Origin of the sequence: Paenibacillus sp. alder61, assembly GCF_020179875.1 — a bacterium.
Classification (GTDB): domain Bacteria; phylum Bacillota; class Bacilli; order Paenibacillales; family Paenibacillaceae; genus Fontibacillus; species Fontibacillus faecis.
This window is the reverse complement of the sequence record NZ_JAIUDG010000013.1, coordinates 57,672-115,342: the sequence shown is the minus strand read 5'-3', so window position 1 is coordinate 115,342 and position 57,671 is coordinate 57,672. Positions and strand designations below refer to the sequence as shown.

52 protein-coding genes and 2 riboswitches (2 of these 54 cut by a window edge) are annotated in these 57,671 nt (G+C 56.2%); of the genes, 36 read left to right on the top strand and 16 right to left on the bottom strand.

Annotated features, from left to right (window positions below; genetic code table 11):
• The 7 genes from LBW89_RS15365 to LBW89_RS15335 form a co-directional block, all read left to right on the top strand.
• Positions 1 to 1,357 carry the end of a VWA domain-containing protein gene (locus LBW89_RS15365; protein WP_225039498.1) on the top strand. Its footprint begins 1,493 nt before the window's first position, so 1,357 of the gene's 2,850 nt are visible here — the last part of the coding sequence; the start codon falls outside the window, past its left edge; it ends in the stop codon at positions 1,355 to 1,357.
• A 260-nt stretch (positions 1,358 to 1,617) separates the two neighbouring features.
• Positions 1,618 to 3,642 (top strand): transketolase, encoded by a 2,025-nt coding sequence (gene tkt, locus LBW89_RS15360; protein WP_148450744.1) that lies wholly within the window; start codon positions 1,618 to 1,620, stop codon positions 3,640 to 3,642.
• Positions 3,643 to 3,676: 34 nt separating this feature from the next.
• The gene (locus LBW89_RS15355; protein ID WP_148450743.1) at positions 3,677 to 3,997 is read left to right on the top strand and encodes a pyrimidine/purine nucleoside phosphorylase; all 321 of its coding nucleotides are present in this window, start codon (positions 3,677 to 3,679) and stop codon (positions 3,995 to 3,997) included.
• A gap of 178 nt (positions 3,998 to 4,175) precedes the next feature.
• Positions 4,176 to 5,060: an NAD(P)-dependent oxidoreductase gene (locus LBW89_RS15350; protein ID WP_225039497.1), complete on the top strand. Its 885-nt coding sequence runs from the start codon at positions 4,176 to 4,178 to the stop codon at positions 5,058 to 5,060.
• A gap of 155 nt (positions 5,061 to 5,215) precedes the next feature.
• Entirely contained in the window at positions 5,216 to 6,571 is a 1,356-nt protein-coding gene (locus LBW89_RS15345; protein WP_148450741.1) for a glucose-6-phosphate isomerase, read from the top strand.
• 113 nt (positions 6,572 to 6,684) lie between these two features.
• Entirely contained in the window at positions 6,685 to 7,317 is a 633-nt protein-coding gene (locus LBW89_RS15340) for a YigZ family protein (RefSeq protein WP_148450740.1), read from the top strand.
• A gap of 5 nt (positions 7,318 to 7,322) precedes the next feature.
• Positions 7,323 to 7,919 (top strand): TetR/AcrR family transcriptional regulator, encoded by a 597-nt coding sequence (locus tag LBW89_RS15335; RefSeq protein WP_148450739.1) that lies wholly within the window; start codon positions 7,323 to 7,325, stop codon positions 7,917 to 7,919.
• A 1,739-nt stretch (positions 7,920 to 9,658) separates the two neighbouring features.
• Here LBW89_RS15335 and LBW89_RS15330 read toward each other — a convergent pair.
• On the bottom strand, positions 9,659 to 10,060 hold the full coding sequence (locus tag LBW89_RS15330) for a secondary thiamine-phosphate synthase enzyme YjbQ (protein ID WP_225039496.1): 402 nt from the start codon (positions 10,058 to 10,060) through the stop codon (positions 9,659 to 9,661).
• Positions 10,061 to 10,283: 223 nt separating this feature from the next.
• Between LBW89_RS15330 and LBW89_RS15325 the strand changes: the two genes are divergently transcribed.
• Positions 10,284 to 11,348, top strand: a complete 1,065-nt coding sequence (locus LBW89_RS15325; protein WP_225039495.1) for a sulfate/molybdate ABC transporter ATP-binding protein — start codon at positions 10,284 to 10,286, stop codon at positions 11,346 to 11,348.
• 87 nt (positions 11,349 to 11,435) lie between these two features.
• On the opposite strand, the gene LBW89_RS15320 is transcribed toward LBW89_RS15325, so the two are convergent.
• From LBW89_RS15320 to LBW89_RS15310, 3 genes are read right to left on the bottom strand one after another with little or no spacing between them, the layout of a single operon-like run.
• Entirely contained in the window at positions 11,436 to 12,488 is a 1,053-nt protein-coding gene (locus tag LBW89_RS15320; protein ID WP_373317669.1) for an ABC transporter permease, read from the bottom strand.
• Positions 12,485 to 13,459, bottom strand: a complete 975-nt coding sequence (locus LBW89_RS15315; RefSeq protein WP_148450736.1) for an ABC transporter ATP-binding protein — start codon at positions 13,457 to 13,459, stop codon at positions 12,485 to 12,487. Before LBW89_RS15315 ends, LBW89_RS15320 begins: the two co-directional genes overlap by 4 nt.
• A 3-nt stretch (positions 13,460 to 13,462) precedes the next feature.
• Entirely contained in the window at positions 13,463 to 14,623 is a 1,161-nt protein-coding gene (locus tag LBW89_RS15310; RefSeq protein ID WP_213505296.1) for an NEW3 domain-containing protein, read from the bottom strand.
• 246 nt (positions 14,624 to 14,869) lie between these two features.
• On the opposite strand from LBW89_RS15310, the gene LBW89_RS15305 reads away from it, so the two are divergent.
• The 3 genes from LBW89_RS15305 to LBW89_RS15295 are packed head-to-tail and all read left to right on the top strand — an operon-like array spanning position 14,870 to position 17,116.
• Positions 14,870 to 15,466 carry an RNA polymerase sigma factor gene (locus LBW89_RS15305; RefSeq protein WP_225039494.1) on the top strand — a complete coding sequence of 199 codons (597 nt, stop codon included), beginning with the start codon at positions 14,870 to 14,872 and terminating at the stop codon, positions 15,464 to 15,466.
• Positions 15,447 to 16,292 carry a zf-HC2 domain-containing protein gene (locus tag LBW89_RS15300; RefSeq protein ID WP_225039493.1) on the top strand — a complete coding sequence of 282 codons (846 nt, stop codon included), beginning with the start codon at positions 15,447 to 15,449 and terminating at the stop codon, positions 16,290 to 16,292. Before LBW89_RS15305 ends, LBW89_RS15300 begins: the two co-directional genes overlap by 20 nt.
• Positions 16,293 to 16,339: 47 nt before the next feature.
• Positions 16,340 to 17,116 (top strand): MBL fold metallo-hydrolase, encoded by a 777-nt coding sequence (locus LBW89_RS15295; RefSeq protein WP_225039492.1) that lies wholly within the window; start codon positions 16,340 to 16,342, stop codon positions 17,114 to 17,116.
• A 329-nt stretch (positions 17,117 to 17,445) separates the two neighbouring features.
• Here the strand turns inward: LBW89_RS15295 and LBW89_RS15290 are convergent, their stop codons facing one another.
• On the bottom strand, positions 17,446 to 18,249 hold the full coding sequence (locus LBW89_RS15290) for a Cof-type HAD-IIB family hydrolase (RefSeq protein WP_225039491.1): 804 nt from the start codon (positions 18,247 to 18,249) through the stop codon (positions 17,446 to 17,448).
• Positions 18,250 to 18,628: 379 nt separating this feature from the next.
• Entirely contained in the window at positions 18,629 to 19,633 is a 1,005-nt protein-coding gene (locus tag LBW89_RS15285) for a lipoate--protein ligase (RefSeq protein ID WP_213505291.1), read from the bottom strand.
• A gap of 183 nt (positions 19,634 to 19,816) precedes the next feature.
• Between LBW89_RS15285 and cobD the strand changes: the two genes are divergently transcribed.
• Genes cobD through LBW89_RS15260 form a run of 5 tightly spaced genes read left to right on the top strand, consistent with a single transcriptional unit; the run spans position 19,817 to position 24,171 of the window.
• Entirely contained in the window at positions 19,817 to 20,917 is a 1,101-nt protein-coding gene (gene cobD / locus LBW89_RS15280; RefSeq protein ID WP_225039490.1) for a threonine-phosphate decarboxylase CobD, read from the top strand.
• Positions 20,914 to 21,651 (top strand): adenosylcobinamide amidohydrolase, encoded by a 738-nt coding sequence (locus tag LBW89_RS15275; protein WP_225039489.1) that lies wholly within the window; start codon positions 20,914 to 20,916, stop codon positions 21,649 to 21,651. Before cobD ends, LBW89_RS15275 begins: the two co-directional genes overlap by 4 nt.
• Entirely contained in the window at positions 21,648 to 22,625 is a 978-nt protein-coding gene (gene cbiB / locus LBW89_RS15270; RefSeq protein WP_225039488.1) for an adenosylcobinamide-phosphate synthase CbiB, read from the top strand. Before LBW89_RS15275 ends, cbiB begins: the two co-directional genes overlap by 4 nt.
• A 15-nt stretch (positions 22,626 to 22,640) precedes the next feature.
• Entirely contained in the window at positions 22,641 to 23,213 is a 573-nt protein-coding gene (locus LBW89_RS15265) for a histidine phosphatase family protein (RefSeq protein WP_148450727.1), read from the top strand.
• 7 nt (positions 23,214 to 23,220) lie between these two features.
• Positions 23,221 to 24,171 carry an MsnO8 family LLM class oxidoreductase gene (locus LBW89_RS15260; RefSeq protein WP_148450726.1) on the top strand — a complete coding sequence of 317 codons (951 nt, stop codon included), beginning with the start codon at positions 23,221 to 23,223 and terminating at the stop codon, positions 24,169 to 24,171.
• A gap of 457 nt (positions 24,172 to 24,628) precedes the next feature.
• Here the strand turns inward: LBW89_RS15260 and LBW89_RS15255 are convergent, their stop codons facing one another.
• Entirely contained in the window at positions 24,629 to 26,200 is a 1,572-nt protein-coding gene (locus LBW89_RS15255; RefSeq protein ID WP_225039486.1) for a serine hydrolase domain-containing protein, read from the bottom strand.
• 239 nt (positions 26,201 to 26,439) lie between these two features.
• On the opposite strand from LBW89_RS15255, the gene LBW89_RS15250 reads away from it, so the two are divergent.
• From LBW89_RS15250 to LBW89_RS15205, 10 genes are all read left to right on the top strand, one after another.
• Positions 26,440 to 27,744 carry a putative DNA modification/repair radical SAM protein gene (locus LBW89_RS15250; RefSeq protein ID WP_148450725.1) on the top strand — a complete coding sequence of 435 codons (1,305 nt, stop codon included), beginning with the start codon at positions 26,440 to 26,442 and terminating at the stop codon, positions 27,742 to 27,744.
• Complete coding sequence (locus tag LBW89_RS15245) at positions 27,741 to 28,544, top strand: TIGR03915 family putative DNA repair protein (protein WP_148450724.1); 804 nt, start codon at positions 27,741 to 27,743, stop codon at positions 28,542 to 28,544. The genes LBW89_RS15250 and LBW89_RS15245 overlap by 4 nt, the downstream gene beginning before the upstream one ends.
• A 245-nt stretch (positions 28,545 to 28,789) precedes the next feature.
• Positions 28,790 to 29,614 carry a TRM11 family SAM-dependent methyltransferase gene (locus LBW89_RS15240; RefSeq protein WP_225039485.1) on the top strand — a complete coding sequence of 275 codons (825 nt, stop codon included), beginning with the start codon at positions 28,790 to 28,792 and terminating at the stop codon, positions 29,612 to 29,614.
• Between the two features lie 128 nt (positions 29,615 to 29,742).
• A riboswitch (cobalamin riboswitch) is annotated at positions 29,743 to 29,949 on the top strand.
• A gap of 202 nt (positions 29,950 to 30,151) precedes the next feature.
• Positions 30,152 to 31,162, top strand: a complete 1,011-nt coding sequence (locus LBW89_RS15235; RefSeq protein ID WP_148450722.1) for an ABC transporter substrate-binding protein — start codon at positions 30,152 to 30,154, stop codon at positions 31,160 to 31,162.
• A complete protein-coding gene (locus tag LBW89_RS15230; RefSeq protein WP_148450721.1) occupies positions 31,159 to 32,205 on the top strand; it encodes a FecCD family ABC transporter permease in 1,047 nt (348 codons plus the stop codon). Before LBW89_RS15235 ends, LBW89_RS15230 begins: the two co-directional genes overlap by 4 nt.
• Positions 32,202 to 32,996 carry an ABC transporter ATP-binding protein gene (locus LBW89_RS15225; RefSeq protein WP_225039484.1) on the top strand — a complete coding sequence of 265 codons (795 nt, stop codon included), beginning with the start codon at positions 32,202 to 32,204 and terminating at the stop codon, positions 32,994 to 32,996. Before LBW89_RS15230 ends, LBW89_RS15225 begins: the two co-directional genes overlap by 4 nt.
• 92 nt (positions 32,997 to 33,088) lie before the next feature.
• A complete protein-coding gene (cobT, locus tag LBW89_RS15220) occupies positions 33,089 to 34,189 on the top strand; it encodes a nicotinate-nucleotide--dimethylbenzimidazole phosphoribosyltransferase (RefSeq protein ID WP_148450719.1) in 1,101 nt (366 codons plus the stop codon).
• Entirely contained in the window at positions 34,186 to 34,755 is a 570-nt protein-coding gene (cobU, locus tag LBW89_RS15215; RefSeq protein WP_148450718.1) for a bifunctional adenosylcobinamide kinase/adenosylcobinamide-phosphate guanylyltransferase, read from the top strand. The genes cobT and cobU overlap by 4 nt, the downstream gene beginning before the upstream one ends.
• Positions 34,752 to 35,564, top strand: a complete 813-nt coding sequence (cobS, locus tag LBW89_RS15210; RefSeq protein WP_148450717.1) for an adenosylcobinamide-GDP ribazoletransferase — start codon at positions 34,752 to 34,754, stop codon at positions 35,562 to 35,564. The genes cobU and cobS overlap by 4 nt, the downstream gene beginning before the upstream one ends.
• A 53-nt stretch (positions 35,565 to 35,617) precedes the next feature.
• Entirely contained in the window at positions 35,618 to 37,213 is a 1,596-nt protein-coding gene (locus LBW89_RS15205; protein ID WP_225039483.1) for a cobyric acid synthase, read from the top strand.
• Positions 37,214 to 37,325: 112 nt separating this feature from the next.
• Here LBW89_RS15205 and LBW89_RS15200 read toward each other — a convergent pair whose 3' ends face one another.
• Positions 37,326 to 39,017: a methyl-accepting chemotaxis protein gene (locus LBW89_RS15200; RefSeq protein ID WP_225039482.1), complete on the bottom strand. Its 1,692-nt coding sequence runs from the start codon at positions 39,015 to 39,017 to the stop codon at positions 37,326 to 37,328.
• 298 nt (positions 39,018 to 39,315) lie between these two features.
• Here LBW89_RS15200 and LBW89_RS15195 point away from each other — a divergent pair, with 298 nt between their 5' ends.
• Complete coding sequence (locus LBW89_RS15195; protein ID WP_148450715.1) at positions 39,316 to 40,020, top strand: queuosine precursor transporter; 705 nt, start codon at positions 39,316 to 39,318, stop codon at positions 40,018 to 40,020.
• Between the two features lie 929 nt (positions 40,021 to 40,949).
• Here the strand turns inward: LBW89_RS15195 and LBW89_RS15190 are convergent.
• On the bottom strand, positions 40,950 to 42,035 hold the full coding sequence (locus tag LBW89_RS15190; protein WP_225039481.1) for a M24 family metallopeptidase: 1,086 nt from the start codon (positions 42,033 to 42,035) through the stop codon (positions 40,950 to 40,952).
• A gap of 160 nt (positions 42,036 to 42,195) precedes the next feature.
• On the opposite strand from LBW89_RS15190, the gene LBW89_RS15185 reads away from it, so the two are divergent.
• Both LBW89_RS15185 and LBW89_RS15180 read left to right on the top strand, forming a co-directional pair.
• The gene (locus tag LBW89_RS15185) at positions 42,196 to 43,719 is read left to right on the top strand and encodes an MDR family MFS transporter (RefSeq protein ID WP_318249389.1); all 1,524 of its coding nucleotides are present in this window, start codon (positions 42,196 to 42,198) and stop codon (positions 43,717 to 43,719) included.
• 76 nt (positions 43,720 to 43,795) lie between these two features.
• A complete protein-coding gene (locus tag LBW89_RS15180) occupies positions 43,796 to 44,038 on the top strand; it encodes a hypothetical protein (protein WP_225039480.1) in 243 nt (80 codons plus the stop codon).
• 110 nt (positions 44,039 to 44,148) lie between these two features.
• Here the strand turns inward: LBW89_RS15180 and LBW89_RS15175 are convergent, their stop codons facing one another.
• The 5 genes from LBW89_RS15175 to queC form a co-directional block, all read right to left on the bottom strand.
• Entirely contained in the window at positions 44,149 to 45,117 is a 969-nt protein-coding gene (locus tag LBW89_RS15175; RefSeq protein WP_225039479.1) for a 2-hydroxyacid dehydrogenase, read from the bottom strand.
• 36 nt (positions 45,118 to 45,153) lie between these two features.
• The gene (gene queF, locus LBW89_RS15170; RefSeq protein ID WP_148450711.1) at positions 45,154 to 45,651 is read right to left on the bottom strand and encodes a preQ(1) synthase; all 498 of its coding nucleotides are present in this window, start codon (positions 45,649 to 45,651) and stop codon (positions 45,154 to 45,156) included.
• 854 nt (positions 45,652 to 46,505) lie between these two features.
• Positions 46,506 to 47,264: a 7-carboxy-7-deazaguanine synthase QueE gene (queE, locus tag LBW89_RS15165; protein ID WP_225039478.1), complete on the bottom strand. Its 759-nt coding sequence runs from the start codon at positions 47,262 to 47,264 to the stop codon at positions 46,506 to 46,508.
• Positions 47,257 to 47,751, bottom strand: coding sequence for a 6-carboxytetrahydropterin synthase QueD (gene queD, locus LBW89_RS15160; protein ID WP_148450709.1), 495 nt, complete (start codon positions 47,749 to 47,751; stop codon positions 47,257 to 47,259). The genes queE and queD overlap by 8 nt, the downstream gene beginning before the upstream one ends.
• Positions 47,748 to 48,461 (bottom strand): 7-cyano-7-deazaguanine synthase QueC, encoded by a 714-nt coding sequence (gene queC / locus LBW89_RS15155; protein ID WP_225039477.1) that lies wholly within the window; start codon positions 48,459 to 48,461, stop codon positions 47,748 to 47,750. Before queC ends, queD begins: the two co-directional genes overlap by 4 nt.
• Positions 48,462 to 48,584: 123 nt before the next feature.
• Positions 48,585 to 48,628: riboswitch (PreQ1 riboswitch) on the bottom strand.
• 193 nt (positions 48,629 to 48,821) lie between these two features.
• Between queC and LBW89_RS15150 the strand changes: the two genes are divergently transcribed.
• Positions 48,822 to 50,324, top strand: a complete 1,503-nt coding sequence (locus tag LBW89_RS15150; protein ID WP_225039476.1) for a copper amine oxidase N-terminal domain-containing protein — start codon at positions 48,822 to 48,824, stop codon at positions 50,322 to 50,324.
• A 144-nt stretch (positions 50,325 to 50,468) separates the two neighbouring features.
• Positions 50,469 to 51,494, top strand: coding sequence for an ABC transporter substrate-binding protein (locus LBW89_RS15145; RefSeq protein ID WP_225039475.1), 1,026 nt, complete (start codon positions 50,469 to 50,471; stop codon positions 51,492 to 51,494).
• Positions 51,495 to 51,570: 76 nt separating this feature from the next.
• Here the strand turns inward: LBW89_RS15145 and LBW89_RS15140 are convergent, their stop codons facing one another.
• Both LBW89_RS15140 and LBW89_RS15135 read right to left on the bottom strand, forming a co-directional pair.
• Entirely contained in the window at positions 51,571 to 52,455 is an 885-nt protein-coding gene (locus LBW89_RS15140; protein WP_225039474.1) for a TIGR03943 family putative permease subunit, read from the bottom strand.
• 15 nt (positions 52,456 to 52,470) lie between these two features.
• Positions 52,471 to 53,481, bottom strand: coding sequence for a permease (locus LBW89_RS15135; protein ID WP_412067005.1), 1,011 nt, complete (start codon positions 53,479 to 53,481; stop codon positions 52,471 to 52,473).
• A gap of 213 nt (positions 53,482 to 53,694) precedes the next feature.
• Here LBW89_RS15135 and LBW89_RS15130 point away from each other — a divergent pair, with 213 nt between their 5' ends.
• The 5 genes in view from LBW89_RS15130 to LBW89_RS15110 are tightly spaced (at most 42 nt apart) and all read left to right on the top strand, a layout consistent with a single transcriptional unit that may run on beyond the window.
• Positions 53,695 to 54,912 (top strand): GTP-binding protein, encoded by a 1,218-nt coding sequence (locus tag LBW89_RS15130; RefSeq protein WP_225039472.1) that lies wholly within the window; start codon positions 53,695 to 53,697, stop codon positions 54,910 to 54,912.
• A gap of 42 nt (positions 54,913 to 54,954) precedes the next feature.
• Positions 54,955 to 55,104, top strand: a complete 150-nt coding sequence (gene rpmG / locus LBW89_RS15125) for a 50S ribosomal protein L33 (protein WP_148450702.1) — start codon at positions 54,955 to 54,957, stop codon at positions 55,102 to 55,104.
• A 17-nt stretch (positions 55,105 to 55,121) separates the two neighbouring features.
• Entirely contained in the window at positions 55,122 to 55,838 is a 717-nt protein-coding gene (locus LBW89_RS15120; protein WP_225039471.1) for a metal ABC transporter ATP-binding protein, read from the top strand.
• The gene (locus tag LBW89_RS15115; RefSeq protein ID WP_225039470.1) at positions 55,775 to 56,632 is read left to right on the top strand and encodes a metal ABC transporter permease; all 858 of its coding nucleotides are present in this window, start codon (positions 55,775 to 55,777) and stop codon (positions 56,630 to 56,632) included. Before LBW89_RS15120 ends, LBW89_RS15115 begins: the two co-directional genes overlap by 64 nt.
• Positions 56,633 to 56,651: 19 nt before the next feature.
• Positions 56,652 to 57,671: the 5' portion of a metal ABC transporter substrate-binding protein gene (locus LBW89_RS15110; protein ID WP_225039513.1), read on the top strand. It continues 123 nt past the right edge of the window; only the first 1,020 of its 1,143 coding nucleotides appear in the window; it begins with the start codon at positions 56,652 to 56,654; its stop codon lies beyond the right edge, outside the window.

Below are 57,671 nucleotides of genomic sequence, written 5' to 3'. Positions count from 1 at the left end.
GGCGCAGCGGAAGCATATCATTCTGCTGACGGACGGCCAGTCTGCCGTGAATTCGGGGTATGACGAACTTCTGAAAACGATGGTGGACGGGAAAATCACGATGTCGACCGTAGCGGTCGGCCAGGATGCCGACGTGAATCTGCTGCAATTCTTGGCGAACGGGGCCAAAGGGCGGTATTATCTGGTGGAGGATGCCACGACGCTGCCGGCCATTTTCAGCCGGGAGGCCGCGATGATCGCCAGAACTTATATCGTCGACCGCCCGTTCGTCCCGGCGCTTGTGCAGCCGGGGGATTGGGGCGGCTGGTTCCGTGACGGGACGCCGCGCATCTACGGGTACGTCGCCGCCACGCCTAAGCTTACGGCCCAGACCGTGCTGTCAAGCCCGGAGCCCGACCCCCTGCTGGCCAGGTGGCAGTACGGATCGGGGCGGACGGTGGCCTGGACCAGCGACCTGACGGGGAAATGGTCGAAGGATTGGGTCAAATGGCCGGATTTTCCCGGATGGTTTACGGAGATGGTGAAGTGGACCTTTCCGCAATTTTCCGCGTCCCCTTACGAAGTGAACACTACGGTGACGGGAAATGAAGTGCATTTTGAAGTAACCGCGGAAGGAGCGGACGCTCCGGATGAGCTGGAAGCGGTCGTTACCGGGGAAGAAGGCGGGGAGAGCCGGATCGCGCTCACCCAGATCTCCCCGGGCGTTTATACCGGATCGACGGACATCCGCACGCCGGGCTCCTTTTTGCTCAACCTGCAGGCCAAAGACGGCAGCGGCAAGGCGCTAAACGGCAGTATGGGCACCGGCTTCGTCGTGCCGTACTCGCCGGAATTCCGCATTCCGGCCGGCGGGGCCGAGGAGGACAAGCTGCAGGCTTTGGCCGAGCAGACCGGCGGCCGGGTGCTGGACTGGAACGACCCGGAGGCGGCGTTCCGGTTTGAGGCGCAGCCCGAACGGTCGCTGCGCGGTTGGGAGCGCCCGCTGCTGGCCGCGGCGCTGCTGCTCTGGCTCGCCGACATCGCCGTCCGGCGTCTGGCGCTGCCATGGTCCCGGCTGGCGGCGTTCCTCGCCGCCGCCAGCCCTTGGCGCCGCCGCGCCCGCGCGCTCGCGGCGGAATCGCCCGCTGCGTCCGCCGCCGGAGCGGACGCCGGGCTCGCCCGGCTGGCCGCGCGGAAATCGCGCGCGGCCGCCTTTTACGGCGCGGGCACCGGCGGCAAAGCCGCCGCCGATGCCCCGCCGCAGCCGCCGGCCTCCCCTCCGCCGGAGGAGGCCGGACAGGAGACCGCGCCCGCCGGGGACGGAGGCGCGGACCGGCTTGGCCGCCTGCTGGAGGCCAAGCGGCGGGGCGGCCGGTAGCGCTTGGCGCTGCCGGATTAGGGCTTCCGCGCGACCGCCGCGGGAGGAGCATTCTTTTTGGCGCTTTCAGGTATTCTTGCCTTCCCCGTGGGAAAGCTATGGACGATTGTTGAGAAAGTCATCTTGTTATGGAAAAGAGATGCAGGTAGTGGTACAATAGATAAAGTCAAAATGATCTTTTCAATTTGAATGTTTAACTTAGCAAGCTCTAGCCTTTCTTGATGCACAACGTATTTTTCCATGACCAAGGAGGAAAAGAAATGCCATTGTCAGACAACAACACCATTGAAAATTTGTCGATCACGACGATTCGTACGCTTGCGATCGACGCCATCGAAAAGGCGAAATCCGGCCATCCGGGGATGCCGATGGGTTCCGCGCCGATGGGTTATCAGCTGTTCGCCAAAACGATGACGCACAACCCGGATCATCCGACGTGGATCAACCGCGACCGTTTCGTCCTGTCGGCTGGACACGGCTCCATGCTGTTGTACAGCTTGCTTCATTTGAGCGGATATGACCTTCCGATGGAAGAGATCAAGCAGTTCCGCCAATGGGGCAGCAAGACGCCGGGTCACCCCGAATTCGGACACACCGCGGGCGTTGACGCCACGACGGGCCCGCTTGGACAAGGGATCGCCATGGCGGTGGGGATGGCGCTTGCCGAAACCCAACTCGCGGCTACCTACAACAAAGGCGATTTGAAACTGATCGATCACTATACTTACGGCATCTGCGGCGACGGAGACTTGATGGAAGGCGTTGCCAGCGAGGCTGCCTCCTTGGCTGGTCATCTGAAGCTGGGCAAGCTGATTTTCCTTTACGATTCCAACGATATCTCGCTGGACGGCGAGCTTAACCTCAGCTTCTCCGAGAAGGTAAGACAGCGTTTTGAAGCTTACGGCTGGCAGACGCTTCTCGTCGAAGACGGCAACGATCTGTCCGCCATCGCGGCGGCGATCGAAGAAGGCAAGCGCGACACGGAGCGTCCGACTTTGATCGAGGTGAAGACGGTCATCGGTTACGGCAGCCCGAACAAGCAAGGCAAGGGCGGCCATGGCGGTACGCACGGTTCTCCGCTTGGCGCGGAAGAAGCCAAACTGACCAAAGATTTTTACAAATGGGTTTATGAAGAAGACTTCTACGTTCCGCAGGAAGTCCGCGACCATTTCGCTCAAGTCAAAGAGCGCGGCATCGCGGCGAACAAAGCATGGGACGAGACATTTGCCAAATATAAAGCCCAGTATCCGGAACTGGCCGCGCAATTCGAAAAAGCGATCTCCGGCGAACTGGAATCCGGTTGGGACAAGGATCTGCCGAAATACAGCGCGGACGACAAAGCGCTGTCCACCCGCGTCGCTTCCGGCAACGCGCTGAACGGATTGACCGGCGGCGTACCGCAGCTTCTCGGCGGCTCGGCCGACCTGGAAAGCTCGACGATGACGCACCTCAAAGGTCTTCCGGTCTATACGCCGCAAAGCCGCGAAGGACGCAACCTGTACTTCGGCGTGCGCGAATTCGGCATGGCCGCGGCGATGAACGGGATCGCGCTGCATGGCGGACTTAAAGTGTTCGGCGGCACGTTCTTCGTGTTCACGGATTACCTTCGTCCGGCTGTGCGTCTTGCCGCGCTTATGAAACTGCCTGTGACCTACGTTCTCACCCACGACAGTATCGCCGTTGGGGAAGACGGTCCTACGCACGAGCCGATCGAGCAGTTGGCTTCGCTTCGCATTATTCCGGGTCTGACGGTCATCCGTCCTGCCGACGGCAACGAAACGTCCGCCGCTTGGGCTTATGCGGTGGAGAACACTTCCAATCCGGTGGCTCTGGTGCTGACTCGTCAAAACTTGCCGATTCTGGAAAAGACGGCCGAACTGGCGCGGGAAGGCGTTAAACGCGGCGGCTATGTCGTGTCGGATGCCAAGGACGGCAAACCGGTTGCCCAGATTATCGCCACCGGTTCCGAAGTGCAGCTTGCGGTTCGGGCTCAGGCCGCTTTGGCGGAAGAAGGCATTCATGTACGCGTGATCAGCCTGCCGAGCTGGGATCTTTTCGACAAGCAGGATCAGGCATACAAAGATTCCGTCATTCTGCCTGACGTGAAAGCCCGCGTTGCCGTGGAAATGGCGCATCCGTTCGGATGGGAGCGTTATGTGGGCGAGAAGGGCAGCGTCATCGGCATCAACACCTTTGGGGCATCCGCGCCTGGAGACAAGGTGATCGAGGAGTACGGCTTTACCGTGGCCAATGTGGTGAAGCACGTTAAGGATCAATTGAAATAACATCCATCAAAGAGGACCGAGGGGAGCGGGAAGCGTGGAGCAATTCAAAAATGTAACTGTAGACAAGGCCGCCAACATTTACTTTGACGGCAAAGTAACGAGCCGGACGGTATGGCTGCAGGACGGAAATAAAATTACGCTCGGAATTATGCTTCCCGGCGAGTATGAGTTCGGTACGGACTCGCTGGAAGTGATGGACATTCTCTCCGGAGACCTGAAGGTCCTGCTTCCGGGCGAAACGATATGGAGAGAGATCAGCGGACGCGGAACGTTTACCGTGCCCGCAAACTCCTCCTTCAAGCTGGTGGTCCAAAGCGTTACGGATTACTGCTGCTCTTACGGTTCAGGGGCTTAAGTTCAAGTTGGATTTCTATCAAAAGGCAGGTACATGCTCAGCGCTGTATCTGCCTTTTCCCATACGGGCGGTTGCCTGAAGGAGCCGAGTTGTGTTATTACTGAAAACACGAACTTGTATCGGTTACGGTACTGATTATGCATTCTAATGCGTATACGGACGAGGAGAGGATACGACTATGACAATCACACCTGAAAGTACATCGGTAGGCTTTATCGGAATCGGGGTTATGGGCAAAAGCATGGCCGGCCACATTCAAAACGCCGGTTATCCGCTGCATGTGTATACCCGAACGGCCGAAAAGGCGAAGGAATTGGTGGAAGGCGGAGCCGTATGGCATGAAACGCCGGGGGATCTGGCTGCGGCATGCGATGTGGTCTTTACGATGGTCGGTTATCCGAAAGATGTGGAGGACATTTATTTGGGAAGCAACGGGCTGGTGGAACGAGCCAAGCCGGGAGCTTATTTAATCGATATGACAACCTCAAGTCCGCTGCTGGCCGGGCGGATTTATGAAGCTTGCGCCGCCCGGGGACTTCACGGTCTGGATGCTCCGGTTTCCGGCGGGGACATCGGGGCCCGCGATGCCAAACTTTCCATTATGGTCGGCGGCGATGAGGCGGACTTTAACGCGGTACTGCCGCTCTTCCGGCTCATGGGCACCAACATCGTGCTTCAAGGCAAAGCAGGGGCAGGCCAGCACACGAAGATGTGCAACCAGATCGCGATCGCCTCGGGGATGATGGGGGTCAGCGAGTCGCTGGCCTATGCGCGGAGCGCGGGGCTTGATCCGGAAACCGTGCTGCGGAGTATCGAGAGCGGAGCGGCCGGCAGCTGGTCGCTCAGCAATTTGGGTCCGCGCATGATCGCGGGGAATTTCGAGCCCGGTTTTTATGTGAAGCATTTTATTAAAGATATGGGAATCGCTCTCGAATCGGCGCGGGAGATGGGATTGGATACGCCGGGGCTCGCTTTGGCCGAATCGCTTTATAAGCAGCTTGCGAGCGAGGGGTATGAGAATAAAGGAACACAGGTGCTTTTTAAGTATTATACGGAACGGTAAAATAGAGCGGGGGAGCCGGTTCCTCCCCCGGAAAGGTGTATAAAGTGCCCTTGTTTTCACGGGTATTTTACAGTATCCTAGTTACAAGTTAATGCACCATGGTTGTCCTCTGGATAGGCAGTGAGACCAATAAATAGATGGAGGTAATTATCAGCATGTCTAAAAAAGTAACGTTTGATTACAGCAAAGCATTGCAATTTGTAGGTCAGCACGAAGTCGATAATTTGGAAGCCCAAATCCGTGCGGCTCACGAGCAATTACATAACGGGACAGGCGCCGGCTCCGATTTCTTGGGTTGGATCGACCTCCCTACGGCATATGATAAAGAAGAGTTTTCCCGGATTCAGAAAGCCGCTGCCAAAATCCAAAGCGATTCCGACGTTTTGATCGTGATCGGGATCGGCGGCTCTTACCTCGGCGCCCGCGCGGCGATCGAGTCGCTTTCGCATTCCTTCTATAATTTGCTTCCTAAGGACAAGCGTAAAACTCCGGAAATCTATTTTGCCGGCAACAACATCAGCTCGACTTACGTCAATCATCTCCTCGACCTGATCGAAGGCAAGGGCTTCTCCATCAACGTCATTTCGAAGTCGGGAACGACGACGGAACCGGCGATCGCTTTCCGTATTTTCCGTGCGGCCCTGGAGAAGAAATACGGCAAAGAAGAGGCGCGCAAACGGATTTACGCTACAACCGACCGCGAGAAGGGCGCCCTGAAGAAGCTGTCCAATGAAGAAGGCTATGAAACATTCGTCATTCCGGACGACGTGGGCGGGCGTTACTCCGTTTTGACGGCGGTAGGTTTGCTGCCGATCGCGACTGCCGGGATTAACATTGAAGAAATGATGCAAGGCGCGGCCGACGCATCTAAGGAATACAGCAATCCGAATCTGGCCGAGAACGCCAGCTACCAATATGCGGCGGTCCGCAACGCCCTGTACCGCAAGGGGAAAGTTACGGAAATTCTGGTGAACTACGAGCCTTCCCTGCATTACGTATCCGAATGGTGGAAACAGCTCTACGGCGAGAGTGAAGGCAAGGATTTCAAGGGGATTTTCCCGGCATCGGTGGACTTCTCGACAGACCTGCACTCCATGGGGCAGTTTATTCAGGAAGGCAACCGCAATATTTTTGAAACCGTTATTCAGGTCACCGAAGTGCCTAGCCACATTACGATCGAATCCGATCCGGCGGATCTGGACGGCTTGAACTTCCTGGCCGGCAAAACGCTCGATTTCGTCAACAAGAAGGCGTTCCAAGGCACATTGCTGGCGCATACCGACGGTCAGGTTCCGAATTTGGTCGTCAATGTTCCGGATTTGACTCCATATTCCTTCGGTTATCTGGTATACTTCTTTGAAAAGGCCTGCGGCATCAGCGGCTACCTGCTGGGCGTAAACCCATTCGACCAGCCGGGCGTAGAGGCGTACAAGAAGAACATGTTCGCTCTGCTTGGCAAACCGGGTTACGAGAAAGAGAAAGCGGAACTGGAAGCAAGACTTTCCGAGTAATCGAGTAATCGACCAGCCTTTGCATAAAGGCAGGAATAAAGCCGCCAGGAAGCAGTTCACCGGATTTTTCCGGCTGGGCTGCTTCTTGGCACATTCATAAGGATGGAAATGACATGCTGGAACGTTACAGAACGGTGCGCCAAGCCGGAGAAAAGGAAATCGTGATCAAGAAGTCGAGATTCATCGGCCAGATCAAGCCGGTGGAGACGGAGGAAGAGGCCGTAGCTTTTATCGAAGAGATTAAGAAACGGCATTGGAACGCGACTCATAATTGCTCGGCGTATATGATCGGGGAAAGGGATGAAATCCAGAAGCAATCGGATGACGGGGAACCGAGCGGGACCGCCGGCAAACCGATCCTGGAGGTCATTCGCAACCAGGGGCTCAAGAACGTGGCTATTGTGGTAACCCGTTATTTCGGAGGCATTATGCTGGGGGCCGGAGGGCTGATCCGGGCATACACGGACGGGGCCGTCGCCGCGACGGAAGCCGGGGAAGTCATTACGCGCGTCCTGCACCGCGAGATTTTTGTGGAACTGGATTACACCTGGCTCGGCAAGGTAGAGAATGAGCTAAGAAACCGAGGCGTTCGCACGGGAGAAACCGGGTTCGCCGATAAGGTAACATTGCGTTGTCTGCCTTTGGAAGGAGAGTCGGACGCCTTTGCGGCATGGATGACCGATCTGACTCAGGGGCAGGCCAAGATGACGGAAGGTGAAAAGGTCTACTTTATTGAAGGGGAATAAAGCCTATGGCAAGAAGAGCAGTAGAGCAGGAGTTGTCAAGGGAACGAATTATGGATGCCGCGAGACATCTTTTTATCACGAAAGGCTATCGCGGAATTTCCATGAGGAGCATCGGGCAGCATTTAGGCTATAGCCACGGTTCCCTTTACTATCATTTTAAGGAAAAAGCGGAATTGTTCTACGCCATCGTCGTCCAGGACTTCAACCATTTGGCCCGGTTATGCGAACAGGTGACCAAGCGTCCGCCAAGCGAAGGTTTGACGAAGGTGGAACAGTTGATGCTGGAATTCATCAAGTTCGGTTTGGAGCATCCGCATCAATATGAAATTATGTTCATGCTTCGGGATGAGGAGATTCTGACTTATTGCCGGGCTGAACAGGCCAAATGTTTTGATATGTTCGACCGGATCATCCGCGGCTTTTTGAAAGAGGAGCGGCATCCCATGGAGGATAATCCATCCTTGCCGTTGAGCATGTTTTTGGGAATCCACGGATTTATCTCGTTTTATATCCAAGATCGCCTGACCTTCGAGGAGATTTCACCCGCCGCTATAGCCCACGTGAAAGTGCTAAGTCAAAGCAGCTATCGATTGACGTCATAGGACGTTTTTGTTTTCAGGTTTTACTTTAATCATTTACACTATCATAGCTGTACTCCTTTATTACGTTGCTTTAATAACGTTATCGACTTCCGAATTGTAATTATCCTCAACGCTGGTATGTGCCCGAAAATAGAAGGACGTGGTTCTCTCGGGAGACCCGCGTCCTTTGTTTGTTTTTCGACGCTTTTATGCAGCTAGCTCCTCCTGTTCCGCAATAATGCCAACTCCTGCTTGAGCCGGTGTTTTTTCCTCTCCACACCGGAAACTCTTCGAAAAGTCAGAAACGATAAAATTACATAACACATATAATCCATGGCCAGGGTATCGGCATGACCATCAGAAATGATTCGCTCCATTGATCCATTCTCCTTTAAGAGTTTTGAGGGGGTGAGTCTGAACGCCCGATTATCGCTGACCTGGTCAGCGCCTTCGCGGTTTTTGGGACGCTATTACGGCCGGAACCGGGCCGAAGCGGGTTCGAAGCAAGGCCGAAGTAGCTACGGAAATCAAGGCCGAAGTAGGTTCGGAACCAGGGCTGAAGCAGGTTCGGACTAGACTCGGAAGCAGGGACGAGGTAGTTCGGAAACTAAGGACGAAGCAGGTACGTAACCAACCCGAGGCAGGCCAGACCAGGCCGAAGCAGGGACTAGGCTCGGAAGCAGGGCCGAAGTAGGGACTAGGCTCGGAAGCAGGGCCGAAGTAGGGACTAGGCTCGGAAGCAGGGCCGAAGTAGGTACGGAAACCAGGAACGAAGTAGGTACGGAAACCAGGGACGAAGCAGGTCCGTAACCAGGCCAGAATCAGGCCGAAGCAAGCCCGAAGAATCTAACGGAAATAGTAGCCGCTATTCCGTCCAAAACGGCCAATTGAGAATTCTAACGGAAGCAGTAGCGGCTATTTAGTCAAAAGGGGGTCTTTTTGGCGGGAATGAGCCCAAATAGGCGCTATTATTTCCGTTAGAGCTCCGAAAATGGTAAAAAGCGCGAAATAGCCGCTATTATTTCCGTTAGAGTAGGGAGGCCTACCGTGGAGGCTAAGCTACACGGTCCGCTTAAGCCTACCCTCGGCATTTGGACCGTAACCGGGCCGAAGCAGGTTCGGCACCAGGCCAGAACGAGGCCAGAACGAGGCTGAACTAGGTACGTAACCAGGCCGAAGCAAGCCCGAAGCAAGCCCGAAGAATCTAACGGAAATAGTAGCCGCTATTTCGTCCAAAGAGGCCGATTGAGAATTCTAACGGAAGCAGTAGCGGCTATTTAGTCAAAAGGGGGTCTTTTTGGCGGGAATGAGCCCAAATAGGCGCTATTATTTCCGTTAGAGCTCCGAAAATGGTAAAAAGCGCGAAATAGCCGCTATTATTTCCGTTAGAGTAGGGAGGCCTACCGTGGAGGCTAAGCTCCTCCCGTCCTCCCAGGCTCACCGCGGCCCCCGGTGTAACGGCCGTGCAATCCCCGGGCCCCCGGTGTAACGGCCGTGCAATCCCCCGGCCCCCGGTGTAACGGCCGTGCAATCCCCGGGCCCCCGGTGTAACGGCCGTGCATCCCCCAGCCCCGGGCGTAACGGCCATGCATCCCCCGTGTCCCGGGCGTGTCCCGGTTCGGCTAGTGTTGGAGATTCCGGTCCCGGGCGGCCACTCTCCACGGGCACGGTTGCTTTTGCGGACAATTGGGCCGCATATATCTTGCCCGGACCTCCAAAGGAAGCCGGTCCCGTGAGGACAAGGCCGACCGGCCCGCATTCTAATCCTCGATCAGCTTCACCAGATACCGGCGCTGTCTTGGGCCGTCAAATTCGCAGAAATAGATGCCCTGCCAGCGGCCCAGCACAAGATCTCCTTCCTGGATGATGACGGTTTGCGAGGACCCGGTCGTGATCGCTTTTAAGTGGGAGGCGGTGTTTCCTTCGGCATGCCGGTATTTGGGATGCTCCCACGGATAAACTTCATCCAGCCGCATGAGAACATCATGCTTCACATCGGGGTCCGCATTCTCGTTAATGGTAATGCCGGCTGTGGTATGCGGGCAATAGATGACGGCAAGACCGTTAACGATTCCGCTGTTTTTGACAAGGGAGCGCACTTCTCGGGTGATGTCGCGCATCTCGTCCCTTTTGGCGGTGGATAATTCCAGGTTATGCAGCATGGGCAGATCGCCCTCCTTTACATATACTAATTTAGAAGCGCGTTTTCTAATTGTATTTTACCCGGGCGAGCTTGATCTGCCAAATCACGGCAGCCGGGCGCGTAAATTTGTTGACGAGGTGTTACGGGTTTGATAAAGTGTCAATATATAATAATCCCAAGTAATTTTATAAGAATATATATTTTTATAAATGAGATGACCGAGAAAGGATGTGGCTGTTCCCATGCATGTGGAAGTAAGAAACTTGGATAAACACTTCGGCAGTTTTCATGCCGTGAAGGACGTCAGCTTTGGCATTGAAAAAGGGCAGTTGATCGGGCTGCTCGGACCGAGCGGCGGGGGAAAAACTTCAATTCTTCGCATGTTGGCCGGTCTGGAGCAGCCGGATTCGGGGGAGATTCTTTTTCACGGCAATCGGGTTAACGGCCTGGCGCCCCAAGACCGGGGGATCGGCTTCGTGTTCCAAAGCTACGCTTTGTTCAAGCATATGACAGTATTTGATAATATCGCCTTTGGTTTGCAGGTGAAAAAGGTGACGAAAAGCCGGATTCATGAACGGGTCATGGAATTGGTGGAGTTGACCGGACTCAAGGGGTTCGAGAAGCGTTACCCGCATCAACTGTCCGGGGGACAGCGGCAGCGGGTGGCTTTTGCCCGGGCGTTGGCGCCTGAGCCGCAACTGCTGCTCCTCGATGAGCCTTTCGCCGCTATCGATGCGAAGATTCGTCAGGAACTGCGGTCTTGGCTCAGAGAGCTGATCGAACGCGTGGGGATCACTTCGATTTTTGTAACCCATGACCAGGATGAAGCGATTGAAGTGGCGGACGAAATCATGATTATCAATGAGGGCAGGCTCGAGCAAAAGGGCACCCCTTGGGATATTTACAAGGAACCGGACACCCCGTTCGTCGCTTCCTTCATCGGACAGTCGACCCTGGTGGATCGGGCGGCGGATTTGAAAGGCTTTGAGGACGAAGCGGGAGACGCGGGGACCCAGGCCCTTATTCGACCGGAATATCTCGAAGTCGGAACCGAGCACGAATTTACACTCTTGTCCGCCACCGAGCCTGGAGTGGTGAAGCACTTGCATTTCCGCGGCAGCGAATGGCTGGTGGAAGTGGAGGTAGGCGGCCATGTTCTGACGACGTTCCGGTCACTGGAGAAAGAAACGCTGAAGCCCGGCCAGCAGGTGCGCGTGCTCGTTCACAGGGCATATCTGTTCAATAAAGATAGAAGCTGGGTCGTGGAGAACCCGCTGAAGGGCGGGCCGATCAGCGTTATGATCTGATCCAGACGTGACCAGGGGAACAATCCGTTGGATCGCACATAAAAAAGAACCGCGAGAACGTAAACCGTTCTCGCGGTTCTTTTACAATTAAGCTCTGGAGCGGATTTCCTGACGCATGAACAAGGCATAGGAAATACCGAAGCAGATCATGGTGGCGGCGATCAGGCCGGTCAACTGCGGCCAAATGAGAATCAGACTCTGACCCAGCGACAGCGGGCTGGCGATGGCCCCGACGAGTTGATCCATCGTCAAAGGGCCGAGCGATCGGACGCCGGGCGACAGCATCGTCGTAATCGTCTCCGAGAAGAGTTCGGTGGGCGAAAGACGGTTCAACGTCAGGATAAAATTCATCTGCCGCAGTTGTGCCGCCGGGTTCATTTGCTGCTCGGAAACGGCGGTGGCACTGTCGATCAGATTGATAATCATGCTGTAAAAAATGGTGAAAAACAGCCAGACGGAGATGGAAGACAAAGCCGAGGTAGCGGCCTGGCGGAACCGGATGGAAAAGAGGATGGACAGGTTCAGCCAAAAGCCGATATACACGACCGCAATAATTAGAAACAGGACAATTCTACAAAACTCCTCCGGAGTCGGCGGATAACCGATCGTAAACAGGCTGAGCCCCATGACGAGGAAGCCCAGCGAGAAAACGACGACCGCGATCAGGAACAGGGAGGAGACGAACTTGGCGATAATGAAGTCATCCCGGTAAATCGGCTGCGACAGCAGCCGCCCGAGCGTTCCCTTGTTCCGTTCGGAGTTCACGGCGTCGAAGCCGAGAGCGATCCCGAGCAGGGGACCGAGCCAAGACAAGAAGGTGGCGAACGACGGAACCGACAGGCTCGGGCTGGTGAGCGTAAACATACGCAGGAACAAGAAGGTGTCCCCGGCGGATTGTTCGTCCAGCGAACCGTTCCGTATGGCTGTCACGGCCGAATAGATCGATCCGATGCAGGCCAGAACGATAATGCCGATCAGGATGCCGAAGCGCCAGCTGCGGATATGGTCGCCGATCTCTTTGCCGACCATGACCCAAAACGAGGTATAGTCCCTGCGTTCCCGTCGTTCGGCCGGATTGGCGGCGAACCGCGTCTTCAACTCGGAGGTCTTTTGCTTCAGTTGGGTCCAATATGTCGTCACCGCTCTCCCTTCCTTTCAAAATAACGATGGTAGATATCATCAAGTCCGTATTCCTTCCGCCGCAAATAGGTGAGCTCCGCCTTGCTCGCGATGACGGCTTCCGCGATTAGCGGGGTAAGATCCCGATCGCAGACCACGGTCATGATGGAGGACTCGATACCGCCGGGTCGACCCGGGTCATCCTCCGGCGGCCGTACTTCCCTAACGCCCTCCAGAGCGGCGATGCGCTCAACCAGGCCCTGAGGCCAGCCGGAGGTACCGACCTCGATGAAAATGCTGCCGTCCTCATCAAGCGATTTCGACAGCGTCTTGATATCGCCGGCGGCGATAAGGCGTCCCTGTACGAACAGGCCGACCCGGTCGCAAATTTGCTGAACTTGATGCAAATGGTGCGAGGAAAGGAGCACGGTCAGCCCCTCGTCCCGGCTCAGGGACGAAATCAGCTCCAGCAGCTCCCGCACCCCTTCCGGGTCGATGCCGAGCGTCGGCTCGTCGAGGATAATGACCTCGGGATTTTTGATCAGGACATCGGCGAGACCGAGCCGCTGCCTCATCCCGCGGGAAAAGGCGCCGACCTTTTTGTTCGCATGCTCGGCAAGGCCGGTTTTCTCCAGCAGATGGACGGCCCTTTCGGCCGCCACCGGCTTGGACAGCCCGTTCAAACGGGCGGTATAGACGAGATTGTCCATCGCGGTGCGGTCCTCATAGAAGCCCACATCGTCGGGCAAATAGCCCACTTTCCGCTTGACCTTCAAGGGCTCGCGGGCGGGATCATGGCCGCAGATCCGGGCTTCGCCGAAGGACGGCTCGGTCAAGCCGAGCATCATGAGAATCGTGGTCGTTTTACCGGCCCCGTTGGGACCGAGCAGACCGAAAATTTCCCCTTTGGCAATGCTCAGGTTCAGATGATCGACCGCCGTATACTCTCCGTATTTTTTCGTGAGCTCTTTTAACTCGATAATCGGCGCCATAGCTTATCTTCTCCCGAATTTCCGGAACAGATAGTAGATTCCGGCAATAACCGCCAGAATGATCAGAACGCCTATCCATCCCCATAGTACGGAGGATTTTACGGTCACCCGGAGATCGGCGGCAGCGCTTTTGCCGGAGGAAGAAGCGTTCAAGCTGACGACGTAATCCCCGGCCAGCGCTTTGTCGCTGGATTTGATGATCGCCTGAACCTGCTTGCTTTCGCCGGGAGCGACCGACGTAATCGTCGACGGTTCAAAAGAAACCTCCCATCCTGTCGGCGCGTTCGAGGAGAAGGAAAGGTCTTCGAGGTCGGCGGAACCGGTATTCTGGACGACGAAGTCCATTCTGCGTTCCCCGCCGGCCCGGATGTCTGTGCTTAGCAGATTGTTTTTGGTAGTAAACTGCATTTCATAGGTACCGGTAACCACCGCTTCCAGCTCGGCGTTGGCGGTAGTTTCCCCGCTTGAAGCGGCGATCGGGATTTTAAAGGAGCCGGCCTGCACGTTTTCCGGGGGTTTGATTTCGATGGTGATTGATTTTTCCGCGTTCGGCTCCACTTCGACCGAAGTCACGCTGTTGCTGTCCGCCTTGAAACGGACATCCCAGCCGGCTTCGGCCTGGGCTTGCAACGCGTAGGTTTGTTTTTTGGTCGTTCGGTTCCGCAGTACGGCGCTGTAAGTGAAGGTGGAGTCCGAGTGCCCCTCCATGTTGGCCTGGTCCACGGTAAGTTCGGTTTTGAAGGTGCCCTGCTCGGAAACGTTCACGATCAGCGGCAGGGAAGAATCATCCGCTTTTAAGGTAAAGCTGTAGCGTCCTTTATTAACTTGCAGCGGCACTTCCAGCTCGAGATTGAAGTTTTGCGTCTCGCCCGGCTTGACCGCGATGCGGGAAATATCCCGTCCTCCGGCCGTGAGCGTGTACTTCCAGTCCTTTGCCTTGGTTTCCAGCGACAGACCAGCGGAAGCGGTCGAAGATCCGCGATTGATTAAATCGATGGAATAAGACACCGTTTCACCGGGCGCGGCCGACCATTCGAGATATGGCGTATACAGCTCCAAGGCTCCGGCCGCGGCGGCCTTTGAAGGCCCGGTCGTAACGACGGTCGTCAGCGCGGTGAACAGGGCCAGCAGGAAAAACGCCGATTTGCGATAAAACTTCAGCATGACCTGAATTCCTCCTTGCAACAATGACTTAAATTCGCGGCAGCCGATCGGGACTACGGCGGAAGCGATGGGCCCCTCGGCTTCCCCGGTTCATCTCCGTCTCGATCGCTGCGGTCATAAAGGATACGAACGAAATCGCAATTTGGATTTATGCGCGAAAAAATTTTTTTCGGGGTTTTCAAACGGCGCGCTTTTTGGTAAAACGGGAGGTAACGAGGGAGGAGTATGGTTCGGGAGGGAAGGAGCATGGACCTGCAAAATGATGAGATGACGCTGCGGCTGCGCCAAATGTGCGACGGATCCGTCGAGGCGTTCGACCGGTTTTACGAAGCGTACGCTCCTTTTGTCATGCAGGTGGCTATTCGGATGGTGGGCGAGCGGATGGAGGCGGAGGATGTCTGCCATGAAGTGTTTCTCGAGGCCCTCCGGCGGGGAAAAGACTACGATCCGGCCCGGGGCTCCATCAAAGCCTGGCTGGCCGTAAAAACGAGGAGCCGCTGCCTCGACCGGCTGAGGCGCAATCAACGGGTACAGCCGCTGGAAGGGGAGCTTCTTCCCGGCGGGACGCCGATTTCCGAGGAAGAACAGGTCATTTCCAGGCTGGAAAAGGAGGCATTGAGATCCGCGGTTTATGCGCTGCCCGAGGCGCAGAGAAAGGCGATTTTGGGCTCGTATTATACCCTGCACACCCATAAGCAGATGTCTGAAGCCTGGAACGTTCCGATCGGCACGGTAAAATCATGGGTTCGCTACGGGCTTGCCAATTTGCGCAAACAGTTGGAGAAACAAGGCTGGAGCCATACACCGGAAGGAGGCGGGAAGGATGAGCGATTCCGTTTATAAACAAACCGTTGGCGCGTCGCGGCCAGATCCGTTATCGGGCTGCACGGCAAGGTATACGGAAGAGGACTGGGTGGATTGGGTGCTTGGAACGGTAGCGGGACCGAAACGAGCGGAAATGCGGGCCCACCTGGAATTTTGTCCGTCCTGCCGGCAGCTTTCCGCCGATTGGGAGCGGGTATTGCTCTATTCGGAGTCTCAAGGCGATCCGGAAGCCGGAACAGCCGGGAATCGGGAGCAAGTACAGCCTGCTGTCCCGGCGGAACGGGTACGCAAGTCGCTTCGCTGGCGGGTTCGGTTTATCGGGCTTAGAAACAGGGCAAAAGAGTTGATAAGAGGCGGCTTCCGGCGGCGCGGGGCCATTTTGGCCTTCTCGTTCTCGCTGATCGTAGCCGGGGGATGGGTGCTCCGGACGGAGCACGCGGCGGATGAACCTTGGAGCACCTACGTGGAGAGATATGAGCCCGCCGCCTTGCCGGTGATGTCGAGTCCGGAGAGCGTCGCTCTCCCCCTTGATGGAGGAAGACTTGCGCCGGAATCCGGCATGGTTTGGTATAATGAGGCGTCGCGGGAGATGCTGATGCTCGTCGGCGGAATCGTACCGCGGGAGGATCAGATCGTCGAGGTTTGGGCCGTCAAGGAAGGGAGCCGCGACAGCCTGGGGCTCTTGCAGTATCACGCTTACCGGGCCCATTTGTACGTGAAAAACAAAGAGGCCCTTCAGGAGGCGGACAATCTCGTGCTCACGGTGGAGACGAGAAACGGGGACCCGGAAGATCCGGCCCCGAAGGATACGATTTTTGTGGATTTGACCGCAGGGCGGAAATAATCGGATCTTGAGACAATGAGACATGACAGCAGAGAGGGGAAGGCCGAGTGGAACAACTGGTGTTTCTGGGGACGGGGGATGCGATGGGCGTACCTCGCGTCTACTGCGATTGCCAAGTTTGCGAAGAGGCGAGAACGGGAGGGCTCAATCGGCGCTACCGCTCTTCCGTGTCGGTAGAAAGCGAGGAGGGAAGCTTTCTCATCGATTGCGGTCCCGACTGGCGGGAGAGTATGGAACGGAGGGGGCAGCGGTTCGCCGGAACGGTGCTGGTCACGCACCCCCATTTCGATCATATCGGCGGCCTTCCGGAATGGGCGGACGCTTGCCGGTGGCTGGAACGGAAGGGGCGGATTTATGCCCCAAAAGAGGTGCTGGACGCGATAAACCGTCAATATCCTTGGCTGGAAAGAAATCTGGATTTTCACCCGGTGGATGAAGGGATCTCGCTGGCGGGATGGCGTATTTCCGGCTGGAAAGTAAACCATGGAAAAAACGGCTATTCCTATGCTTATCGGCTGGAAAAGAACGGCTATGTTTGGGCCTACTGCCCGGATTCCATCACCTTGCCGCCGGAGCAGCGGCTTTTGTTGAACGGGCTGGATCTGCTCGTGTTGGGGACGAGCTTTTACCATGAGCTGGCCGAGTTCTCCACCCGTTCCGTGTACGATGTCAAAGAAGCGCTCGAGCTGCTGCGGGAGCTCAAGCCGAAGCAAACGATATTTACGCACATGTCGCATGACATCGACTTGCGTCAGGATTACGCTTTGCCGGACGGCGTGCGCTACGCGGTCACGGGGATGAATGTGCCGCTTGCCGCCATATAGGCCAGGGGCCGGGGAAAAGAAAACGACCGCAGTTTCCGTTCATGAGCGGAAACCGCGGTCGTTTTCTTGTAGAGGCCGGACTGAGGCGGGTCAGTTAGCGCTTGATTAACGGGAAAAACTCCCGCTAATCAAGTATGTTGACGGCTGCAGCAAGCAATCAACGGGAAAAACTCCCGTTATTTTTCGGGCAAAACACCGATTCGGGCAAAAAAAGCGAAAATAGCGGGAGAAATTCCAGCTAATGACACGAATGGCCTGCATTGCGTCAATTTAGCGGGAAGTCCTCCCGTTAAATTCGAAAATTTGACGGCAGAGCCGTTCCGGTACGGTTACGCTTCTTGGCCGAGAATAAATTTATCGATCACTAGCTTGACGCCGTCCTCGTTATTGCTGGCGGTCACATAGTCGGCAATCTCTTTGAGGGCAGGAATCGCGTTGCCCATAGCGACGCCAAGGCCTGCGGCTTCGAGCATCTCATGGTCGTTCCAGGAATCGCCGATCGCGATGCACTCGGACAGCGCGCAGCCGAAATGGGCGGCCAGGAACTTCAAGGCATGTCCCTTGGTTCCTTCGTGGTGCATAATTTCAAGGAAGTTCGGCTTGGATTTGGTGATGTGTACGCTTTCGCCAAGCAGTTCCCGCAGCACCGGAGCGATTTCATCCAGGTAATCCGGCTCATCGATAATCAGCATTTTCGGAGTTGGCCGAGCCACGAGTTTGGCGAAATCGGGTTCGACATAATACTTCGTTTTGTTTAATGCCGCATAGTCGATCAGCTTTTGATTCTCCTCGCGGGCATAAAGCTTGTCGTCGATGTAGGTCTGCAGGTGGAGGTTATTTTGGATACAATATTCGAACAGCTTGTGAGCGGCATCCATTGGGACATAACGCTCGTAAAGGACTTGTTCGTCCAGCAAATTTTTGACCAAAGCCCCCTGATACGTGATGATCGGAACATTCAGTCCGGTTTGACGGGCGATCGCCTGGGCGCTGGCGTAAGCGCGGCCCGTGGCCAATGTGACGACGGCGCCTTTCGCTACCGCCTGCTCCAAGGCCCGCTGCGTGGCCGGGGTTACTTCTTTGTCGTCGTTGATTAAAGTGTCGTCGATGTCGATCGCTACGAGTTTATACAATGGGTTCTCTCCTTTTTTGGGACGAAAAAGCTTCGCCCTTCTCTCTTTGTTCAGCTTTCTCTATTGTACCTTATGAAACCAGGATTTCAATTCACGTTTACGCACTCGATCCATTTTATACATACCGTAACAAAAGGTTTACCTCCGTCGAAACCACGGGGCTGCCCGAGGGTTATAAAGCGGAGCTCATATATCACGGCCATAGTGTGCAATTGAAGGTAACGAAAAAATAACGCCGGGCGTGTGTATCCTCCTACCTTTAAAGCCACGCCGGTCCATGTAAAAATGCCTGCAGATCTGCAGGCATTTTTTCCGTTTCAGGCTTAAATTTGAGAATTCCTGCAGATTTGCAGCTATTTTGCTTGCCGGCCTTTATCCTCTATTCTTCAAGAAACACAAGTCCGATAAACTCGTCTTTCTCCAGATTGCCGAAATAATGCTTGATATCGACGTCGGACAGAGCGGCACGGACATCGTTCTCCTCATAGCGTACGCCTTTCAGCTTGTCCTCGATATCGGTCACGTCGCCGACGCCGAAGAAATCGCCGTAGATCTTGATGTTCTTGATGTGGCCGTCCTTGATGTCCATCCGCAGGTCGATGATACCCACCGGAAACTTCTTGGCGTGCTTGACATTGCTCTCCGGGGACAGGCCGTAGTTCCAATCCCAGTTTTTATAGCGCTCGGCCGAGATTTGGCGGATCTTTTCCCAGTCGGCTTCCGTCAATTTGTATTGAGGAACGGCTGCCGGATCCATGCCGAAAATATGGCGGAGCAGCTCGGAGCGGAATTGTTCGATCGTCATTTTACGGTCCATAAAATCTATGATATTGGCGACGCGGCTGCGAACGGATTTCGTGCTCTTGGATTTGAATTTTTCGGGATTCGCGTGCAGGGAAGCTTGAACGTCCTCCAGGTTCAGATTAAACATTAAAGTCCCGTGGCTGAACATGCGTCCGCGGGTGGCGAACTGGGCGTTGCCCGAAATTTTCTGTTCCCCCACCTGAAGGTCGTTGCGGCCGGTCAATTCGGCGTTGACGCCGAAGGAACGCAGGGCCTCGACCACGGGCTCGGTAAATTTGCGGAAATTGTGAAACGATTGGCCGTCGTCTTTGGTGATGAAGCTGAAGTTCAGATTGCCGAGGTCATGGTATACCGCTCCTCCGCCGGAAAGCCGGCGGACGACCTGAATGCCGTTTTCTTTCACATACTCGGCATTGATTTCCTCGATCGTATTCTGGTGCTTCCCGATGATAATGGACGGAGCGTTGATATAAAACAGCAGGTAACTGTCGTCCTCAAGCGGCAAATGTCTTAGCGCGAACTCCTCGATGGCCAGGTTGACGGACGCATCGGTAATCCCCTGATTGTCGATAAACAGCATGTTACATGTTCCCCCCGTGTCTAGATTGGCGTTATGTACACTCTGAGTCTATTGTAAACCAAACCTTCCTTGAAATGAAAGACAACCCTGTTTTCTTTGCTTTTTCAAGGCTTGATTTCAACGTAAGGTGTGGTAGACTTCACCTAAAAGTGCAGTAGATTGAAAAAGACGGGGGCAATGGCAATGGTACTGGAAGTATACGGTCACGGCGGCGACATCTGGACCGCGTCGGCACAATACGGGGTGGAGCCGGAACGGTTCATCGACTTCAGCGCGAATATCAATCCGCTCGGCCCGCCGCCCGGGCTGCTGGACCGGCTCAGAGAGGCCCTTCCGATCGTGACGGCCTACCCGGATCCGGGACATCGGGCCCTGATCGCCAAGTTGGCCGACAAGCTCGGCCGGGAGGAAGCGGGTTTTGTCGTCGGCAACGGGGCCGCGGAAAATATGGCGTTGGCCTTGCTTGCCGCGGGACCGAAGAAGGTGGGGATCGTTGAGCCCTGCTTCTCGGAATACGAGGCGCTCTCGCGGCAGTTCGGGGCCGAAGTGGTATCGGTGAGAGGAACGGAAGAGCGTGCTTTCCGAGCCGAGCCCGAAGCGGTGCAGCGGTTGATCGGGGCGTGCGATCTGGTCTTTATCGGACAGCCGAACAATCCGAACGGGGTCCAATACAGCCGGGAGGAGCTGAGGTCTTTTGCGGAAGCCGGGGAGCGAAATGGGAGCTACGTCATTATCGACGAGGCTTTTATCGATTTTATCCCCGAAAGCGGGAGGCGGTCCCTCTTGGATGAGCTGGAACGTTACCGCCGGTTGATTCTGGTCCGGTCGATGACGAAATTCTATGCGATTCCCGGGCTTCGTCTGGGATACGCCGTCGCTCACCCGCAAACCGCCCGGGCGATGCGGGACAAGCAGGTAACCTGGAGCGTCAACGCCCTTGCCCTGCTTGCGGGAGAAATCTGTCTGGAGGCGGGAAGCGCCTTCGAGGAAGCTACGATTTCGCTGGTCGCCAAGCAGCGGGCGAGGCTGCGGCAGGGGCTGGAGCAACTCGGCTGCCTGACCTGGCCGGGGGAAGCGAACTTTATTTTGGTCCGCCTGCCCGAAGGGAGGACGGCCGCCGGGGTGCAGGCGGCACTGGGAACCAGAGGGATATTGGTCCGCAGCTGCGCCATGTACAAAGGGCTGTCCGACCGGGACATTCGCGTGGCCGTCAAGGATGAGCCGGCTTGCCTGCGTCTGCTGCAGGAAATGAAAGATGTATTGACAGGGGGAGAAACGGAATGACGACACCTTTTTTGGATACGGGAGAAAGCGGGATTTACGAGTCGGCCGTCTGGCCGGGACTTCGCGTCATTCGCGGGGAGCGGCATATTCTGCTTGAAGCGCCGACGACACTGGAGAGCGTGGGCAGCTCGGTCTATGGTGGAGGCGCGGGTCCGCTTCGGCGGATGGTCAATATTTACGTCGACCGTCATTACCGCTGCGACGACCCTGTCCGGGATATCGGACGGAGTCTCCGGGAGTGGGGGTATCCCGCGGAGGAAACGGCGGGTCTGCTGACGGCGGTCCGGCTGCGGCATACCGCCGTGGCGGAGGAGCGCAACGATCATTTCGCCGTGTTCTGCTGCGCGACGGCGGGCGTTTCGAACGCGGCGCGCGCCGGTGTCCGGCGGACGACGTTCCCGGCCTCATGGACGCCGGGAACGATCAACCTGATGCTTGCCGTCGACGGCAAGCTGACGCCGGCGGCGATGGTCAACGCCGTGATTACGGCGACCGAGGCCAAAACCGCGGCGCTCGGCGATCTCGGCGTGCTCGACGCCGAGACCGGGCTTGCGGCCACCGGGACGACGACCGATGCGGTCGTGATCGGCGTAAGCCAGCGGCCGGATTGGCCGCTGCTGCACAGCTACGCCGGTACCGCGACGGACCTGGGCGGCACGGTGGGCCGCCTGGTTTACGCCGCCGTGTGCGAATCGCTGCGCGCCGCCGCGGCCCACGCGGAGCCGCGGCCGTGACGGCGGCGTGGTGGGTGCTGCCGGCCGCGTACGCGCTGGACCGGCTGCTGGGCGACCCGCGCTGGCTTCCCCATCCCGTGATCGGGATGGGGAAGGCGATCGTGCGGGTCGAGGCGGCGATCCGCCGCCTTTTCCGTCCCCGCGCCTACCGGGCCGCGGGGATTTTGCTGCCGCTGATCGTCGCCGGCGGCAGCTTTGCACTGGCCTGGGCGGCGCTGCGCTTGCTGGCCGGGGTCAGCCCCTGGCTGGCCGCCGCCGCGGAGGCCGTGCTGGTCTGGACGACCATCGCGGCCAAGGGCCTGCGAGACGCCGGGATGGAGGTGTGCGGCCATCTGCGGCGCGGCGACCTGCCGGCGGCCCGGCGTTCGCTCGGCATGATCGTCGGCCGCGACACCGGGCATCTGGAGCCGCCCGAGGTGGTGCGCGGCGCGGTGGAGACGGTGGCGGAGAACATCGTCGACGCCGTCGTGTCGCCGCTGTTCTTCGCCCTGATCGGCGGGGCGCCGCTGGCCATCGCTTACCGGGCGGTCAACACCCTCGACTCGATGGTCGGCTACAAGAACGAGAAGTACATCGATCTCGGATGGGCTTCGGCCCGGCTGGACGACATCGCCAACTACATCCCCGCCCGGCTGACGGCGCTGCTGCTGGTCGCCGCGGCATGGGCTTGCGGCCTGGACGCGCGCGGAGCCTGGCGCATCTTCCGGCGGGACGCCGCTTCCCATCCGAGTCCCAACAGCGGCTATCCCGAAGCGGCCGTGGCGGGAGCGCTCGGCGTTCGTCTCGGGGGAGAGAACTCCTACCATGGCGTAACTTCGTTCCGCAGTTATATGGGCGACAAGACGCGGGAATTGGAGCCCGAGGATATTCCAAAAACGGCGAGGCTGATGTTCTTCGTCTCGGGCGTTTTTGTGGTATTGGCCGTGATTTTGAGCTTATGGTGGAGCGAGGCCTGGTTCCTGACCGGGCGGTAAAAAGGAGGGGGAAGGATGGAATGGTGGCTGATCCGCCACGGCGCGACGGCCTGGAATGCGGAACGGCGGTACCAGGGGCAGAGCGACACGGAGCTGCTACCCGGGGACGCCTCGGGCTTGGCGCCGCTGCGGGAAACACTGGCCGGGGCCGGCTTTTCCGCCATATACTGTAGCGATTTGTCCCGCTGCCGGCATACGCTGCGGTTTCTTCGCCCGGATCTGGCACCTCACGCGGTTTATGACTCCCGGTTAAGGGAGATGCATTTTGGAGCCTGGGAAGGGCAAACCTACGACATGCTCAAGGATCTGGAAGTTTACCGGCGTTGGTTGGACAACCCTAAGGCCTGTACGCCGCCTGAAGGAGAGCCCTGGGAACAGTTTGAAGGGCGCGTCCGCAGCATGTACGGGGAACTCGCTTCCGTATCCGCGAAGCTGGAAAGGCAAGGGGAGTCGACGCCGCTGCTTATCGTGACGCATGGAGGCGTAATTTCTATGCTGTATACCCTGCTGGTTCCGGGATCGGATTTCTGGAACCCGCAGGCCAAGATCGGACCGGGCGAAATTTTGAAGGTCCGAACCAACTTTTGACCGGAGGATGAGGCTCTTGGCGAAACAGGAAAAACGAAAGCAGCGGCTGCGTTTAAGCGTGCTGGATCTGGTTCCCAAGCTTGGGAACTGCAGCGATGAGGAGGCCCTGCGGCAGGCGGTCCTGCTGGCGCAGCGGGCCGAGGCGTGGGGGTACCGCCGCTATTGGGCGGCGGAGCATCATAATATGGACGGTCTGGCCTGTCCGTCCCCGGAGGTTCTGCTCGCCCATATCGGCGCGTTGACGACCCGGATCAAGCTCGGCTCCGGGGCGCTGCTGCTGCCGCACTACGCTCCGCTGAAAGCGGCGGAGTGGTTCCGGATGCTGGCCGCGCTATATCCCGGGCGCATCGATCTGGGCCTGGGCCGGGCGCCCGGCGGCGATGCGCATACGGCGATGGCGCTTAGCGGCAATTTTTTGCAGCATGTGGCCCGGTATCGCCAGTCGGCGGCGGAACTTCTGGCACTGCTGGGGGATAGCTACACCTATGAGGACCGGCCGGTGGCAGCGCGTCCTGTTCCAGAGCGGCAGCCGGACGTATGGATGCTGGGAACGAACGTCAAAAGCGCCGGCTATGCGGCGGAACTCGGAACGGGGTACGTTTTCGGCCAGTTTATGAGCGAAAGCGACGGAATCGAAACGCTGCGCGTATACCGGAAGGAGTTTCGGCCCTCTGCTCTGCGGACGGAACCGGAAGCGATCGTGGCGGTTCAAGCGCTCTGCGCTCCCACGGAACGGGAGGCTCGCACGATGGCGGACCGGATGGAGGCCGAGCTGGTTGCCCGGGGAGGGCAGCCTCCCCGGGAGCGGCTGGTCGGAACCCCCGAGCAGTTGGCTGAGCGCCTGTCCGAGTTCCGGCGGATATACGAGAATGAGGAATTTTTGATCGTAACGGCGGCGCCGGATTATGAGGCCAGGCTCCATTCGTACCGTCTTTTGTCAGAAATCAATCTGTTGTAAATCAGGAGTCTTTCGAAAAACGGCCCGCCGACGGACGCCGTCTAGAACGCAGTCCCGCGTCCGCCGATGTCCAAATCGTTTTTAACCCACGGCGAGATCAAAAGGCCCAAGGGCTAGGGGCCTAGCACAATTCCAACACTTATTCCACTCCAAAAGATGCAAATCTGCAGGTATTTTTGCTGATTTATGGGGGGATTCGAAAAAAGATGTAAATCTGCAGACATTTCTAGCGATTTTAGAAAAAGGGAGCCTGTTTGGCCAAAAATTGCTGCAGATTTGCAGGAATTTTGAATTTTTTATTCCAAACCAGAAAAAAACATGCAGATATGCAGGAATTCTATGTTAGCAAGGTTGTCTATGGTTCACGTTAACTAGCGCACTGCCAGTCCCGGTTTCTCACACCGGGGAGAGACCCGCTTCCGGCGGACGCTCCGCTTTCTTTGGGGTGATTTGGATATCACCGTAACGAGGCTGCGTCAGCCTTTTTTTGCATTTTTGCGGGGAGCTTCGGAAATAAGCCGAAAACGAGCAGGCTGGCAAGCCAGGCGAAAACGGCGAGGGCGATGTTTTTCAGCCCGCTCTGCAGCCCGATGATGCTCCAGCGGTAGGCGCCAAGGTATAGCAGGACGCCCGGAACGATCAGAACAATCAGCCGGATCAGTAATCGTACACAAGGCGGTTTGGGATGATTGAGCAAAAACACGCGGCGGCCGCTGCGGATGCGCAGGGCGGCGAGCAGAAGATAAATCCCCAGACCGGCCGCAAGCCCATAAGCCACCCATTGATGCAAGGTCCTTGATTGAGCCAGCGCGACCGCTCCTTCCGGCAGTGCCCCGGTTTCAAACCGGATCCAGGCATGATACACATCCTGCCGCAAATCGATGCCGTTTTCGCTGTTGGTCAGGATGACCAAGCCGTTTTGGGACTCGGGGATAAAGCCGTAGAAGGCGTGCCAGCCCCGGTTGTCGCCCGGGTGGTAGAGAAGGGTGGTGCCGTCCGGCAGGCTACGGGAAAATATACCGAGTCCGTTTTCGCCCAAAACCGGTGTCTGCATCTCCCCGACCAGGTCGGGAGCTAGAACACCCCGCCCCAAGGGGATTCCTCCGGTCTTCGAGGTGTCCAGGCTCGCCTGCATGAGCTTTATCAAGTCTCCGGCGGTGGTGATCAACCCTGCGGCAGCCCGTTCAGTGAATCGGTAGTCGGGCAGTTCTTGTCCGAAATATCCGTAGGCTTTGGTCAGGGAGACTCTATCTTCTTTGCTTAGGCCGAAGCTGCTGGAGTTCATCCCCAGCGGGAGCAAAACCTGCTTTTCCATATAATCTTCGAACGGCTGCCCCGATACCTCTTCAATCACCATTTGAAGGATCGTATAGCCTGCCCCCGAATAGGCCGCTTCCGTGCCGGGAGTAAAGGCGAATTTTACGGGTTCGTTCAACATGCCTGCCCCCGCGAGGGATTGCTCGGGCGTGGGAAGCTCCCGGCCCGGCTCGACGCCCAGATAACCGGGATGGGGTGCAAGGCCTGCCGTATGGCTTAACAGCCGCCGGATCGTCACCTCCTCCGAAATGGTCTCCACACCTGGAATCGACCGGTTCCCCAAATGTTTGCCGACCGGGTCGTCCAACGATAGTTTCCCCTCTTCCGCCAGCCTCAAGATCCCCCAGGCGGTAACGCTTTTGGATATGGAGCCCGCCTGAAAGCGCGACGCTGCGTCCAGCTTATGGCCCGCCTTTTTATCCGCATATCCGTATTGCACCACGTAGCCGATTTTTCCATGCTCAAGAACGCCGATGGAAACGCCCGGCACCCCGTACTTTTTTTGCAATAGCGGAACCTGTTCGTCCAAGTAACGCCTGAACTCGGAGACGTTGTTTTTCTTCCCCGCGAGCCCCGAATCGGCCGGATTGGCCGCGGCGGTCGATGCGGCGTTTGCCATGGGGAAAAAGGCGCTTATTCCAGCACTCATCAGGAGAACCGGCAGCAAAGTTTTTTGGAGGATTCTGGCGGCGACCCCCGTTTGTCTGGTCATACGAATTCCACTCCCATCAGTTCAATCGCTCTTTAGTAGTGCTCAATCCTTCATGGATCTATCTCAACGACGCTTATACAGCTTTGAAGTATAGGCCGCATTACGTTTTCTTCCCATCGATTTGCCTTTAAAGGATCTTAAAGAAACCTTACACTTTTCTTACAAGAATTATGGAATATTTTGTATTTACAAGAACAAATGTTCGTATTATAATGATTCCAAAAGGAGAGATCGCTTTAATGGATGTACTGGAGAAGCTTACGATCTTGACGGATTCCGCCAAATACGATGCTTCCTGTTCCTCCAGCGGAGGGGAGAGAGCGGGCCAAGACGGTAAGTTGGGGAGCGCCGTTGCGTCGGGAATCTGCCACAGCTTTGCCGCCGATGGGCGTTGCATCTCTTTGTTGAAAGTTCTGATGACCAACAGTTGTATATTCGATTGCAAATACTGCGTTAATCGCCGTTCCAACGATACCCGCAGGGCGATGTTCACGCCGGAAGAGCTTGCGCAGCTTACGATGAACTTTTACCGCCGGAACTATATCGAGGGATTATTTTTAAGCTCGGGGATCGTCAAGAGTCCGGATTATACTACGGAACGATTAATCCGGGTGCTGGAACTGCTGCGGAATCAATATGGATTCTCGGGTTATATTCATGTGAAGGCCATCCCCGGAAGTGATCCCGAACTGGTGAACAGGCTGGGACTGCTTGCCGACCGGATGAGCGTAAACATTGAGCTTCCGTCCCGGGACAGCTTACGGCAGCTTGCGCCGGATAAGAGCAAGGAGACGATCCTTCGGCCGATGGCGGCGATTCGGGAGGGCATCCGCGAGAACAGTACGGATTTGGTGAAGTATCGGCATGCGCCGAAGTTTGTGCCGGGAGGACAGAGCACACAGTTGATCGTAGGAGCTTCGCCGGACAGCGATCTGAAGATTTTGACGCTGACCGAGGCGCTGTATCGCAAATACGAGTTGAAGCGGGTGTATTATTCCGCTTACACGCCGGTGGTGGAACATTCGCTGCTTCCGGCGCTGGACAGCAAGCCGCCGCTTCTGCGGGAGCATCGGCTCTACCAGGCGGACTGGCTGCTGCGGTTTTACGGATTCGAAGCCCATGAACTGCTGGATGAAAGAACACCGAACTTCAATCCGTTTATGGATCCCAAGTGCCATTGGGCTGTCAACCATATCGACCGGTTCCCCGTGGAGATCAATCAGGCCCCGTACGAATCATTGCTGCGGGTCCCGGGAATCGGCGTGCGAAGCGCCAAGAGGATCGTTACGGCGCGGCGAGCGGGAAGTTTGGACTTTGCCGGATTAAAGAAGCTGGGGGTCGTGCTGAAGCGAGCGCAATATTTTATTACCTGCTCCGGCAGGCGTCTTGAAGGGTTGAAAGTGAATGAAAGCACAATCCTGCGATCCCTGTTGTCCAAGAAGGAAATCTCTTTGTATCTGCCTAAGCCCCAGGTGGAGCAGCTTACGCTGTTCAGCGACGAAGAACTCGCGGCGGGCAAGGGGGCGGAAGTGATTGCGACATGAGTTGGACCCGCCAATCCGCTTACGTTTACGACGGCAGTTTTGACGGTTTTCTCAGCTGTGTGTTTGAAAGCTATGACCGTAAAGAAGAGGCGGTGGACATACGGCCGGGTGACGATTGTCTTTATACCCTGTTCGATGCGGTATGGGTCGAGACCGATTTGGTGAAGGCTTCCAGAGTCTACAAGGGAATCGGCGCCAAAATCGGTCCGGACGCGCAGGAACTGATCCGCTGCGGCTTTCTTACTTGCGTGGCCGATAAGGAGTTGCTGCTGTACCGTTTTTTGAGGCTTGGCTTTCAATATGGACGTACGGTTATGAATATGCTGACGGAGGATACGGTCCACCGGCTGCGGAAGGCGGTAAAGCATTTAAAGACGGAAAGTCACGCTTATTTGGGATTCGTTCGGTTCTCGGATTATGGCGATATTCTTGTCGCAATTATCGAGCCCAAGAATCAGGTGCTGCCGCTGCTGGCCTCCCATTTCTGCGATCGGTACCGGAGGGAATCGTTTCTGATTTATGACAAGACTCATGGACAAGCATTGATGCAGAAGCAGGAGGGTCCGCTTACAGAACGGGTGGGACTTTTTCGTCTGGACGAGCTTGTATTGCCCGAGCCGAGCCAAGAGGAGATGTCATACCGGAGACTGTGGAAGCAATTTTATGATACGGTGGCGATCCGGGAAAGAAATAATCCCCGGGCCAGGCTTTCCCATATGCCCCAACGTTACTGGGCACAGTTAACGGAAATGCAGCAGAGCCATCGATCGGCGGCCCCCTCCCCGAAGCGTTTACGGTAAGCCGCGATCTTCTGGTACAATGGTTCAGAGGATGTAAGGCCTGTATGGCTTAGCCTTGCCTTACGTGGGCCAAATTGCCCCAAGCGAGAGCAATGTGAAGAAGGAGACGGAACGTGGATTGGTATCGGAATTCTCAAAGTAGTTACAATTACATCTACCCCTATGCGTGCCACGAGAACGAGAGAGAATTGTGCAGGCTTGAGCTTCGCAGCTTGTTTGGGCAAGAGCCCGGAGCACATTCCTTTATGGAAAGCAAAACCGCTATCGGAGCGAGCCGGAGCCCTTTCATTTCCATGGAAATGAGGGTGTTGGCCAGAAGCGGCTCGCTCGAGGAGGTTTTATCCCTTGCGGAGAAACTTGACTTGAAGGGGAAGACCTTCAAAGTCAAATATCTCAAAAACGGTACGCCTCGCAGTTACGAAGACCAGCGCCGCTTGGAGAGAACGGTCGGGGCTCATATTCGGGGCACGGCCGAGATGAGGCAGCCGGACGTCCTGTTCGGTCTGTTGCATGACGGGGAGTCGTGGAGACTTGGCATATGCGAGCCGGCGGATCCTGTTTGGCAGAGGCATAAACATAAGCCCCGGAATTATTCTACAGGGCTTTCCGCCACCCTGGCCCGAAGTCTGGTAAATATCGCCGTTCCCGTTGTCTCCGGGTTCCGTGCGGTCGATCCCTGCTGCGGGATGGGCAATGTACTGATCGAGGCCCTATCGATGAGGATCGACATTGTGGGACGGGATATCAATCCGCTGGCGATCCGCGGCGCGAGGGTCAACCTGGCCCATTTCGGATATCATCATGAAGAACTTGTCGGCATCGGGAATATGCATGAAATTGACGATCGCTTTGACGCGGCGATTCTGGATATGCCTTACAATTTATGTTCCGTTCTTCCTTTGGAGGAGAAACGTGCGATGCTGTTGAGCCTGCGCCGGTTCAGCGACACTTCGGTGGTCGTATCGTCGGAAGAACTGGAGCCGGAATTGCGCCGGGCGGGGTTTCAAATTCAGGGCTTTGCCAAAGTAACGAAGGGCTCTTTTGTGCGAAGCGTTTGGGTGTGCAGCTGAGCGTCAGCGCTCTTCCCGGGCAAAATGAATATTTGGCGAAACCGTATCACGGGACGGTTTCTTTCGTATTGTAAGTTCTCGGCTTTTCCCCTATAATCCAAAAGAGATAGATCGCCTGGATTCAAGCGAATACGGAAATACCCGTCGGTCCCGAAGCCCGCAAGTTTGCGAGCCAAGGGTTAAAAGGGAAGCCGGTGAAACTCCGGCACGGTCCCGCCACTGTATACAGGGACGCGCCCAAGCATGCCACTGTCGTACGCCACAGTATGATGGGAAGGCCGGGCGTTCGTCGGAACCTGGAAGTCAGGAGACCTGCCACGGGAAGGATAGACGGTCCTTCGAGGAAAGGATAACGTTCTGCTTAGAGGAGTGATCCCAGCGTTCCGGCACCGGAATATGACGACGGTCTCCCCTATAACTTTGTAGACGTAACCCATCCGCTAGGATGGGTTTTTCTTCATGAAGAGACATCGGAGTTGAGTTGCTGCTCACCAGGCAGGCTATTCTAGAATTACAGACACAGAAGGAGAGAAAGAGATGAAAAAGTGGACTAAGATCTGGGGGATCTGGCTTCTGGCCATTCTGTTGCTCGTCACTGCAGGCTGCGGGGCGAACGGTAAAAATGCCGCGGAGGGCGCCAAAGAGGGACAAGCCCAGCAGCAGGAGACGCCGAAGGATACGTCGAACGCAGCGGACCAGGAAAGCCTTAAAACGACTTATCCGCTGACCGTAAAAGACGGTTACGGCACGGAGTTTACGTTCGAATCGGCGCCGCAGCGCATCGTGTCGCTGGCCCCGTCGGAAACCGAAGGGCTGTTTGCCCTGGGACTGGATGAGCAGGTTGTCGGCGTTTCCGACAATGACGATTATCCGGAAGCCGTAAAAGACAAGCCGAGAATGGGCGGTTTCCAGGTTAATGTGGAAGCGGTCGTTGCGGCTCAGCCGGACCTCGTTCTGGCGGGGAGCCTGGTTGGTGATGAAACGGTGAAAAGCCTGAGTGATCTCGGTTTGAAAGTGTTCCGTTCCAACGCAAAAACGATGGAAGAGGTCATGGCGAACATCCGGTTGGTCGGTCAAATTACGGATCGCCAGAAGGAAGCCGGCGAGGTTACCGGCCAAATGCAGGCCGAGTTGGATAAGGTCAAGGAAGCGGTAGGCAAGCTGCCGGCCGATCAGAAGAAGAAGGTCTATATCGAATTCTCGCCGGGCTGGACGGTCGGCAAGGGTGAATTTATGGATGAAATGATTACGCTGGCCGGCGGAGAAAATGTCGCTTCCGACCTTACCGGTTGGAACGAAATTAACGAAGAGAACATTATCAAAGCGAATCCGGATGTTATTCTTTACGCCAAAAGCGTGGTTGACGAGAATAACCGGACGCTCGCCGATATTATCAAGAGCCGCGGAGGCTGGGACCAGATCACCGCGGTCAAGGAAGGCCGCATTATCGGGTTGGACGACAACCTGCTGAGCCGTCCCGGTCCACGTGTGACCAAAGGGCTTATCGATGTGGCTAACGCGATTTACCCGGATTTGATTCAGCCGTGAGGAACAAACTGGCAGGCTACGGATTTATAGGCCTCGGGCTGCTGATTCTTACCCTGCTGGTCTGTGTGGGATTCGGCTCCGTCAAAATGCCGGTCCTTGAGATCGCGAAGATCCTGCTGCATCGCCTTCCGGGCATGGGCCATTGGATTGAGCCGACCTGGGATACGGCTTCGGAGCAAATTGTGATGCAAGTCCGGCTGCCTCGCGTGCTTCTCGGCCTTCTGGTCGGGGCGTCGCTGGCGGTTGCGGGCGCTGCCTTTCAGGGCGTGCTGCGCAATCCGCTCGCCGATCCGTTCACCCTCGGGGTTTCCTCCGGCTCTGCCGTGGGCGCGGCCGTATTGATTTTTTTCGGCTGGCAGTTTTCGCTTATCGGCGTGTTTACCCTGCCTGTCGTCGCTTTTCTCACCGGGGCGGCTACGTTATGGATCGTCATGTGGCTGGCCCGGGAAAACGGCAAAATACCGATTGAAAGCCTGATCCTGTCCGGTGTGGTCATGCAGTCCTTTCTGGGTGCCGTCGTCTCGTTCCTGACGGCGATGTCCAAGGAGACCGTGAACCAGATCATGTACTGGACCATGGGCAGCTTGAGTCTGAGGGGATGGTCCTATACGGCCATCCTGCTTCCATATTTGGCGCTGGGCGGGTTGTTTCTGTGGAGCCGGGCCCGTTCGTTGAACCTGTTTGCCTTGGGAGAACGGCAGGCGGCCCATTCCGGATTAAACGTGGAGGGAACCAAACTGCTCATCCTCCTCGTCGCTACGCTTATGACGGCGGCAGCGGTATCCGTGTCGGGAGTCATCGGGTTTGTGGGCCTCGTCGTTCCCCATATGATCCGGCTGATCACCGGACCGGACTATCGCCTGATTATCCCGCTCTCCGCGATCGGAGGCGGCATTTTCATGATGTGGAGCGACCTGGCGGCCCGTTCGCTGCTCGCGCCCACGGAAATTCCGCTCGGGGTTGTAACGGCTTTTGTCGGAGCGCCGTTTTTCGCTTATTTGCTGTATCGTAAAAAAAGAGCAAGGGAGAAGGAACTGTCATGATCCAGGTTAAGGAGGTCACCAAGTGCTACGGGAAATTTAAAGCCTTGCAGGACATTGACTGGAGCATTGCGCCCGGGGAGTTTTGGGGCGTGATCGGCCCGAACGGCAGCGGGAAAAGCACGTTGCTCAGCCTGCTCTCCGGCGTCGAAGCGCCCGATCGGGGAGAAATCTCCTTGGCCGGGCGCTCTTTGTCCTCCTACGGGCGAAAAGATCTGTCCCGGAAGCTGGCGGTGCTGCAGCAGGACGGGCTTCCTCCGATCGCCTACACGGTCCGTGAAGTCATCGAGATGGGCAGGTTTGCTTATCAGGACTGGCGTGGCCGGGAAAAACAGGGCGGGGCGGAAGAACTGCTTCAGCGGATCATGAAGAGAATGGAGCTTGAGGAACTGGCGCATCGACCGCTCAGCAATCTGAGCGGGGGACAAAGGCAGCGGGCCGCTCTGGCCAAAGTGATGGCACAGCAGCCGGAGATCGTCCTGCTCGATGAGCCGACCACTTACCTGGATATCCGCTATCAAATGCAGTTTATGGATCTCATCGCCGGTTGGCAGCGGGAGGAGGGCTTGACGGTCGTTTCCGTGATGCACGATTTAAACCTGGCATCACTTTACTGCGACCGTCTGCTCGTGCTGAACGGCGGGCGCATTGCCGGTCAGGGAGCTCCGGGCGACATTCTCGTGCCGGAAACCCTGGAAAGTGTGTTTCATGTGAAGTCTTACCGTATTCCACATCCCGATTCGGGAGCCCCGCAACTGCTGCTCCGAAAAGCGGAGAACATCGTGCCGCGTTGATCCGGACTCGGCGCGCTCTCCCTCATAAAGTCTGCGGATAAAATCAATAAAGAAGACAATCAATCTAAGGTTATTCAAGGAGGCGTTTTCCGATGCTTCAAAGCGTTAAGGAGATAGCTCGTTCGATTTCCGCACTGGACGCCAAGGCGGCCGCCGCAGCCCAACTGCACTTGGATAGCTTGACCAAGCCACCGGGCAGTTTGGGCAAGCTGGAAAGCGTGGCGATGAAGCTGGCGGGAATCACGGGGCGAGTGGCAACCTCCTTCCCCAAGAGCGCCGTCGTCGTTATGGCAGCCGATCACGGTGTTTGCGCGGAAGGAATCAGCGCGTTTCCCGCCGAGGTTACTCCGCAAATGGTGCGGAATTTCCTTGCCGGCGGCGCGGCGGTCAACGTGCTGGCCCGGCAGGCCGGCGCGGAGGTGATGTGCGTGGATATCGGTGTCGACGCCGATATCGAGCATCCGGATTTGATCGCGAAGAAAATCCGGTACGGCACAGGCAACATCGCTGTCGGTCCGGCGATGAGCCGGGAGGAGGCCGAGGCGGCGATCCTCGTCGGCTTCGAAATCGTGAAGCAGGCGGCAGCGCGTGGCGTCGGGTGTTTCGTGACCGGGGAGATGGGGATCGGCAACACGACGGCCAGCGCTGCGTTAATGAGCGCCTTTACCGGGATCCCGGCACGGGAAACCGTAGGCCGGGGGACGGGAATCAGCGAGGAGCGCTGGCGACATAAAGTGGGCGTGGTCGATAGAGCCCTGGCATGCAACCGCCCCGATCCCGCCGATCCGATCGGAACGCTCGCCAAACTGGGCGGCTTGGAAATCGCCGGCTTGACCGGTGTCATTCTGGGCGCCGCGGCCAACCGCTGTCCCGTGGTGATCGACGGGTTTATTTCCAGCGTTGCGGCGCTGGCGGCGCAGCGGATCGCGCCGGAATCCGCGGGGTACATGATCGCTTCGCACGTTTCCCAGGAGCAAGGGCATGCCCAACTGCTCAGCCTTCTGGGGCTTGAGCCGATGCTGCATCTGGAGATGCGCTTGGGAGAAGGAACGGGCGGCGTCCTGGCGCTTCATCTGCTGGACGCGGCCTGCCGGATTATGGCCGAAATGGCCACCTTCCAGGGCGCGGGAGTTTCGACCTCGCACGAGAATGCCAAAGACGGTACCCCGGAAAACGGAGGGAACGGGTTATGATCGTAACGGTGACGGGAGGGGCCCGCAGCGGAAAAAGCTCGTTCGCCGAACGCTGGTGCATGAAGCATGCTCCGTCGGGATGGTATGTGGCGACCGCGCAGGCCTTCGACGAGGAAATGCGTCTGCGGATCGATCGCCATCGCCTTCAGCGCGAGGATAGCCGCTATCCCTGGACAACGTTGGAGGAACCGCTTCGGCTTGCTGGGCTGTTGAGGGAACTGCCGGGATATGACGGCTTTCACCCGGACTCTTGCGTGCTGGTCGACTGCCTGACACTTTGGCTGTCGAACGTGCTTCTGGCCGCGGAGGCCGAAGGGCGGGCCACCGAAGACGCGCTGACCCGCGAGATTGCGCGCTTGCAGGAAGCGGTCGCCGCCTATCCGGGGACGCTCGTTCTGGTGACGAATGAAGTGGGCAGCGGAATCGTTCCCGAGTACCCGCTCGGCCGGCTGTACCGGGATTACGCCGGCATCCTGAACCAGAGGATCGCCGAAATTTCGGACCAGGTCTTTTTGGTGACGGCGGGTATTCCGATCGAACTGAAAAGCAGGGAGTATTTGCTATGACACAAAAAGGACGGCCTATCCTGGCCGCTTTTCAATTTCTGTCCCGGTTTCCGGTTAAGGCGGAGCTGGATTTTACCCCGGAGCTGCTTAAACAAAGCGTCAAGCACTATCCGCTGGTCGGCGCCGCGATCGGGCTTGCCGTTTGGGTAGGGGGAGTTCTGTCGGCGCAGGCGCTCCCCGTGTTCCCGGCGGCGGTGATCGCTTTGATCCTCTGGGTCTGGCTCACGGGCGGATTGCATCTGGACGGCTGGATGGATTCGGCGGATGCCCTGTTAAGCTACCGTTCCCGCGAAAAAATGCTGGAAATCATGAAGGACAGCCGCGTAGGGGCGATGGGGGTGCTCGCTTGCGTTTTGCTGCTTCTGCTAAAGGCTTCACTGTTGACTTCGCTGCTCGCGGCGGGCAGCCTGCCGGCGGGAGCGGCGCTCCTGACGGCCCCCGTGTGGAGCCGTTGGTTTATGGCCCGCGCCATGTCCAAATGGCCGACCGCGCGTGAGGGCGAAGGTCTGGCGGGCCTGTTTCGCGGCCTGAAAGCGAAGGACACCGTACAAGCAGCGATCAGCGCCTTGGTGTTGACCGCCGCCGGATTGAGCCTGACGGCATTGTTGCCGGGGGACGGTCCGGGTCTGCTGCGGCTAGGCGTTTACTTTGTCGCCGCTCCGGTGCTGACGGCAGCGGCCGGTTCGCTGGCCGCCGGCAAAATTTGCTCCAAACTGGGCGGATTGACGGGCGACACCTACGGGGCGATGAACGAAGGGCTGGAGGCGCTGCTGCTTGTGCTGGCGGTTGTTGTTTTTCAGACAGCATAGACGGTTAGGAAGGTAACCCCGCGACAGTATTAGGAGCAAGGGAGGCGAGAGGGATGAATGAAGCGGTCCAAAACCGGGAATCCGAGCCGGGGCAGGGGAAAGTGCTCATGGTGCAGGGGACGGCCTCCGATGTGGGCAAAAGTGTAATCGTCACCGCGCTGTGCCGGATTTTTACCCGCGCCGGATTTCGTACGGCCCCATTTAAGTCGCAGAATATGGCTTTAAATTCTTACGTGACCGAGGACGGGTTGGAGATCGGCCGCGCGCAAGGGATTCAGGCGGAGGCTTGCGGCATCCCCGCGACGACGGACATGAATCCCGTACTGCTAAAGCCTACGGGGGAAATGCGGTCCCAGGTGGTGGTACACGGCAAGCCGCACGCCCATCTTAGCGCTGCGGGCTACCGGGAGGAGTTCCTGCCGGTGGCCAAGCCTTTGGTGATGGAAGCGCTCGGGCGGCTGCGGCATAAGTACGATATCGTCGTGATGGAAGGCGCCGGAAGCCCGGCGGAAATCAACCTGAAGCATCGCGACATCGTCAACATGAATCTGGCCGGATGGGCGGATGCGCCGGTGATTCTTGTGGCCGATATCGACCGCGGCGGCGTATTTGCGTTTCTGGTCGGTACCCTGGAACTGCTGGAACCGGAGGAGCGGGCCCGGGTCAAAGGATTTATCATTAACAAGTTCCGGGGAGATCTGGCGCTTTTGCGGCCGGGTCTGGACTGGCTCGAGAAGCGGACGGGGATTCCCGTGTTGGGCGTACTGCCCTTTATGCCGGATCTGGACATCGAAGCGGAGGATTCGGTGGTGCTGGATACGTACTCGTCACGTCCGACGGCCGGCCGGGAGCTGGATATCGCGGTGATCCGCTATCCCCGAATATCGAATTTCACCGATTTCGACATTCTTTCTTCGGAACCGGATGTGTCCTTGCGTTATGTTCAGCATGCCGATCAGCTCGGTACCCCCGACATCGTCATACTGCCGGGATCCAAAGATACGATCGGCGATCTGGAGTTTTTGCGTGAGCAGGGGTTGGAGCGCGCGATTCGCGAATTTCTGGAGGGCCGGCGTAACACCCGGCTTGTCGGCATCTGCGGCGGTTACCAAATGCTTGGCCGGCAGCTTCATGATCCCGAAGCCGTGGAATCCGCGGTTCCCCGCGCGGCCGCAGGTTTGGGCTGGCTGCCGGTGGAGACGACGTTTCTTCCGGGCAAAACGACGATTCGCGTCGGCGGGAGCACGCTGCCCGGGATTGCGGGTTTTGCAGACTCGGCGGGACGCGGATTTCCGATCAGCGGTTACGAGATTCATGCGGGACGGACGGAGCCGATGCGGAACGTAAGCGACACGCCCGTATCCGAAACGGTCCCGGTATTTTTCATCCGCGAGCCGGATGGAACCGACCGGTTTGAGGGGACCGCACGAAAGGACGGGAGGGTGTTTGGCACCTATCTGCACGGGGTGTTCCAAAACGACGCCTGGCGGCGGTCCTGGTTGAACGCCGTACGCGCGGACAAGGGGCTCCCCCCTCTGAAGTCGCAGTTAGCGGCCGATTCACGGAAAGAGGCCGCGTTTAACCGGCTGGCGGATCATGTGGAATCCCACTTGGATATGCGGCAAATCTACAGCATGCTGCGGCCATAGCCGGGCCAGGTCGTTGGCGTTTAACAGAACGAATGAATGATGACAACGCAAACGCCCGCGTTTAAGGTATTCCCTTATACGCGGGCGTTTTGTTCGTTTTCTGGAAGGACGCCTATATTTTAAACTTCTCCACCGCTTCCTGCAGTGTAAGCGCCTGGCGATACAAAGACTGAACGGTCTCGGTATGAAGCTCCATTTCGGACATTTGCCGGTTGGCGTAATCGGCGATCTGTTCGATGCTCTGCAGGGATTTGGCGGTAATGTTCGCGGCTTCTTCCACCGAAGCGGTGACTTCCTCCGTGCCGGCGGACACTTCCTGTGTCGAAGCGGATACCGATTGAATCGTCGAATTGATGGTTCGGATAAGTTCCGTCAGTTGGCCGAAAGCGAATCCGGCCTGGTCGACGCGCTCACGTCCGGACTTGATTTCATGGCTGACAAGCTCCATGGCGTTAACGGAATTCACGGCCTCCTCCCGGATGCTGAGCAGGTACTCCCCGATTTGGTCCGTCGCCGTACGCGATTGTTCCGCCAGCTTGCGGACTTCCTCGGCGACCACCGCGAACCCCTTGCCATGCTCGCCTGCCCGAGCGGCTTCAATCGCCGCGTTCAGCGCCAGGATATTGATTTGTTTGGTGATGTCCATAATGACTCCGACCACCGCGGCGATGGACTCCGACCGTTCATTCAGAACGGAAATATAGCTGCGCGACTGGATCGCCGCCTGTTCGATCGCTTTCATCTGCTCAACGGCCGTATTGGCGAGCGTGTTGCCAGACTCGGCCTCCGTCGAAGCCTGCCCGATCTTCTCCGTCACCACGGCGGATGAAGTGGCGATATGCTGCACGCCCTGCGAGATTTCCTCCATCGCCCTGGCGTTCTCCGCCGCGGTGGAAGCGATCGTGAAGCTGCCTTTTTCGATCTCCAGCGTCGCCGTACCCGATTGTTCGGTTAGCTCCTTGAAGGTGGAGGCGGAGTGGAGCAACTGGTCGGAACCGTCTACAACGTTGCGGGAGGTTTCCAGCACTTGTCCGATCATCGCTTTTAACTGCGCCGTCATGATCCGGAAACTGTCGGCGAGCCGGCCGACTTCATCCTTGGACGCAATTCCGATTTCCTGCCGGAAATCGCCCTGTGCCATCAGGCTGGTTACTTCCTCCAGTTTTTTGATCGGGTTGGTGATCCGCCGGCTGTTGAGATAAGCGACCAGCATCCCGACGAGAATCACAAGCAGGAAAATCCCTATACAAATCCAGAAAATTTCCGCCTTCTTGTCCTCGATGAACGTAGCGTCCATGCCTACGGCGAGCAGCGCCGAACTGCCCGGGAGGGCGATGTAGGCGGTTTTATGAGACCCGAATTGGTCGGAGTACAGCGGGCTGATGCTGGCTTTTCCTTTCGATTCGGCTTTGCGCATCGCCTCCTGAACTTCAAGCTGATCGCCGACCTTCATCGGGGATCCCTCATCCACGCCGATGACGATGGCCTGATCCTCTTTCAAGTCGAGCAGATAGGCCGTATGTAACTGAAACTCTTCCACCTTTTCGCTGAGATAGGACTCTACAATGACGCGGGAATTTTCCTTCCCGTTCAACAATTGCAGAGCTTGTGTCGTATCCATCTCTTTAAAAATATCCTTCGAGCTCGTTTGCAGCACCCTGTCAAATTGCGGCAGCACATTCCGGTTGATAATCCCCATGGAGACAAAGTAGAAACTCAGGCTGAACAACAGCGAAGACAAAATGATGACGATCGCAAACGTGGCCATAAACTTGCGGCCGATAGAATGATTGACTTTTAGCATAGAAAGCCTCCCCTGTCCCTCTCCTAATTTTCTTTATTTCTCTGCTTGACGTGATCCGGTTACCTAGGCGGTATGGCATGGTCCTAGTCTTAATTAACCAGTGTATATTTAGGACTATTTTATAGAAAAAAATGCCTTTTGAAAATGATATTTTTTATATTTTCATTTTTCAAATTACGGCAAATGAAAATAAGGGATGGCAACCGGGCCGGAGTTGTGGTATCTTGGGACTTGCTGCGCTTTGAAGCAGCCGCGGTTCGCAACCATCCCGCGTAATCAAAACTAGGAGGAGTTTCAGATGTTCAATATCGGATGGGGCATTTTTTATATGCTCGTCAATTTCGGCTTTTTCCTGCTCTGTTATCGGTTGTTTGGGAAAAAAGGCCTGTATGCCTGGATCGGCGTCGCCACCGTCATCGCAAACATTCAGGTCGTCAAGACCGTGGAGATGTTCGGCATCGTCATGACGCTGGGGAACACGATGTATGTCAGCCTGTACTTGACCAGCGATTTGCTGAACGAAAAATTCGGGCGCGAGGAAGCCAAAAGAGCCGTCTGGTTCGGCTTTTTCACCTTGATCATGACCACCGTTCTCATGCAGATGGTACTGGCCTTTGAGCCGCAGGAAAGCGACATTTCCCAGGGAGCGCTAGAGACGATTTTCGGGCTGATGCCGCGGCTCGCACTCGGAAGTCTCACCGCCTATTTTGTCAGCCAATTTCTGGACGTCCGCCTGTACTCGTGGATCCGGAAATACTATCCCAAGCGTCATCAACTTTGGATTCGGAACAATGGAAGCACGATGGTCAGTTCTTTTGTCGACACGCTGATTTTCTGCTCCATCGCTTTTCTCGGACAGTACAGTCTCCAGGTTTGGCTGGAAATCCTGCTGACGACGTACGTGTTCAAATTTGTCCTAACGGCCGCGGGTACTCCCGTTCTGTATATCGCCCGGAACTTCCACCATGCGGAGGATGAGCCGGTTAAGACGGTGCCGCAATAAGCGGTTTATTATGAAGATAACCCTCGGGCCATTCGCCCGGGGGTTATTAAGACTATCGAGCTTAAGAAACTTTATAGCATGGAAAAAGACGGCGTTGGAGCACATTCGATCAATCCTTCGGGCCCGATTGCATCTGATCCCGCGCGGTACCCACCGACCGGACGCATCCCGCGCGCCCTAACGGAAGCCATAGCCGCTATTATGGCCAAAAGGGCCGATTACTGAAATCTAACGGACGTATTAGCGCCTATTTCCGTAATTTCGGTCGGTGAACCCCCGAATTAGCAGGAATAGGCGTTATTATTTCCGTTAGGATGGCGATCGGCCCTATTTTCGCGAAATAGCGGCTATTACGTCCGGGTACCCACCGACCGGACGCATCCCGCGCGCCTAACGGAAGCCATAGCCGCTATTTTGGCCAAAAGGGCCGATTACCGAAATCTAACGGACGTATTAGCGCCTATTTCTGTATTTTCGGTCGGTGAACCCCCGAATCAGTAGGAATAGGCGCTATTATTTCCGTTAGGATGGCGATCGGCCCTATTTTCGCGAAATAGCGGCTATTATGTCCGGGTACCCACCGACCGGATGCATCCGGCGCGCCTAACGAAAGCCATAGCCGCTATTTTGGCCAAAAGGGCCGATTACCGAAATCTAACGGACGTATTAGCGCCTATTTCTGCAATTTCGGTCGGTGAACCCCCGAATCAACAGGAATAGGCGCTATTATTTCCGTTAGAATGGCGATCGGCCCTATTTTCGCGAAATAGCGGCTATTATGTCCAAGTATGGCCGGGCGGGCTTTCACCCAATGACTTCGCTCGAGCGGTCGAGCCTGAGTCGGACCGTATCCGATTGCTCTTGGTTCAGCCCGCCGTCGCTTCTTGGTTCAGCCCGCCGTCGATCTTTGCAAGGGCTTTTCACCCGCCCTACAAATACTGCAGCTCTTTGGGAAACGCCGTGAGCACCTCGACGCCGGACGCCGTTACAAGGCAATCGTCTTCGATTCGAACGCCGCCAACGCCGGGCACGTAGATGCCGGGCTCGACCGTAAACACATTCCCTTCCCGGAGCGTATGCTCGTTCAGACCGTGGATGGAAGGGAATTCGTGGACATCAATGCCGAGCCCGTGGCCCAGCCGGTGGTTGAAATAGGGGCCGTACCCGGCATCCTCGATGACGTCTCTCGCCGTCTTATCCAGGGAGGCGAACGTCATGCCGGGCTTGACGGCGGCGATGGCCGCCCGGTTGGCCGCGAGCACCGTTTCATAGATGCGGACCTGTTCCGGTTTCAACGCTCCGAACGCGAACGTACGGGTGATATCGGAAGCGTAACCGGCGGCATAGACGCCGATATCGAACATCACCAGGTCGCCGGGGCGCAGTTGGCGCTCGCCGGGAACCCCGTGAGGCAGCGCGGTTTTCTCGCCGAACAGCACCATGCTGTCAAAGGAAGGGCCATCGGCGCCCAGCTTGCGGATTTGGTACTCCACTTCCGCGACAAGTTCGGACTCCGAAACGCCCTCCTTAACTTGTTTGAGCGCTTGCTCCAGCACGGCTTCGATCAGCCGGACCGCACGGCGAATCCTCTCAACTTCGGCAGGGCTTTTGCAAACGCGCATTTCCCGCAGCCAAGGTCCGACATCCGCATATTCCGTCAAAGCCAGGGCTTCCTGCAGGTGTTCCAACCGGGACACCGTCATGTACTCTTTTTCAAGACCCAGCTTGCCCGCCGGGGTTTTCAAATGCTTGCTCAAGAGTTGATACGGATTGTCGGTATCGAGGTGGGTCACGATTTCCATGCCGTGGGTGGCGGCTCGTGCGGCCTCCTCATCCAAGGCGGGCACGACCAGAAACGGGGCGTCGCCGGGCTGAAAAACAACGCCCAGAAAACGTTCGTGCGGATTGCTGAGAAAACCGGTTAAATAATATACATGCTTGGGGTCGGTGATGAGCAGGGTTTGCAGCCCATGCTGCTTCATCAGTCGTTCCAAAGCGGACCATTGCTCGGTCATTACGGACAACTTCCTTTCCTGATTGGACTTGGATAAATAATAGGTTACTACTTCTTACGGAGAAAAAAAAGAAGCTGACGCGCGGGGGAGTTTACTTTTTTCCATATTTCACTAAACTATTATTGTTGCTTAAATTTTGAATAGATTCGGAGGTTGCAGCGTGGCCGTTGAGAAAAAAGATACGACGAAGTTTATTTTGCTCGGCTTGATGTTGGCGATATTGATGGCGGCTATGGACAATACCATCGTCACGACCGCGATGGGAACGATCGTCTCCGAGCTCGGGGGGATGGATCAGTTCGTATGGGTGACGTCCTCCTATATGGTTGCGGTAATGGCGGGAACGCCGATCTTCGGAAAGCTGTCCGATATGTACGGACGGAAGCGGTTCTTTTTATTCGGTATCATCACATTTCTGATCGGTTCGGTATTATGCGGAATCGCGCAAAGCATCGTTCAACTGAGTATCTTCCGCGCGATTCAGGGGATCGGCGGCGGAGCGTTGATGCCGATTGCCTTCACGATTATCTATGATATTTTTCCGCCGGAGAAACGGGGCAAAATGACGGGGCTGATGGGGGCGGTGTTCGGTACGTCCAGCATCTTCGGTCCGCTTCTGGGGGCCTACATCACCGATACTTTGGGCTGGAACTGGGTGTTTTACATCAATGTGCCGATCGGCTTGGTTTCCCTGGCCTTTATCGTTCCGTTCTATAAGGAATCCCTGTCGCACAGCAAACAGCAGATCGATTGGACAGGGGCGTTTACGCTCGTCGGATCGGTCGTTTGCCTGATGTTTGCGCTGGAGTTGGGCGGGCAGAAATACGCCTGGAATTCCGGCGTGATTCTTGGCCTGTTTGCCGGATTCGCCGCGTTGTTTGTCATTTTTTTGTTTGCGGAAAAAAGGGCGAGCGAGCCGATTATCTCCTTCGGCATGTTCAGGAACCGGCTTTACGCGACAAGCAGCCTATTGGCCCTGTTTTACGGCTCCGTCTTTATCGTGGCTACCGTCTATATTCCGATTTACGTTCAAGGTGTCTTCGGCGGGAGCGCGACGAATTCCGGATTAATCCTGATGCCGATGATGGTTGGCTCCGTTGTGGGAAGCATGATGGGCGGCATGCTCACCTCCCGGTTGTCTTACAAGTCGATTATGCTGATCTCCGCCGTGTTTTTCGTATCCGGCTTTTTCGCCCTCAGCACGTTGTCCGGGGATTCCTCCCGGCTGTTGCTCACGATCTACAGCGTCATCAGCGGATTCGGGGTCGGTTTCTCCTTCTCCGTGCTCGGCATGGCCGCCGTTCATCCGTTCGACATGAGCAAGCGCGGGGCGGCGACCTCGACCAACTCATTTCTGCGGTCTTTGGGGATGACGCTGGGAATCACGATTTTCGGCATCCTGCAGCGAAACTTGATGAATTCGAACCTGGAGTCGGCCTTCCAGGGAATGGGGGGACAGGCCGGGATGAACTTCGGGGATACCCGCGAAGCGCTGTCGCCCGAGAAACGCGCTTTGATTCCGCCGGAGATTCTGAACAAAGTCACGGATGCCCTGTCATCATCCATCGCCCATACGTTTATGTGGACGCTGGTTCCGGCGGTACTGGCGGCGATCGTGGTGCTGGGCATGCCGGGCGATCGGCTGCTGGCGGCCCGGCGGGAAGCCTCCAAGCCTCGCGGCTAGCTATCGTACGCCATGTGTTTACCGCACTCCAATATGAGGTATAAAGGGAATAATACCCCGGAATGAGGTGAGTGCAATGGCGGAGGCAAAAGGAAAGCCGGAGGACCCGCGGGCGAGAGAAGAGGTTCTGCCGGGGAGAGACCACCCCGAGCAGTATCCTACGGATCGGCTCAGCCTGTTCGATCTCCATGACAGCGAGCAAAACGTCGATCCGATCCCGGTCGAGGACTTGAACCTGGAGGTTCGGGAGGAACGGGACAAGGAGGCGACGAAGCAGGCGTCCTCCAGCGAGCGTAAATATCGTACCGGCTTCGAGTAAGCCACATTAAGCTATATGAAGAAAAAATCCTCCGGTTGCCCATGGTCCGCTTGTTCGGACGTAGGGACCGGAGGATTTTTTTTGGTTGCCGTAACGTCAGTCCGATCCGTCTACTTCAGTTCCCTGACAACGTTCGGAGGCGTATGCCCTTTCAGCGCGAGGACCAGGTTTTGGGCCGCGATCATGGCCATTTGGTTTCGCGTATGCTCCGTCGCGGAGCCGATATGCGGCAAAGTCACCACATTCGGCATCGTGAGCAGCGGATGGTCTGACGCAACCGGCTCATGCTCGAACACGTCCAGGCCGGCCCCATAAATTTGCCCGCTTTTCAGTGCCTCCACGAGTGCGGACTCGTCCACGGTGGCGCCGCGGGAAGCATTGATGAAAATCGCGGTCTCCTTCATCAGGGCAAATTCCGCCGCGCCGATTAACCCTCTAGTTTCTGACGTCAGCGGGGTCATAAGCACGATGAAGTCCGCTTCCCGCAGCAGTTCGGGCAAGGCGAGATAAGAGGCGTCCAGAGCGGCTTCCGCTTCCGGCTTGCGGTGCCGGTTATGGTACAGCACGCTCATGCCGAAACCGAATTTTCCCCGGCGGGCCACCGCTTCGCCGATTCCGCCCATGCCGACGATGCCCAGCTTTTTGTGGTGAACGTCCAGGCCGAACAGGATTTCGTCGTCGCTCCGCCGCCATCTGCCTTCCTTGACATAGCGGTCCAGTTCGGGAATCCGCCGGGCCGCAGACAGGATCAGGCCCATGATCAGGTCGGCTACCGTGTCGTTCAGCACTTCGGGCGTGTTCGTTCCGATGATGCCTCTGGCCTTCATCGCCGCCAGATCGAAGTTGTTGTAACCGACGCTGATGTTGCTCACGGCCCGCAGACGAGGGGCATGGTCAAGCAGTTCGGCGTCGATTTTTCCGCCGGAGGTCAAGAGACCCTCCGCGTTCCCGAGACGTTCCAACAAGCAGTCCCGCGGAACCGGGCCGTCCCCTTCCCATTTGTCCACGAGGCAGTGTTCTCTGAGGTAGGCCTCCGCTTCTTCCGGAACGGGCCTTGCTACAAAAATAGTCGGCTTCATAAAAGACTCCTTCCTTCTGATCCGGCGGCGGCTGCCCTAGCGGTTATCCACTTTTTCGGGATACATGTCGTGATTCAGCAGCCGGTGTTCCGCCATGGTCTCGTATTTGGTGCCGGGGCGGCCGTAATTGCAGTAAGGATCGATGGAGATGCCGCCGCGCGGCGTGAATTTGCCCCATACCTCGATATATTTGGGGTCCATCAGCCGGATCAGATCGTTCATCATAATATTAACGCAATCCTCGTGAAAATCCCCATGATTTCGGAAACTGAACAAATACAGCTTCAGCGACTTGCTCTCCACCATTTTGATGTCCGGAATATAGCTGATATAAATGGTGGCGAAATCCGGCTGTCCCGTGATCGGACAGAGGCTCGTAAATTCCGGACAGTTAAATTTCACGAAATAGTCCCGGTACGGGTGCTTGTTGTCGAAGCTTTCCAGCATCTCGGGCGCGTAAGTGGAGGGGTACTTGACCCCTTGATTGCCGAGCAGGGTTACATCCTGCATCTCTTCCGGTTTTCTTCCTGACATGGAATGCATTAGCCTCCTTAGATGAAAAAAGAGTGTCGTGCGGAGTTGCTGACGTTGGAAATCGATATAGCGATAGAGTCGATTTAGTTGATATAGTCGATATAGTTGATTTAGTTAAATAGTCGATTTAGTTGATTTAGTTAAATAGTCGATTTAGTTGATTTATATAGGTTGAACTAAAGAATTGGCGGTGGAGAAGGGTGTGAAATCGTTTCGGAGAATACGTCACCGACATCCACAATTGTAGATATATCGGAGTTTACATCATTAACGGGAAAATCTCCCGTTAATGTACCGATCCTGGCTCTTCTATCGGATTTAGCTGGAAAAACTCCATCTATTTCGCGGCCCTATTGCCAATATGCACAATTTCAGGCGAATTAACGGGAGGTTTTCCAGCTAATTGGCCTCTCCAGCCGCATATGCACCAAATTAACGGGAAGAATTCCTTTTAATTCAATGTTCCAAATCCGTATTAAGCCCACTGCGACAAGGTGCCTAGGGTACTTCCAACTCCAAAAACTGCAAATCTGCAGGTATTTTGGCCGATCCACGCCCCGATACGAAAAAAGCTGCAAATCTGCAGGTATTTCTAGCGATTTTAGAAAAACAAGCCGGTTTCGTCTAAAATTCCTGCAGAATCGCAGGAATCTTCATTTTTTTGGCCCCGAACAAGAAAAAACATGCAGATATGCAGGAATTCTTGTTCGTCAAGGTTGTCTGACGGTGCCCTAGTCTGCAATCAATAGTTCAAACTATATAGTTAATTTAGTTGATTTAGCTGTTTTCGCGAAAGCCGAATCTCGCCCAATTAGCGGGAGATAATCCCGTTAGTCCCACGCGGTCACGCGGCTTCAGACACCGCGTTTGTTGCCCCAAACCAGCGCGTGGAGTTGGGGGAGGACCCGCACATCGTTCAGTTCGGCCGTGTCCATGACCCGATCGATCAGCCGCCCGTAGCGGTCCAGCAAATCCGCCGCATGCGCCAACGTGTCCATCCGCCGCACGTCCGGATTGCCGACCTGCACGAACATCGCCACGCCCGGATAGCGAGCGTGCACCCGCTTGGCGTAAGCCAGGTCGGCGTCGTCAAAGACGACCACCTTGAGGCTTACCGCCAGGGGAGCGGGCCGGCCGGCGAGCTTCGCGACGATGCCGTCCAGCGCCGCCCAGTCGGTGTCCATGCCCGAGCTGGGCGGCTTCGGCGAGATCGTGACCTGGTCGATCTCGGCCAGCCAATCCTGCCAGCGGGAGCCCTGGGTCTCGACCGCCACGGCGATGCCTTCGCGGCGGAGCAGGGACACCAGGCTGGCAAGCTGCGGCAGGAGGGCGGGGTTGCCGCCCGACAGCGTGACGTGCGAGAAGCGGCCGCCGCCGAGGGCGCGCAGCTCGCCGAGGATTTCCGCCGGAGCCATCCGGCGGATTTGCTCTTTGGCGCTGCCGTCCCAAGTAAAGGCGGAGTCGCACCACGCGCAGCGGTAATCGCAGCCCGCCGTGCGGACGAACATGGTCTTCTGGCCGATGACCATGCCCTCGCCCTGGACGGTCGGGCCGAAGATTTCGAGGACGGGGATCGGCGGCAATGAACCGCAACCGCGTTCCGCGCTATTCATCGCCCATCCACTCCCGTCTCGCTTCGGCATAGCTGTTCGGCGTTTCGTACAGCCGAACGAACTCGGTCCGTGCTTCCGCCGAAGCATCGCGGTAGCGTTCCGAGCTTAAAGCCGCCTCCATTTTTTCATAAAGCCATACGACCATATTTTCGGCTGTCGTGTTCATCGGAGGCAGCGTTTCGTTCAGATAGCGGTGATCCAGGAAACCTTCGATTTCGTCCTTCCAGATCTGCTTGATCGTGCCGAAATCGAGGGAGATTCCCCGCTTGTCGGGGATGGCGCTGATGCCGAAGACCACTTTGTACGTGTGGCCGTGCAGGTTTTTGCATTTTCCTTCATAAGCATGCAAGTGGTGGGCCGCGTCAAAGGTGAATTCTTTGCTGACGAGCACGCGGCGCCGATGATATTGAAGCTGGGCTTCGTCGATGTCCCGGCCCAGCGCCTGCAGGTTGTCGACGATGCGGAATTCTCCGGGCATCCGGCTCATTGCGCTTCCTCCCTTGGACCGGCAGGCGCGGCTCCCGCTGATAAGGCATCTTGGGCCGCGTTCCGCCTTTCCAGATACGTTTCCATGCCGGCGCGTCTCAACTTGCAGGCGGGGCAGGTTCCGCATCCGTCGCCGAGGATGCCGTTGTAGCAGGTCAATGTGCGCTCGCGGATAAAGTCAAAGGCCCCCAGGTCATCGGCCAGCTTCCAGGTTTCGGCTTTGTCGATCCACATGAGCGGAGTATGAATGACAAACGGATGGTCCATCGCCAGATTCAAGGTGACATTCAGCGATTTAATGAAGGCGTCGCGGCAGTCCGGATAACCGCTGAAATCGGTCTCGCATACGCCCGTAACCAGATGGCGGGCGCCGATGCCTTTGGCGAGCACGGCCGCAAAGCTGAGGAACAAATGGTTCCGCCCTTCCACAAAAGTGCTGGGAAGCGCGCCTTCCTCATGGGAAATCGGAATGTCGTTCCGGGTAAGCGCGTTCTGAGTCAACTGGCCGAGCAGACTCATGTCGAGCCGCGTCCATTTCACCCCGAGCTCGCCGGCAATCTTCTCGGCGCATTCGATTTCCTGACGGTGCCGCTGCCCGTAATCGAAGGTGACCGCTTCAACCTCGCGGAACTCTCTGAGGGCCCAGAACAGGCAGGTCGTACTGTCTTGACCTCCGCTGAACACGACAAGCGCTTTTTCATTTTTGAGCATAAAAAAACCTCTCATTCTTCATAGATTTAACCCGCCCAGGCAAGGCCTTTCGAGGGTCCACAAGAAAGAGAGTGTTCTTGAACTTTCGCCGCAAAAAAACAAACCCTGGCTATGTAAAGCAGGGCGCCATTAGTTTTTTATAGAGGGAGTTCGCGAACCTCTCCCATGCTTTGGAGCATGGACTTTCTTCTATTGTCGCGGGGCGTCGCCCCGGAGGCTATTATAGCATACGGCGGACCGTCTTGGGTATTGGGGAAAATTTCATGCCGGTAAAGAAAACGCTTCTTTTTCTCTATTTACAAGCCCGAGCCCGTGGATGATAATGGAAGGATATTATGGGAAGGAAGGTGAAATTTTTTGATGAAAAAATACAGAATGAAATGGCTGGCGCTCCCTTTGGCGTTGATTCTGGTCGTTCTCGCGGGTTGCCAGGCCGTGGCCGGATTTGATATCAACAAGGCGCTGCTCCAAAGTGTCAAGGTCACATCCAGCGAATCCAAACAGTCCATGTCGGTCGAATTGGTTCCGGTTAACGGGACGATTTCGGCGGAAGACCGGAAAGTTATCGATCTTATCAATTCTATTAAACTTACCGTAGACAGCGCGAAGGTTCAGGATCTGAACCGCGTTTCAATGAAAGGGGCCGTTGGTTACCAGGATAAAAAACTGCCGTTCCATCTTTCTATGGACGAGAAAGGCATGGCGATCCAGGTCGAAGGCGCCAAGCAGCCGATATACATAGGGCTTGGCTCGACGATGGACGGAATGCCGGACATGACGGCGTACCGTGGACAAATCCAGCAGCTTTCCGAGAAGGCCACCGAATTTGTTCTGAAACATCTGCCGAATCCAAGCCAAATTTCCGTGAAAAAAGCGCGGGAAACGGTGAACGGAGAGGCTGTGGATTTGACGCATCTGCAGTTGGAAATCCGCGGGGATGAGCTGATCAGTCTGGTCAAGCCTTTCCTGACCAGTGTGGCCAAGGACGAACAGGGCATCAAGGACCTGATCGGAAGCTTCTATGACATCCTTTATCCGATGCTGAAGGAAATGGGCGGCGACTTGGGAGCCACCGGTTTTCTGCCGGAATCCAAGGAAGCCACCGTGGCTGCCTTAGCGGCGGCGCTGCAGGAGGAACTGAACAAATGGCTGAACAATTACGACCAGGGCTTGAAGGACCTTATGGCCGAAACGCCGGGGCTCTCCACCGTTTTCGGTAAGGATACCGTGCTTAAGCTGGACATTTATTTTGACGACAAGCTGAACATCCGTAAGGAGAACGCCGAGTTGACCATCGCTCTGCCAGCCGCGGAAGATCTGCCGATTCAAGCCGTGAAGCTGCGGATGAACAGCGAAATGTGGAATATCGGGGGGGCGGTGAACGCCGAACCGGTAAATACATCCGCCGGGGTGCTGGATGTGATGCAAGGAGACGTCACGCCGGGACAGTTCCTGCGTAACTTCGACAGCAATTCGGAAATTTACAAGCTCTTAAAGGATGAGATGAAAATCACGAGCAAGCAAATATTCATTGACCCGTTCAATGAATATTACGGTGTGACTTCCAAGAACAACACCTCGTTCATCCCGCTCCGCTATTTGTCGGAGCAGCTCGATGCGCAGGTGAAATGGAATAAGAGCACGAATCAAATCGTCATCACTGACGATATTACGGGCGGACAAATCATCGTGAAGGTCGGCGCGAAACAAGCGACCGTGAACGGGCAGACGGTGAATCTGGACCAGCCGGCGTTTGTCGACACCTTCGGAACGACCTACGTGCCGCTGCGCTTTATCGCGGAATCGCTCGGAGCCAAGGTAAACGTTGATGGCGAGGGCTTTATCACCCTTGAACGTCCGTAACGAAGCATCGCAAAAAACAATCCTGTGTCGCCATTTCCATGGTGATCGGGGTTGTTTTTTTTGTAGACAATCCGCACTTTTATGAGATATGATGTGTATGCAGAAAATGATAATCATTATCAACGGTGATGGAGGGTCCATGTGATGCGTTTTAGAAAATCCAGTTTGTTGTCTTTGACAGCAATTCTTCTGGTCTCGATCGTACTTGCCGCTTGCGGAAGCCAAAACGGCGCAAACAGCGGAGAGAGCGGAAATACATCGGCGGAACAAAACAGCCAGGCCGAAGGCAATCAATCCGCCGGCGGAAATGCCGAGCAGGCTCAAACCAAAGTGTTCAAGGATATGAAAGGCGATGTGACGGTACCGACGAATCCGCAGCGGATCGTATCCATTACGCACTTGGGGGATTTGGCGGCGCTCGGCGTGAAGCCGGTCGGGGCGGGTTCCTTGGCCTTGGAGAATTCCATTCTCCTGAAGGATGAGCTCGAAGGCGTGGCTAACGTGGGAGATGTCTCGATGGAGAAGGTGCTGGAGCTTAATCCGGACCTGATTATCGTGCCGTCCTATTTGCCGGCGGAGAATGTGGAGCAGCTGAAGAAAATCGCTCCCGTGGTTACGTTGGCCACGACCGGCTGGGAAGGAATCGACCCGCTGGAAGAAGTGAAGACGATGGGCGAATTGCTCGGCAAGCAGAAGGAAGCGGAGGAATTCATCACCCGGTACAAGCAAAAGGCGGAAGAGGCCAAGAAGAAAATCGAGGAAGTGATCGGTCCGGACGAGAAGATCGGTACTTATTCCATTTGGGCGAAAAACTTCTGGGTATGGCCTAAGACAAGAGACGCCGGGTATAACTTGTATGAAATGTTCGGGCTTAAGCCGCTGCCGAAAATTGAAAGTGAAGCCTTCCCGGGACAGGGGATCGATATTTCCCTGGAGGTCTTGTCCGATTACGCGGCCGATCATATGTTTGTGACGGTTTACGAGCCTGACGGCGGAGCGGAGCGCGCCAAGGAAGTGATGAACGGGGCGGTCTGGAAGAACCTCCCTGCCGTGAAGAACAACCATGTCTATATGTTGGATATGAAAGAATTCTGGATGGTGGATGGTTTGAACCTGGAGAAACAGGTGGATATTCTGACCGATCTGATTTTGAGCCAGAATAAAAAATAAATGAAGAGTACACATGTACAGGGCTGTCGTCTTTGCGGTATTAAACCGCAAGCGGCAGCCCTGTATTTGTTTGCGGTCAAAGCGGCCCGTCCAAACGCTGGAGATACTCGATGACCGCATTGCTGTTCAAAAATACATAAGGCGAATCGGGACGGGGGATTTCGGAAACGCGTTCCGCGGAGATCGTGATGATTTCTTTTCCGTCATGTTCCCCGGTCTGCAAGGTACCCTCGACTTCGACCCAGATGTCATTTCGTAAAGAGGGAAGCGGAGCGACAGAGCTGACCGGTACCCCGAACGGATAGGCATCGGCCGTACAGCACTGCACCAGGAAGCGGCTCAGCACGAATTCCGAGCGGTTCGGCGCATCTTTCTTCTGATAGACGAATCCGCTCAGTTTGATTTTTTTGCCCCGGAAGTCCTCTTTAAAAAGCTCGATCGCTCCGATCATCTCCGAAAATATCTCCGGCTTGACTTCGATAAGTTCCTGAATGTACAGGCGCTTGGCAAGTTCGGCGAACTCCTCGTTATATTTGTCCGGCGCTTTAAACTTGCCGTCGAGCTGCTCCCGGCTCAGCACCGGCGAACCCAGAATCATCCCTTTTCGGGTAGCGGCCGCGCCGTCCAACGCCCGGTCGGGAAGGACCAGACCCAGCAGCAGCGGCGTCAGAAACAAGGCGTACGCCAGGGTATGCTTGAATGCGGAACCGGTGACCTCATGTTCCATGCCGCATTCGCAAATCACGCCGTTTTCTTTGGCGAAAAAGGCGTGGTACACCAGCGTTACGGCGACGAGGACCAGTGGAATGACGCTTAAACGGAGCCACAGCTGCATCTCGGGTGCGACATAGAGCTGCAGCTTGCCTGAGGTTGCAAGGTGAGAAATGTACAGGGCGAAGCCCAGCAGGATGAAGGCACGGAGGAGATAGTGGCGTTTGGCGGCCACCGCTTCGGATTTCATGGGCAAGTCCTCCTTTTAAGTGAAATAAAATGCATCCACGGCCACGGCGCCGATAAAGACGACCGCGAAGATAAGAAAGGCCAAGTACAAGACGAATTTCGTTTTGAAAACGGAAAGCAGCATCAGGGTATTTTTAAAGTCTAGCATCGGACCGAAGACCAGGAAAGCGAGCAAAGATCCGGATGAAAAAGTCGTGAGAAACGTCTGTGCCACGAAAGCGTCGGAGGTGGAGCAGAGGGACAGCAGGAAGGCGAATCCCATCATAAACAAATAGGAACTGACCGGACCGTTTCCGATCATCGTCAAGCTCTCCTTGGCGACGAACGATTGGATGCCGGCCGTAAGCAGACAGCCGATAAGCAGGTATTTGCCCATATCGAAAAATTCATCGGAAGTATGAACTAAAACGGCCGTCCATTTACTTCCGCGAGGCCGGTTTCTCATCTCCGTTTCCGCGACGGATTCGGAGTTTAACGTACTTCGGGTAACCTTGAGCGGACTGCTTTTCCATGTGGCGTAGATCATGAAGCCGATGGATGCGGAAACGAGAAAAGCCAGTCCCATTCGCGCATACACCATTTCGGGATAGAGTCGGAAAGCCATATAAGTCGCGCCATAGACGACGGGATTAATAATCGGGCCGGATAAAATAAAGACGATGGCGATGTATACGGGCATCCCCTTTTGAATAAGTCTGCGGATCAGCGGTATAATCCCGCATTCGCAGATCGGAAAGACGAGCCCCAGAACACAGGCGGTGAGAATGCTGGCCACGGGATGTTTGGGAATCCATCTGTCGAGGGCCTCTTCGGTGACGAAAAGGTGAAGAAGCGAGGACAATAGCGACCCTAACAAGACGAACGGCAGGGCTTCCAGAAGAATTCCGAGGAAGCTTGTCCGAAACGTTTGCAGGAAGGACAAATCCAGGGCAGGCAGCAGCCGTGGCAGCATGACCGTCAGACAGGCCAAGGTGAACGCGGCCGGAAGGAGCACCGGAAGCAGGCGGAGCGGCGCAGACTTGTTGATCATTTGGATATCCCCTTTTTTGGACAGTTAATCATAATCATTACTATTTAAGTTGACGGCATTTAAGAACGAAAAACCAAAAAAAATTACAAAAATAAACATGGCGGATTTCCGATTTTTAAAAGACAGGTCGTTGACAAAAAGGGAGAGCGGTATTATAGTAATGGTTGTTAATCGTAATAATTACGATTAAAAGAGAAAGGAGCTGTTCTTTTGAGCGACAACAACAAAACCATTCCGGTTACCGTACTCTGCGGCTATTTGGGATCGGGGAAAACGACGCTGCTCAATCATATTTTGAACCACCGCGGCGGGATGAAGGTGGCCGTGATCGTCAACGACATGAGCGAGATCAATATCGACGCCGGCTTGATTCAGAACGGGGCGAAGTTATCGCGGACCGAGGAGAAGCTGGTCGAGCTTTCCAACGGCTGCATCTGCTGTACGCTGCGGGATGATTTGCTTCAAGAAGTTGAGCGGTTGGCGGCCGAAGGCAGGTTCGATTATATTCTGATCGAATCTACCGGGATCAGCGAGCCGGTGCCGATCGCGCAGACTTTTACATATGCGGATCCGGAGACGGGGATCGATCTGACGGCCGTGGCGAAACTGGACTGCATGGTCACCGTGGTGGACGCGTATCGCTTCTGGCATGATTTCTCCTCCGGAGAAACGCTGCTGGATCGGGGGCAGGCTACAGGGGAAGAGGATACCCGGGATGTCGTCGATCTGCTGATTGACCAAATAGAAACCTGTGACGTCTTAATCTTGAATAAATGCGATCTGGTCGGTCAAGAAGAGCTGAACGAGTTGGAGGGGGTGCTCCGCAAGCTGCAGCCGACCGCCAAGCTGATTCGCGCCGAACACGGGGTGGTGGAACCGGGCGAGATTTTGAATACCGGATTGTTCGATTTTGAAAAAGCGAGCATGTCCGCCGGGTGGATCAAGGAACTGGAGAAAGAGGAGCATACTCCGGAAACGGAGGAATACGGGATCGGGTCCTTCGTTTATCGGCGGAGACGCCCGTTCCATCCCGAACGGCTGGCGGATTTCATGGCCGATTGGCCGGAGGAAATCGTGCGGGCCAAGGGCCTCGTATGGCTGGCCACCGGTCAGGATTTGGCCGCCAGTTTAAGTCAGGCGGGCCCTTCCATTCAATTCGGCCCAGCCGGGTATTGGGTCGCGTCGTTGCCGGAGGAAGACCGTCAGGCGGTATTTCAGGAAGAACCGGAGGTCCGGCGCAAATGGGATCCGGTTTGGGGAGACCGCTTGAATGAAATCGTCCTGATCGGGATGGAGATGGATCGGCGCCAGCTTGAAGCGTTGCTCGACCGGTGCTTGCTGACGCCCGAGGAGATGGAGCTGGACTGGTCGGAATTTCATAACCCGCTGCCTTGGATTTCCGCGGAGGATTACGCGGGAATCCGGTAAGAGGATTAAGGTAGGAGTCGGAAATTAAAGGAGGTGGACGGTATGCGGGTCGTGGTAACCCTGGCATGTACCGAATGCGGCGACCGGAACTATACGACAACCAAGAACAAAAAGACACATCCGGAACGCCTGGAATTGCGCAAATATTCACCAAGACTAAAGAAATACACCATTCATAGAGAAACGAGATAAGAGAGGTCTGACTTGAGATGATTTTGTCTTCCATACGGAATGTGGTGTTCGGGTACGGGGAAGCCCCGGTTTTAAACGGCATTTCCCTGGAAATCCATGCGGGGGAATTCGTGGGGATTACCGGTCCGAACGGGGCCGCCAAAACGACCCTGCTGAAGCTGATGCTCGGCTTGCTTAAACCTTGGCGCGGTGAGGTGGTCATTCATAAAGAGACGCTCGGGGACAGGGGGCTAAAGATTGGATACGTTCCGCAGCAGGTCGCTTCCTTCAACAGCGGATTCCCCAGCACGGTGCTGGAACTGGTCAAATCGGGTTGTTATTCCCGGCTTGGCCTGTTCAAGCGGTTTGGATCGGAGGAAGAGGCGTTGGTCGAGCGCTGCCTGAAGCAGGTGGGGATGTGGGAATACCGTCACCGCAAAATCGGCGAACTGTCGGGAGGCCAGAAACAGCGGATCTGCATCGCTCGAGCCTTGGCGGGGGAGCCGAATGTACTGATACTGGATGAGCCTGCGACCGGGATGGACCGGGAGAGCCGCGGCGGGTTTTACCGGCTCATGCGGCATTATGTCGACGAACACGGCATCACCGTCATTATGGTAACGCATGGGCTCGAAGAGGCCCAGCCGTTCCTGGACCGAATCATCTCATTGGAGCAAAAGGAAAGCGAGGAGTGGACATGTTTGACTACGAGTTCATGCAGCGCGCGTTTTGGGCCGGCGCTTTTCTCGGAATAATCGCGCCGATGCTGGGTGTGTACTTGATGCTTCGGCGGCAGGCGCTGATGGCCGATACGCTGTCGCACGTCTCGCTGGCCGGGGTGGCCTTGGGCTCGCTGATCTCGATGAACCCGCTGCTTTCCGGATTCGCGGCCGCCATTGCCGGGGGAATCGCCGTGGAATATCTGCGCCGTACCTACCGTACATACAGCGAGGTTCCGGTGGCCATTATTATGACTTCCGGCCTGGCTCTGGCGATCGTGCTGATGAGTCTGCAAACAAGATTGAGCAAAAGCTTCAGTTCTTACTTGTTCGGTTCCATTGTGGCCGTAAGCCCGCTGCAGCTTGGGGTCGTCGGCGGTATCGCGGCGGCGGGTCTGCTTTATTTTGCGATATTAAGAAGGCCGCTCTACAGCTTGACCTTTGACGAAGAAACGGCCAGGATCGGGGGAACCCGGGTGAAGGCTTTGTCCTTTTCCTTCGCGGTTCTGACCGGGATGACGGTGGCCGCAGCGATGCCGATTGTCGGCGTTCTGCTCGTTTCTTCGCTGATGGTGCTGCCGGCTTCCCTGGCGCTGCGGATATCCGGCGGCTTTGCTTCGGCGTTGCTGATTGCGGTCGGAACCGGGCTTGCCGGTATATTTAGCGGATTGACGGTCTCCTACTATACGGATACACCGCCCGGCGGGACGATTGCCCTGATATTGCTTTTGTTTTTGGTGGCCGGGATCACCGTGAAAAAGGGAGTTCTCTATGCGAACAAACGAAAGCATCCGCTCCACCGGGAGCGGATCCATCCAAGAATGAAGTAAAGGAGAATGTACTTTGAAGATGAAAAAACTCGCATGGTCCGCCCTGCTGTTTAGTTTGATGCTCGTCATTTCGGCTTGCGGAGCCAAAGGAGGAGCTGGAAGCGCCGATCAGGCAGCGCCGGAAGCTCGGGATACGGCTGCTTCCGCCCCGGAAGTCCGGGAAAAAGTAAAAGTACAGGCCAGCTTTTACCCGATGTATGAGTTCGCCAAGCAAGTCGGGGGCGATTTGGCGGAAGTCGAGCTGCTCGTTCCGGCGGGCGTGGAGCCGCATGACTGGGAGCCGGCACCTTCGGACATGAAGAAGATCGAGGAAGCGGACGTGCTGGTCTATAATGGCGCCGGCATGGAAAGCTGGATCGACCAGGTGCTCGCTGCCGTAACGAACAAGGAATTGGTCAAGATCGAAGCCAGCCGCGGCATCGATGTCATGGAGAGCTCGGCAGGCCACAGCCATGGACATGACGAAGGGGAGCACGCCCATGAGCATGGGGAAGAAGCCGGGCATGAGCATGAAGGGGAGGCCGAAGCGCATTCCCATGAGGATCATGATCATGACCATGAGCACGCGGAAGGCGAAGCCCATCAGGAAGAGGGTCACGACCATGACCACGGTCACGACCACGACCACGACCACGGCGGCCTGGATCCCCACGTTTGGCTCTCCCCCGTATTGGCGATTCAGGAAGTCCGCAATATTGAGGCCGGGCTGGCGGAGGCCGCTCCGGAGCATAAGGAACAGTTCAAGAAAAACGCGGACGCTTATATCGCCAAACTGGAGCAATTGGATCAGGAGTTTAAAGACGGCCTTGCCGGCGGCAAACGGAAAGATTTTATTACCCAGCACGCCGCCTTCGGTTATCTGGCCAAAGAATACGGCTTGACCCAAGTCCCGATCGCCGGACTCTCTCCCGATCAGGAGCCGTCCGCTTCCCGGATGGCCGAGATTGTCACGTTCGCAAAAGAACATAACGTAAAAACGATCTTTTTCGAAACGCTCGTTTCTTCCAAGGTGGCGGAGACCATCGCGAAGGAGATCGGG

Coding starts and splice junctions, on each gene's coding strand:
- LBW89_RS15250 (WP_148450725.1), top strand. CDS start 26,440: ATGGATGTACTGGAGAAGCTTACGATCTTGACGGATTCCGCCAAATAC.
- LBW89_RS15325 (WP_225039495.1), top strand. CDS start 10,284: ATGCATGTGGAAGTAAGAAACTTGGATAAACACTTCGGCAGTTTTCAT.
- LBW89_RS15245 (WP_148450724.1), top strand. CDS start 27,741: ATGAGTTGGACCCGCCAATCCGCTTACGTTTACGACGGCAGTTTTGAC.
- LBW89_RS15265 (WP_148450727.1), top strand. CDS start 22,641: ATGGAATGGTGGCTGATCCGCCACGGCGCGACGGCCTGGAATGCGGAA.
- cobD (WP_225039490.1), top strand. CDS start 19,817: ATGGTACTGGAAGTATACGGTCACGGCGGCGACATCTGGACCGCGTCG.
- LBW89_RS15175 (WP_225039479.1), bottom strand. CDS start 45,117: ATGAAGCCGACTATTTTTGTAGCAAGGCCCGTTCCGGAAGAAGCGGAG.
- LBW89_RS15235 (WP_148450722.1), top strand. CDS start 30,152: ATGAAAAAGTGGACTAAGATCTGGGGGATCTGGCTTCTGGCCATTCTG.
- LBW89_RS15205 (WP_225039483.1), top strand. CDS start 35,618: ATGAATGAAGCGGTCCAAAACCGGGAATCCGAGCCGGGGCAGGGGAAA.
- LBW89_RS15330 (WP_225039496.1), bottom strand. CDS start 10,060: ATGCTGCATAACCTGGAATTATCCACCGCCAAAAGGGACGAGATGCGC.
- LBW89_RS15195 (WP_148450715.1), top strand. CDS start 39,316: ATGTTCAATATCGGATGGGGCATTTTTTATATGCTCGTCAATTTCGGC.
- LBW89_RS15345 (WP_148450741.1), top strand. CDS start 5,216: ATGTCTAAAAAAGTAACGTTTGATTACAGCAAAGCATTGCAATTTGTA.
- LBW89_RS15150 (WP_225039476.1), top strand. CDS start 48,822: ATGAAAAAATACAGAATGAAATGGCTGGCGCTCCCTTTGGCGTTGATT.
- LBW89_RS15120 (WP_225039471.1), top strand. CDS start 55,122: ATGATTTTGTCTTCCATACGGAATGTGGTGTTCGGGTACGGGGAAGCC.
- queF (WP_148450711.1), bottom strand. CDS start 45,651: ATGTCAGGAAGAAAACCGGAAGAGATGCAGGATGTAACCCTGCTCGGC.
- LBW89_RS15275 (WP_225039489.1), top strand. CDS start 20,914: ATGACGACACCTTTTTTGGATACGGGAGAAAGCGGGATTTACGAGTCG.
- LBW89_RS15350 (WP_225039497.1), top strand. CDS start 4,176: ATGACAATCACACCTGAAAGTACATCGGTAGGCTTTATCGGAATCGGG.
- cobT (WP_148450719.1), top strand. CDS start 33,089: ATGCTTCAAAGCGTTAAGGAGATAGCTCGTTCGATTTCCGCACTGGAC.
- LBW89_RS15200 (WP_225039482.1), bottom strand. CDS start 39,017: ATGCTAAAAGTCAATCATTCTATCGGCCGCAAGTTTATGGCCACGTTT.
- queE (WP_225039478.1), bottom strand. CDS start 47,264: ATGAATAGCGCGGAACGCGGTTGCGGTTCATTGCCGCCGATCCCCGTC.
- LBW89_RS15190 (WP_225039481.1), bottom strand. CDS start 42,035: ATGACCGAGCAATGGTCCGCTTTGGAACGACTGATGAAGCAGCATGGG.
- LBW89_RS15335 (WP_148450739.1), top strand. CDS start 7,323: ATGGCAAGAAGAGCAGTAGAGCAGGAGTTGTCAAGGGAACGAATTATG.
- cobS (WP_148450717.1), top strand. CDS start 34,752: ATGACACAAAAAGGACGGCCTATCCTGGCCGCTTTTCAATTTCTGTCC.
- LBW89_RS15260 (WP_148450726.1), top strand. CDS start 23,221: ATGAGGCTCTTGGCGAAACAGGAAAAACGAAAGCAGCGGCTGCGTTTA.
- LBW89_RS15310 (WP_213505296.1), bottom strand. CDS start 14,623: ATGCTGAAGTTTTATCGCAAATCGGCGTTTTTCCTGCTGGCCCTGTTC.
- LBW89_RS15145 (WP_225039475.1), top strand. CDS start 50,469: ATGCGTTTTAGAAAATCCAGTTTGTTGTCTTTGACAGCAATTCTTCTG.
- LBW89_RS15315 (WP_148450736.1), bottom strand. CDS start 13,459: ATGGCGCCGATTATCGAGTTAAAAGAGCTCACGAAAAAATACGGAGAG.
- LBW89_RS15240 (WP_225039485.1), top strand. CDS start 28,790: ATGGAAAGCAAAACCGCTATCGGAGCGAGCCGGAGCCCTTTCATTTCC.
- LBW89_RS15180 (WP_225039480.1), top strand. CDS start 43,796: ATGGCGGAGGCAAAAGGAAAGCCGGAGGACCCGCGGGCGAGAGAAGAG.
- cobU (WP_148450718.1), top strand. CDS start 34,186: ATGATCGTAACGGTGACGGGAGGGGCCCGCAGCGGAAAAAGCTCGTTC.
- tkt (WP_148450744.1), top strand. CDS start 1,618: ATGCCATTGTCAGACAACAACACCATTGAAAATTTGTCGATCACGACG.
- LBW89_RS15340 (WP_148450740.1), top strand. CDS start 6,685: ATGCTGGAACGTTACAGAACGGTGCGCCAAGCCGGAGAAAAGGAAATC.
- LBW89_RS15225 (WP_225039484.1), top strand. CDS start 32,202: ATGATCCAGGTTAAGGAGGTCACCAAGTGCTACGGGAAATTTAAAGCC.
- LBW89_RS15140 (WP_225039474.1), bottom strand. CDS start 52,455: ATGAAATCCGAAGCGGTGGCCGCCAAACGCCACTATCTCCTCCGTGCC.
- LBW89_RS15300 (WP_225039493.1), top strand. CDS start 15,447: ATGAGCGATTCCGTTTATAAACAAACCGTTGGCGCGTCGCGGCCAGAT.
- LBW89_RS15305 (WP_225039494.1), top strand. CDS start 14,870: ATGGACCTGCAAAATGATGAGATGACGCTGCGGCTGCGCCAAATGTGC.
- LBW89_RS15285 (WP_213505291.1), bottom strand. CDS start 19,633: ATGCTGTTTATCGACAATCAGGGGATTACCGATGCGTCCGTCAACCTG.
- rpmG (WP_148450702.1), top strand. CDS start 54,955: ATGCGGGTCGTGGTAACCCTGGCATGTACCGAATGCGGCGACCGGAAC.
- queD (WP_148450709.1), bottom strand. CDS start 47,751: ATGAGCCGGATGCCCGGAGAATTCCGCATCGTCGACAACCTGCAGGCG.
- queC (WP_225039477.1), bottom strand. CDS start 48,461: ATGCTCAAAAATGAAAAAGCGCTTGTCGTGTTCAGCGGAGGTCAAGAC.
- LBW89_RS15255 (WP_225039486.1), bottom strand. CDS start 26,200: ATGACCAGACAAACGGGGGTCGCCGCCAGAATCCTCCAAAAAACTTTG.